Annotated in this window: 43 protein-coding genes (1 of these 43 running past the window's edge); 18 read left to right on the forward strand and 25 right to left on the reverse strand. The window is 53.8% G+C overall.

Annotated features, from left to right (window positions below; translation table 11 throughout):
• Window positions 1-94: 94 nt before the first annotated feature.
• The 5 genes from dnaA (at window position 95) to MT343_RS00025 (ending at window position 8755) form a co-directional block, all read left to right on the forward strand.
• A complete protein-coding gene (gene dnaA / locus MT343_RS00005) occupies window positions 95-1597 on the forward strand; it encodes a chromosomal replication initiator protein DnaA (RefSeq protein WP_243989440.1) in 1503 nt (500 codons plus the stop codon).
• 104 nt (window positions 1598-1701) lie between these two features.
• Window positions 1702-2802: a DNA polymerase III subunit beta gene (gene dnaN, locus MT343_RS00010; protein WP_145467331.1), complete on the forward strand. Its 1101-nt coding sequence runs from the start codon at window positions 1702-1704 to the stop codon at window positions 2800-2802.
• A 155-nt stretch (window positions 2803-2957) separates the two neighbouring features.
• Window positions 2958-4085, forward strand: a complete 1128-nt coding sequence (gene recF / locus MT343_RS00015) for a DNA replication/repair protein RecF (RefSeq protein ID WP_145467329.1) — start codon at window positions 2958-2960, stop codon at window positions 4083-4085.
• A gap of 78 nt (window positions 4086-4163) precedes the next feature.
• The gene (gyrB, locus tag MT343_RS00020) at window positions 4164-6581 is read left to right on the forward strand and encodes a DNA topoisomerase (ATP-hydrolyzing) subunit B (protein ID WP_145467327.1); all 2418 of its coding nucleotides are present in this window, start codon (window positions 4164-4166) and stop codon (window positions 6579-6581) included.
• A 320-nt stretch (window positions 6582-6901) separates the two neighbouring features.
• Window positions 6902-8755: an FG-GAP-like repeat-containing protein gene (locus MT343_RS00025; protein WP_145467325.1), complete on the forward strand. Its 1854-nt coding sequence runs from the start codon at window positions 6902-6904 to the stop codon at window positions 8753-8755.
• A gap of 224 nt (window positions 8756-8979) precedes the next feature.
• Here the strand turns inward: MT343_RS00025 and MT343_RS00030 are convergent, their stop codons facing one another.
• Window positions 8980-10152, reverse strand: a complete 1173-nt coding sequence (locus MT343_RS00030) for a Fic family protein (RefSeq protein ID WP_145467323.1) — start codon at window positions 10150-10152, stop codon at window positions 8980-8982.
• 288 nt (window positions 10153-10440) lie between these two features.
• Between MT343_RS00030 and MT343_RS00035 the strand changes: the two genes are divergently transcribed.
• Window positions 10441-11763, forward strand: a complete 1323-nt coding sequence (locus MT343_RS00035) for a Na+/H+ antiporter family protein (RefSeq protein WP_145467321.1) — start codon at window positions 10441-10443, stop codon at window positions 11761-11763.
• An 82-nt stretch (window positions 11764-11845) separates the two neighbouring features.
• Here MT343_RS00035 and MT343_RS00040 read toward each other — a convergent pair whose 3' ends face one another.
• Window positions 11846-12676: a lysophospholipid acyltransferase family protein gene (locus MT343_RS00040; protein WP_145467319.1), complete on the reverse strand. Its 831-nt coding sequence runs from the start codon at window positions 12674-12676 to the stop codon at window positions 11846-11848.
• A gap of 254 nt (window positions 12677-12930) precedes the next feature.
• Here MT343_RS00040 and MT343_RS00045 point away from each other — a divergent pair, with 254 nt between their 5' ends.
• Complete coding sequence (locus MT343_RS00045) at window positions 12931-13983, forward strand: hypothetical protein (protein WP_145467317.1); 1053 nt, start codon at window positions 12931-12933, stop codon at window positions 13981-13983.
• A 40-nt stretch (window positions 13984-14023) separates the two neighbouring features.
• Here the strand turns inward: MT343_RS00045 and gmhB are convergent, their stop codons facing one another.
• Window positions 14024-14569 carry a D-glycero-beta-D-manno-heptose 1,7-bisphosphate 7-phosphatase gene (gmhB, locus tag MT343_RS00050; protein WP_145467315.1) on the reverse strand — a complete coding sequence of 182 codons (546 nt, stop codon included), beginning with the start codon at window positions 14567-14569 and terminating at the stop codon, window positions 14024-14026.
• A 243-nt stretch (window positions 14570-14812) separates the two neighbouring features.
• On the opposite strand from gmhB, the gene MT343_RS00055 reads away from it, so the two are divergent.
• Window positions 14813-16501 carry a hypothetical protein gene (locus MT343_RS00055; protein WP_145467313.1) on the forward strand — a complete coding sequence of 563 codons (1689 nt, stop codon included), beginning with the start codon at window positions 14813-14815 and terminating at the stop codon, window positions 16499-16501.
• Between the two features lie 169 nt (window positions 16502-16670).
• On the opposite strand, the gene MT343_RS00060 is transcribed toward MT343_RS00055, so the two are convergent.
• From MT343_RS00060 to glyQ, 3 genes are all read right to left on the reverse strand, one after another.
• Complete coding sequence (locus MT343_RS00060) at window positions 16671-17852, reverse strand: hypothetical protein (protein WP_145467311.1); 1182 nt, start codon at window positions 17850-17852, stop codon at window positions 16671-16673.
• A 95-nt stretch (window positions 17853-17947) separates the two neighbouring features.
• Window positions 17948-20008 (reverse strand): glycine--tRNA ligase subunit beta, encoded by a 2061-nt coding sequence (glyS, locus tag MT343_RS00065; protein WP_145467309.1) that lies wholly within the window; start codon window positions 20006-20008, stop codon window positions 17948-17950.
• Complete coding sequence (glyQ, locus tag MT343_RS00070; RefSeq protein ID WP_145467307.1) at window positions 20008-20985, reverse strand: glycine--tRNA ligase subunit alpha; 978 nt, start codon at window positions 20983-20985, stop codon at window positions 20008-20010. The genes glyS and glyQ overlap by 1 nt, the downstream gene beginning before the upstream one ends.
• Window positions 20986-21273: 288 nt before the next feature.
• Here glyQ and MT343_RS00075 point away from each other — a divergent pair, with 288 nt between their 5' ends.
• Entirely contained in the window at window positions 21274-23343 is a 2070-nt protein-coding gene (locus tag MT343_RS00075; RefSeq protein WP_145467305.1) for a BCCT family transporter, read from the forward strand.
• Here the strand turns inward: MT343_RS00075 and MT343_RS00080 are convergent.
• Together MT343_RS00080 and MT343_RS00085 are read right to left on the reverse strand one after the other, a co-directional pair.
• On the reverse strand, window positions 23335-23967 hold the full coding sequence (locus MT343_RS00080) for a sensor histidine kinase (RefSeq protein ID WP_145467303.1): 633 nt from the start codon (window positions 23965-23967) through the stop codon (window positions 23335-23337). The two genes, MT343_RS00075 and MT343_RS00080, sit on opposite strands and share 9 nt — an antisense overlap.
• 16 nt (window positions 23968-23983) lie before the next feature.
• On the reverse strand, window positions 23984-25624 hold the full coding sequence (locus MT343_RS00085) for a tetratricopeptide repeat-containing response regulator (protein WP_243989441.1): 1641 nt from the start codon (window positions 25622-25624) through the stop codon (window positions 23984-23986).
• A 151-nt stretch (window positions 25625-25775) separates the two neighbouring features.
• Here MT343_RS00085 and MT343_RS00090 point away from each other — a divergent pair, with 151 nt between their 5' ends.
• Both MT343_RS00090 and MT343_RS00095 read left to right on the forward strand, forming a co-directional pair.
• Window positions 25776-26684 carry a lysophospholipid acyltransferase family protein gene (locus MT343_RS00090; protein WP_186435816.1) on the forward strand — a complete coding sequence of 303 codons (909 nt, stop codon included), beginning with the start codon at window positions 25776-25778 and terminating at the stop codon, window positions 26682-26684.
• A gap of 128 nt (window positions 26685-26812) precedes the next feature.
• Entirely contained in the window at window positions 26813-27718 is a 906-nt protein-coding gene (locus tag MT343_RS00095; protein WP_186435815.1) for a lysophospholipid acyltransferase family protein, read from the forward strand.
• A 45-nt stretch (window positions 27719-27763) separates the two neighbouring features.
• Here MT343_RS00095 and MT343_RS00100 read toward each other — a convergent pair whose 3' ends face one another.
• The 7 genes from MT343_RS00100 to def all read right to left on the reverse strand — a co-directional run bounded on the left by MT343_RS00100 (window position 27764) and on the right by def (window position 34250).
• Window positions 27764-27958 carry a zf-HC2 domain-containing protein gene (locus MT343_RS00100; protein ID WP_186435814.1) on the reverse strand — a complete coding sequence of 65 codons (195 nt, stop codon included), beginning with the start codon at window positions 27956-27958 and terminating at the stop codon, window positions 27764-27766.
• Window positions 27955-28545, reverse strand: a complete 591-nt coding sequence (locus tag MT343_RS00105; protein WP_145467295.1) for a sigma-70 family RNA polymerase sigma factor — start codon at window positions 28543-28545, stop codon at window positions 27955-27957. Before MT343_RS00105 ends, MT343_RS00100 begins: the two co-directional genes overlap by 4 nt.
• A gap of 2 nt (window positions 28546-28547) precedes the next feature.
• A complete protein-coding gene (locus MT343_RS00110) occupies window positions 28548-29996 on the reverse strand; it encodes a TrkH family potassium uptake protein (protein WP_145467293.1) in 1449 nt (482 codons plus the stop codon).
• 12 nt (window positions 29997-30008) lie between these two features.
• Window positions 30009-31382: a Trk system potassium transporter TrkA gene (gene trkA, locus MT343_RS00115; RefSeq protein WP_145467291.1), complete on the reverse strand. Its 1374-nt coding sequence runs from the start codon at window positions 31380-31382 to the stop codon at window positions 30009-30011.
• Window positions 31383-31444: 62 nt separating this feature from the next.
• Window positions 31445-32779 carry a 16S rRNA (cytosine(967)-C(5))-methyltransferase RsmB gene (gene rsmB, locus MT343_RS00120; RefSeq protein WP_255449005.1) on the reverse strand — a complete coding sequence of 445 codons (1335 nt, stop codon included), beginning with the start codon at window positions 32777-32779 and terminating at the stop codon, window positions 31445-31447.
• Window positions 32776-33726: a methionyl-tRNA formyltransferase gene (gene fmt, locus MT343_RS00125; RefSeq protein WP_145467289.1), complete on the reverse strand. Its 951-nt coding sequence runs from the start codon at window positions 33724-33726 to the stop codon at window positions 32776-32778. The genes rsmB and fmt overlap by 4 nt, the downstream gene beginning before the upstream one ends.
• A complete protein-coding gene (gene def / locus MT343_RS00130) occupies window positions 33726-34250 on the reverse strand; it encodes a peptide deformylase (protein WP_145467287.1) in 525 nt (174 codons plus the stop codon). The genes fmt and def overlap by 1 nt, the downstream gene beginning before the upstream one ends.
• A 111-nt stretch (window positions 34251-34361) precedes the next feature.
• On the opposite strand from def, the gene MT343_RS00135 reads away from it, so the two are divergent.
• Entirely contained in the window at window positions 34362-35420 is a 1059-nt protein-coding gene (locus MT343_RS00135; RefSeq protein ID WP_145467285.1) for a LysM peptidoglycan-binding domain-containing protein, read from the forward strand.
• Between the two features lie 12 nt (window positions 35421-35432).
• Window positions 35433-36521 carry a DNA-processing protein DprA gene (dprA, locus tag MT343_RS00140; RefSeq protein WP_145467283.1) on the forward strand — a complete coding sequence of 363 codons (1089 nt, stop codon included), beginning with the start codon at window positions 35433-35435 and terminating at the stop codon, window positions 36519-36521.
• 26 nt (window positions 36522-36547) lie between these two features.
• Here the strand turns inward: dprA and MT343_RS00145 are convergent, their stop codons facing one another.
• From MT343_RS00145 to MT343_RS00170, 6 genes are all read right to left on the reverse strand, one after another.
• Window positions 36548-36778: a hypothetical protein gene (locus MT343_RS00145; RefSeq protein ID WP_145467281.1), complete on the reverse strand. Its 231-nt coding sequence runs from the start codon at window positions 36776-36778 to the stop codon at window positions 36548-36550.
• A gap of 180 nt (window positions 36779-36958) precedes the next feature.
• Entirely contained in the window at window positions 36959-37447 is a 489-nt protein-coding gene (locus tag MT343_RS00150; protein WP_145467279.1) for a hypothetical protein, read from the reverse strand.
• Between the two features lie 707 nt (window positions 37448-38154).
• A complete protein-coding gene (locus tag MT343_RS00155) occupies window positions 38155-38421 on the reverse strand; it encodes a hypothetical protein (RefSeq protein WP_145467277.1) in 267 nt (88 codons plus the stop codon).
• Between the two features lie 1144 nt (window positions 38422-39565).
• Window positions 39566-42718, reverse strand: coding sequence for a transglutaminase-like domain-containing protein (locus tag MT343_RS00160; RefSeq protein WP_186435813.1), 3153 nt, complete (start codon window positions 42716-42718; stop codon window positions 39566-39568).
• A gap of 20 nt (window positions 42719-42738) precedes the next feature.
• Window positions 42739-46866, reverse strand: a complete 4128-nt coding sequence (locus MT343_RS00165) for a hypothetical protein (protein WP_145467271.1) — start codon at window positions 46864-46866, stop codon at window positions 42739-42741.
• Window positions 46863-49613 carry a carboxypeptidase regulatory-like domain-containing protein gene (locus MT343_RS00170; RefSeq protein WP_186435812.1) on the reverse strand — a complete coding sequence of 917 codons (2751 nt, stop codon included), beginning with the start codon at window positions 49611-49613 and terminating at the stop codon, window positions 46863-46865. The genes MT343_RS00165 and MT343_RS00170 overlap by 4 nt, the downstream gene beginning before the upstream one ends.
• Window positions 49614-49858: 245 nt before the next feature.
• Here MT343_RS00170 and MT343_RS00175 point away from each other — a divergent pair, with 245 nt between their 5' ends.
• The 4 genes from MT343_RS00175 to MT343_RS00190 are packed head-to-tail and all read left to right on the forward strand — an operon-like array spanning window position 49859 to window position 52979.
• Entirely contained in the window at window positions 49859-50404 is a 546-nt protein-coding gene (locus tag MT343_RS00175; protein ID WP_145467267.1) for an L-threonylcarbamoyladenylate synthase, read from the forward strand.
• A gap of 31 nt (window positions 50405-50435) precedes the next feature.
• Window positions 50436-51389, forward strand: a complete 954-nt coding sequence (gene hemF, locus MT343_RS00180; protein WP_145467265.1) for an oxygen-dependent coproporphyrinogen oxidase — start codon at window positions 50436-50438, stop codon at window positions 51387-51389.
• Window positions 51390-51399: 10 nt separating this feature from the next.
• Window positions 51400-52230, forward strand: a complete 831-nt coding sequence (aroE, locus tag MT343_RS00185; protein WP_145467263.1) for a shikimate dehydrogenase — start codon at window positions 51400-51402, stop codon at window positions 52228-52230.
• A gap of 50 nt (window positions 52231-52280) precedes the next feature.
• On the forward strand, window positions 52281-52979 hold the full coding sequence (locus MT343_RS00190; RefSeq protein WP_145467261.1) for a VC0807 family protein: 699 nt from the start codon (window positions 52281-52283) through the stop codon (window positions 52977-52979).
• 67 nt (window positions 52980-53046) lie between these two features.
• Here MT343_RS00190 and MT343_RS00195 read toward each other — a convergent pair whose 3' ends face one another.
• From MT343_RS00195 to MT343_RS00210, 4 genes are all read right to left on the reverse strand, one after another.
• A complete protein-coding gene (locus MT343_RS00195) occupies window positions 53047-54909 on the reverse strand; it encodes a choice-of-anchor I family protein (RefSeq protein ID WP_145467259.1) in 1863 nt (620 codons plus the stop codon).
• Between the two features lie 173 nt (window positions 54910-55082).
• On the reverse strand, window positions 55083-55805 hold the full coding sequence (locus MT343_RS00200) for a YebC/PmpR family DNA-binding transcriptional regulator (RefSeq protein WP_145467257.1): 723 nt from the start codon (window positions 55803-55805) through the stop codon (window positions 55083-55085).
• A 278-nt stretch (window positions 55806-56083) separates the two neighbouring features.
• On the reverse strand, window positions 56084-56653 hold the full coding sequence (locus MT343_RS00205; RefSeq protein WP_186435811.1) for a hypothetical protein: 570 nt from the start codon (window positions 56651-56653) through the stop codon (window positions 56084-56086).
• A 3-nt stretch (window positions 56654-56656) separates the two neighbouring features.
• Window positions 56657-57229, reverse strand: coding sequence for a gamma carbonic anhydrase family protein (locus MT343_RS00210; protein ID WP_145467253.1), 573 nt, complete (start codon window positions 57227-57229; stop codon window positions 56657-56659).
• Window positions 57230-57351: 122 nt separating this feature from the next.
• On the opposite strand from MT343_RS00210, the gene prlC reads away from it, so the two are divergent.
• Window positions 57352-57671: the 5' end (the start) of an oligopeptidase A gene (gene prlC / locus MT343_RS00215; RefSeq protein ID WP_145467251.1), read on the forward strand. The gene runs 1768 nt beyond the window's last position; 320 of the gene's 2088 nt are visible here — the first part of the coding sequence; it begins with the start codon at window positions 57352-57354; the stop codon falls past the right edge of the window.

Here is a 57671-nt window from a genome sequence, read left to right on the forward strand (position 1 = left end):
AAGCGTGGAAAATTATCATAACTTCTGTGGATAACCACCGCCCCCTCAGTTAGAATGTGCGGCTCGCTAGAATTCAGATAACGGATATAAAGAAGTGGCACTGACAGCTCTGTGGCAAGATTGCCTGGGACACTTGCAGCACGAACTCCCCGCGCAGCAATACAACACATGGATCCGGCCTTTGGTGGCAAACGCCGACAGTGGACAGCTGGTTCTGAGTGCGCCTAACCGTTTTGTAAAAGACTGGGTGAAGGATAAGTACCTGCAACGCATTCAGGAAATCCTCTCCGATCTGAATGGCGGTCTGATAACCCGCGTGGAACTGGCCGTGGGTGAAGCCCAGCCGATGTTCCGGCCGCTGGCTGTCAGTCGTCCTGAGCCTGCTCCGGCTCCTGCCCAGAATGAAAACTTTGGTTTTGCCGCCCCCCGGGCGCAGGCCGAGTTTGATTACGGCAACCAGCAGGAAGTCCCTTCTTTTAATAACACGCCGTCTTATGGCGAAGCTCCGGTTGCTGCACCGGCACCTGTTGTCAGCCGTCCTAAGCGTGAAGTTCAGGTTGAAGGGGGCATCCAGCACCAGAGTTTCCTTAACCCGACCTTTACCTTTAAAACCTTTGTTGAAGGTAAATCGAACCAGCTGGCCCATGCCGCAGCCCGCCAGGTTGCCGAAAATGCCGGCGGTTCCTACAACCCCCTCTTTATATATGGTGGCGTTGGTTTGGGTAAAACTCACCTGATGCATGCTGTGGGTAACTATCTGCAGAGCAAAAACCCGAATGCCAAAGTGTTGTATGTGCATTCTGAGCGTTTTGTGCAGGATATGGTGAAAGCCCTGCAGCTGAATGCCATTAACGAATTCAAGCGCTTTTACCGCGGCCTGGATGCGTTGCTGATTGACGATATTCAGTTCTTCGCCGGTAAAGAGCGCTCACAGGAAGAGTTCTTCCACACCTTTAACGCCCTGCTTGAGGGCGGCCAGCAGATGATTCTGACCTGTGACCGTTATCCGAAAGAGATCAATGGTCTGGAAGAGCGCCTGAAAAGCCGCTTTGGCTGGGGCTTAACCGTGGCGGTTGAGCCGCCGGAGCTTGAGACCCGTGTGGCTATCTTAATGAAGAAGGCCGAGCAGACCGGTGTACACCTGCCCGATGATGCCGCTTTCTTTATTGCCCAGAAGATCCGCTCCAACGTGCGCGAGCTTGAAGGTGCACTGAAGCGCGTGGTGGCCAACGCTCACTTTACCGGCAGTGAAATCACCCTGCCGTTTATCAAAGAATCCCTGAAAGACCTGCTTGCACTGCAGGATAAACAGGTCAGTGTCGATAATATTCAGCGAATCGTGTCTGAGTATTACAAAATCAAGATGTCTGATTTATTATCTAAGCGCCGCACCCGCTCCATCGCCCGCCCGCGCCAGGTGGCCATGGCGCTGAGCAAAGAACTGACCAACCACAGCCTGCCGGAAATCGGCGATGCCTTTGGTGGCCGTGATCACACAACAGTTCTGCATGCGTGCCGCAAAATTAAAGAATTACAGGAAACCAGCGCAGATATTCGCGAAGACTATAAGAATCTGCTGCGCTCGCTGACAACGTAAATCAGCCGTCATTATGTGCTGATTTACTGTAAGACAGACTGTTTTCAAGCAATCACAGGCGCTGTTCAATCCGATGAACATGCCCAGGACCTGAGTGGAGAACCATGAAATTCGTTATCTCTAGGGAAGCCTTGCTTCGTCCTCTGCAATTGGTGGCCGGCGTAGTAGAAAAACGCCAAACTCTACCAGTACTGTCAAACGTACTGCTGGAGGTTCAGGGTCAGCAGTTGTCACTGACAGGCACCGATCTGGAAGTCGAACTGGTTGGCCGCGTCACCCTTGATGAGGTTGGTCAGGAAGGTGAGATCACGGTTCCGGCTAAAAAGCTGATGGATATCTGCCGTTCGTTACCGGACGGTGCACAGATTGAAATCGAACAGGACGAGCAGCGCGTTAATGTCCGCTCCGGCCGTTCCCGCTTTACTCTGTCGACGCTGCCTGCCACCGAATTCCCCAATGTGGATAACATTGCCGGCGAAAAGACGTTCACCCTGGAGCAGGGCAGCCTGCGTCGTGTGATCGACCGTACCAGCTTCGCCATGGCCCAGCAGGACGTCCGCTACTACCTCAACGGTATGCTGTTTGAAGTGAGCGCCACCGGTCTGCGTACCGTTTCTACCGATGGTCACCGCCTGGCGACCTGCCATGTGGCGATGAACGGCCCGGATACTGCCCAGCAGATCATTCTGCCGCGCAAAGGTGTGCTGGAGATGGCCAAGCTGCTGACCGACCCTGAGTCATCCGTTACGCTGTCGCTGAGCACCAACCACCTGCGTGCGCGTACTGAAAACTTCACCTTCACCTCCAAACTGGTGGACGGTAAATTCCCGGATTACAGCCGTGTAATTCCGAAAAATGGCAGCAATGTAATGCTGGCCGACCGTACTGAACTGCGTCAGGTATTTAACCGTACCGCGATTCTGTCCAACGAGAAGTACCGTGGTGTACGTCTGGTGCTGGACACTGATCTGCTCAAAGTGTTTGCCAATAACCCTGAGCAGGAAGAAGCAGAAGAATCCGTGGCCGTGGAATACAAAGGTGATGCTCTGGAAATGGGCTTCAACGTTTCTTATCTGCAGGATGTTATGAGCGTGCTCGACACCCAGCAGGTAAAAATGACCTTGTCTGATGCCAACAGCAGTGCCTTGCTGGAAGAACCGGAAGGCGGCGACGCGATGTATGTTGTTATGCCGATGCGCCTCTAGAAAAGGGAAAGCTATCTGCGTTGCCATCACCGTGTTAAAAACAGGCTCAGAATGCTCATTTATGACTTATAAACTGCGCTTCTTCGCCTGTTTTTGCCTTGTGCTGGCTGCCTCGACAACGCTTCCCTGCAGCTATCTCTTAATGAGAAGTTCTTATGCCAATCCGGCAGCTTAAAATCAGCGGCGTGCGTAATCTGCAGCCGCTGGATCTTACACTCCAGTCCGGAGTGAATTTCATCTACGGCGATAACGGCTCGGGCAAAACGAGCATTCTCGAAGCCATCGTGCTGATGGCTGCGGGCAAGTCTTTCCGTACTTCACAGCTCAAACACGTACTGGCACACAATGCGGATCGTATTGAAATCCAGATGGATATCGACGACGAGAGTCTTGGCCAGTGTCAGCTCGACAGCCTGCGTCTGAAAGGCGGTGATCACCTGCTGAAACTGAATGGCTCGGTGTTGACGTCTCAGGCAGAAGCAGCCCATTGGCTGCCGGTTCAGGTGATTGATCCAACCACATTTAAACTGCTGTCCGGTTCGCCGGAAGAACGACGCCAGTTTATCGACTGGGGTGTGTTCCACGTGGAACACAGTTTTATGGAGCAGTGGAAAACCTTCCGCAAACAACTTAAGCAACGCAACTCGGTGCTTAAGCAAAAAGAAGCGGAATGGCTGCCGGTGTGGAATAAAGGCTTTGTCGAAAGTGCGCTGGTGATTGATCAGCACCGTCGCGCCTATCTGAAGCGCTTTAAACCCGAGTTTATGCGCATCCTCAAAGCGCTGGATGACAGCGTGGATGTCAGCCTGGCCTACTATCCGGGCTGGGATAAAGATTCCGAGCTGCAGGACGTGCTGGATAAGCAGCAGGAGCGTGATATGGTGCTGGGCTATACCCAGTCAGGCCCTCACCGTGCAGAGCTGCGTATAAAGGTCGACAAGCAGCCAGCCGCCGAAATATTAAGCCGTGGCCAGCAGAAAACCGTAGTCGCCGCACTGAAAATTGCCCAGGGCGCACTGTTCCAGCAAGAGAGTGGAAGACGCACCATTTATCTGGTCGATGATCTCGCATCAGAGCTGGATGAAAAGCACCGTTTCGCTTTATGTAAGCTGCTGGAAGACTTAAAATGTCAGGTCTTTATTACCAGTATCGATAAGGACAAGCTGACCGATATCTGGCAGCCCGTAGCCAGCAAGTTGTTCCACGTGGAACAGGGTGCTGTTCAGGATGTTGCAGCGGAAGTTGAAAGTGCAGCATCACAGCAAGACAGGCCTGCGGACTGATACAAAACAGCTTATTTCGCATTGCCCGACAACGCATAACAGCGGCAGTGCACCGAATTCATCAAGAGGAACCACCGAATGAGTGAGCAGACTTACGACTCGTCGAGTATTAAAGTCCTAAAAGGGCTGGATGCCGTGCGCAAACGGCCGGGCATGTACATTGGCGATACCGATGATGGTACCGGTTTGCATCACATGGTATTCGAGGTGGTGGATAACTCCATTGACGAAGCCCTGGCTGGCCATTGCGACCAGGTCGATGTGATTATCCATACCGATAACTCCGTATCCGTATCGGATAACGGCCGTGGTATTCCAACCGAACTGCACCCGGAAGAAGGCGTATCAGCGGCGGAGGTTATCCTCACCGTACTGCACGCTGGCGGTAAGTTCGATGACAACTCCTATAAGGTTTCCGGTGGTCTGCACGGCGTGGGTGTTTCTGTTGTAAACGCGCTGTCAGAAAAACTGAAGCTGATCATCCGTCGTGGCGGCAAAGTCTACGAACAGGAATACAGCCACGGTGTACCGGACTACCCGCTGAAAGAAGTCGGCACCACCGAAGGCAAGGGCACCACGGTGCGCTTCCTGCCATCGCTGAAGACCTTTACCAACAAGACTGAATTCAGCTACGACTATCTGGCCAAGCGTCTGCGTGAGCTGTCGTTCCTGAACTCCGGTGTGCGTATTCATCTGAAAGACGAGCGCAGCGACCGTGAAGATACCTTCGCTTTTGAAGGCGGTCTGGGCTCATTCGTAACCTTCCTGAATGAAGGCAAAACCGCACTGAATGACGTTTTCCACTTCAATATCCAGCGCGATGACGGCATTGCCGTTGAAGTGGCGATGCAGTGGAACGACAGCTTCCAGGAAAACATCTACTGCTACACCAACAATATTCCACAGCGCGATGGTGGTACTCACTTGGCCGGTTTCCGTGCTGCGCTGACCCGTACCCTGAATAACTACATCGAAAAAGAAGGCCTGGCGAAAAAAGCCAAGGTTTCCACCACCGGTGATGACGCCCGTGAAGGCTTAACCGCCATTATTTCGGTTAAAGTGCCGGACCCTAAATTCAGCTCCCAGACCAAAGACAAGCTGGTATCGAGTGAAGTGAAGCCTGCGGTAGAACAAGAAATGGGCCGTCTGTTTGCCGATTACCTGCTTGAATACCCGCAGCAGGCCAAAGATCTGGTTGGCAAGATGATCGACGCAGCCCGTGCCCGTGAAGCGGCGCGTAAAGCGCGTGAAATGACCCGTCGCAAAGGCGCTCTGGATATCGCCGGTTTGCCTGGCAAACTGGCTGACTGTCAGGAAAAAGACCCGGCACTGTCCGAAGTGTATCTGGTGGAAGGGGACTCGGCGGGTGGTTCTGCGAAGCAGGGCCGCGACCGCCGCACCCAGGCTATTCTGCCGCTGAAAGGTAAGATTCTGAACGTCGAGAAAGCCCGCTTTGACAAGATGCTGTCGTCCGCCGAAGTCGGCACCCTGATCACCGCACTGGGCTGTGGTATTGGCCGCGAAGAGTTCAACCCGGACAAGCTGCGTTACCACAGCATCATCATCATGACCGATGCCGACGTCGACGGTGCGCACATCCGTACGCTGCTGTTGACCTTCTTCTTCCGTCAGATGCCGGAAATCATCGAGCGCGGCCACGTCTTTATTGCCCAGCCACCACTGTACAAAATCAAGCGTGGTAAGCAGGAGCAGTACATCAAAGACGAAGAAGCGATGGAAAGCTACCTGACCCATATCGCGCTGGAAAAAGCCGCTCTGCACCCGTCTGCTGAGGCTCCGGCCATCTCCGATGAAGCCTTTGCCCAGTTGGTTGCCGACTACCGTGCGGCGCAGGAAACTATCACCCGTATGTCCAACCTGGTACCGCACGAAGTGCTGCACCAGATGGTAACCCTGCCGCGTATGAACAGCGCCGATCTGGCCGATAAAGCCAGCGCCGAAGCCTGGGCTCAGCAGCTCAGCGACCGTCTGCCGGACGCCGGCCGTAGTGGCAGCCACTTTATTGTTGAAGTGGCCGCCGACAGCGAGCGCAACAGCCATAAGATCGTGATCAAAGTAATCACCCACGGTATTCCGAAAGAATTCCGTCTCGACCACGACTTCTTCGCCGGTTCCGGTTACAACAAACTGGCCACTATGAGCCAGAAGCTGAGCGACACCCTGGAAGAAGGCGCTTACATCCAGCGTGGCGAGCGCGTGCACCTGATCGAAGACTTCTGGGATTCTGTGCAATGGCTGCTGGCTGAAGCGAAAAAAGGCTTCAATATCCAGCGCTATAAAGGTCTGGGCGAGATGAACCCGGAACAGCTGTGGGAAACCACCATGGACCCGAATACCCGCCGCATGCTGCGTGTGACCATCGAAGACGCCATCGGCGCCGACAAGATGTTCACCACCCTGATGGGCGACGACGTAGAACCGCGCCGCGCCTTTATCGAAGCCAACGCGCTGAACGTAGCGAACCTGGATTTCTGATCCTGGTTGCCATAAAGCGCGTTAGCATCAGCGTTAAATAAAAAGCCCCGGCTGTGCAGACAGCCGGGGCTTTTTCATTCTGGCGTTAGTGGTATCTTCATCAGTAATTATATGAAAAGGAATTGAGCATGGTGGTGGAGTTAGATTTTGATTGGATAACGTCAGATAAGGACGATCAGGTTGATCGCCCAGGTACGTAAAGTTTCTGATCGATTTACCGAGAAATAAGAACACACTACATGTTTGTTAGTAAGTTGTTCGTATTGAAGAGCCTCTATGACTTGTTAGTATATTCCTTTTAATTATTAAGGATCGATTTGATGAGAATACTTTTTATAAAGTTGGTAATGCCTGTAATTTTTGTGTATGCATTTCACGCACATGCGGTAGATATACAAGGAAATGTATTGCGGAACGCTGTTTGGAGTACGCTGAACATTAACGTGTGCTGGGAAAATCTTGAGCAGTCTACGCCCCTCCAGCGAATGTGGGTAGAAAATGCTGTTCGCCGCACGTGGGAAAATGCCTCCGATGTGATTTTTTCTGGCTGGGGGCAGTGTAAAAGTGGCGAAATGGGGGTTCGTATTCAAATCGCTGATGTGGGGCCACATGTTAAGCGGCTGGGGCGTTTTCTGGATGGAATGATGAATGGAATGGTGCTGAATTTTACATATGCAAATTGGAGTGCTGCATATTGTCAGTCACGAGTTCAATATTGCACGGAAGTTATTGCAATACATGAGTTTGGTCATGCACTTGGTTTTGCACATGAGCAGAACCGGACAGATACACCGGATACTTGTATGGAAGACCCTCAAGGTACAGATGGTGACGTTTTCGTAGGTGCCTGGGATCTTAATTCCGTTATGAATTATTGTAATCCTCAATGGAATGGAGGAGGCGTTCTTAGTGCGACAGATATTCAGACTGTTCAGCAATTTTACGGTGGGGGCATATTTGAATTAAATTTTGTAAATACATCATCTCAAGGATTTTTTATTACGAGTGATAAAACATTACTTGATAGCGCTTCGCCAGCTGATGTGAACGGCGATGGCAGAACAGATTATGTTGTTATCTGGAGCTCCGCAGGAAGGCGTCAACTTGCGACTTATTTAGCAAACTCTGATGGCTCGTTTTCTGAGTATATTAACACCTCAAGTATCGGTTATTTCATACCAGACTCGCAGGGAAGAGACAAAGGTAGCTTTGCTGATGTAAACGGAGATGGCATGATGGATTATGTCGTTGTTTGGCAAAGTGGTGGTAATCGTCAGTTAGCAACCTATATTGCCAAGGCTAACGGCACATTTAGTGAGTACATAAGTACCGCTAGTACAGGGCATTTCATTGCTGACAAAGTGGGGCGGGATATTGGACAGTTTGCGGATGTAAACGGAGACGGGCAAACGGATTATGTCGTTGTTTGGCAGTCAGGAAGCAAGCGTCAGCTGGCTGTTTATTTGGCAAATATTGATGGCACATTTAATGAGTACGTAAACACAGCCAGTAAAGGATATTTTATAGCTGACGCGATAGGAAGAGATACTGGTTATTTCGCTGATGTTAATGGCGATGGCTTGGATGATTATGTTGTTATATGGAAATCGGGTGGCAAGCGCCAATTGGCGACATATGTTGCGAATATGGATGGCACTTTTAATGAGTATGTAAACACAGCCAGTATCGGATACTATATTACGGATACGTTAAATCGCGATACAGGCAATTTTGCTGATGTAAATGGTGATGGTCGAATGGATTATGTTGTAGCTTGGAGTTCTGGTGGAAATCTCCAACTAGCAACTTACAGGGGGAATGATGATGGCTTATTCTCTGAATATGTAAATACTGCTAGCTTAGTTCCGTTTAGTAAAGACAAGCGGAATAATAGTACCGGCTTATTTGGTGACGTGAATGGAGATGGTCGAGATGACTATGTTCTCATCACTCGAGAAAATAATGGTTCTCGCCGCATCACTACATTTCTATCTGGACAAAATGCTACTTTTCTTAGTCCCACGTCACAAATCGTTAATGGGTATTATATCAGCGATTATATTGCCCGTGATACGGGGTATCTTGTGGATGTGACAGGGGATGGACGTAGAGATTATATGGTGCCTTGGAACAATGCTGGGAAAAGGCAATTGTCAGTTTATTTATCCCGCTGACCAACCAATTTCGTAAAATGATCAACCACTTTGACTAGTATAGTTTATAGTTGTTCAGCGCGTTTTTCGTTGTAAGTCAAGTTAGTGCTCCAGTGTAAATAATGAAGTAAAAGTGTACTATGTCTTCATTGAAGACAGTTAACGGAATTAGAATCCTGAACACTACGAAGGAAAAAGCCCCGGCCGTGTATATGACCGGGGTTTTCGTATACACGGTATCGCATTTATTCTTTTTTGGTCATTACCCTATACCTCGTACTCCGCCCTCCACCCGGCAGCTTTTCAAGACAACCCTTCGCCAGTAAATCCGCCAGATGGCGGGTAGCGGTGGCCTTACTTACTTTGGCTACCTTCTGATACTGGCTTGCGCTGATGCCGTCTTCAAAGCCCTTCTCTCCGCCATCGAGCAGACGGTTCAGTACCCTGATTTGTTCTTTGCTCAGCGGGGTATCGCGGTGCTGCTGCCAGAAGCGGGTTTTCTCTATGGTGCGGTCGATCGTCCGGATGGCGCTGTCGATGGCGGCTTCGAGTGTTTGCAGGAACCAGCGCAGCCAGGGGGTGATATCCAGCGTCTGTACCGTGTCGTTTTCCTTTTCTCCGTTATCTGCTGCGCTTTCTGAAGAAGCAAGCTGCTGCGTTTGGTTAAGTGCGGCGTAGTAGCCTTTGCGGTCGGCCAGAATGGCAACCGACATGGCATACAGGCGCACACTCTGGCTGTCAGCCTGAGCCAGTGCCATATCGGTGAGGGCGCGGGTCAGACGGCCGTTGCCATCATCAAAGGGATGCAGAGTCACAAACCACAGATGGGTAACCGCTGCACGCAGCAGCGGGTCGCTGGCCGGGTTGGCTGCGGTGAGGTTAAACCAGTCGATAAACTGCTGTACAGCCTGTTCCAGTCCGGCTCTTGGCGGTGCTTCGTAATGCACGGTCGGGCGGTCCAGGCGGCCGGATACCACCTGCATAGGCTCTGGCCCTCGCAGCTGGCCAACCCGGATTTTATTCAGAAAGCCCGTCTCACTTTGTGGAAACAACCAGCGATGCCATTGATACAAACGCTCCAGCGTCAGCACTTGCTGATGGTTTTGCAGGGCATCCATCATCATCTCGGCCAGTCCTTCCGACCGTTCAGAGACCGGGTAGGGTTGTTCTTCGCTGATGCCCAGATGGCGGGCGAGGGAGGATCGGACTGACTGGGCGTTCAGCTTCTCGTCTTCAATTGCGGAGGAGGCAACGATATTGGCGAGCAAAGCCTGCAGGGATTGCTCGGCCGGTGAGCTCAGACTGGCCTTGCCCTGCAGTACGCCGCTTTTCTGTTGTACGGCCCGCAGCAGAGGTTGCAGCGGTTCATGTTGCCAGTTGAATTCTGGCCAGGCAGAGGATTGCCAGATCCATTGCATGCTTGTCTCCGGGAGGAAGCTGGTTGATGGCAGGAACTCAGTTACAGCATCTGAGCCGATTAATAATCATATTCGGCTCATAATAGTCAGAAATATGAGCCGAATACCAGGCCTTATTCGGCTCACTTCAGATTCCACTGTTGAAAGAAACCTGAAAAAGACGCAGCGCCAGCCTGCCATTCCTGCGCTCGGTCATCCTCAACCGGCCACTTTGTGGTACTTTGCGCGGCTTCTTTGTGTATCTGACTGCCCGGTCAGTTTTATACCGGGCCTGAATGAGGAAAAACCATGAATGCGGTGGTGATTGCGGTGGTACTAATGCTGGTGCTCAGTCTGGCGCGTATGCACGTAATGCTGGCGATGATTGTTGCGGCCTTTGTTGGCGGCTGGGTTGGCGGCCTGGATCTGAAGACCACGCTGGACGCCTTTAATGCCGGTATCGGCGGTGGCGCGGGTATTGCGCTCAGCTACGCCTTGCTGGGTGGTTTTGCGGTGGCGATTTCGCTGTCGGGTCTGCCGCATTTACTGGCCGATGCCATTCTGCGTAAGCTGGGTGCCGAAACCGGTGGCCGCGAGTCGCGCTGGCTGAAGAATGGCCTGCTCGGTCTGCTGCTGCTGGTCGCGGTGTCGTCGCAGAACCTGATTCCGATCCATATCGCCTTTATCCCGATTCTGATCCCGCCGCTGCTGTTAGTGATTGCCCGCTTACGTCTCGACCGCCGTCTGGTAGCCTGTGTGCTGACCTTTGGTTTGGTAACGCCTTATATGTTCCTGCCGGTGGGCTTCGGCAATATCTATCTGAATGAGATTCTGCTCGGACGTGTGGCTGAGGCCGGCCTGAATGTGGAAGGGGTGTCGGTGGTACAGGCGATGGTGATTCCGGCGCTGGGCATGCTGACCGGCCTGATCATTGCGGCGCTGTTTACCTACCGCAAGCCGCGTGAATATAACCTCACCCGCATTGCGATTGCCGAGCATACCGAACGCCGTTATGAGCCGAAGGCGCTGATGGTGGCGGCGGTGGCCATTGTGCTGGCCTTTGTGGTGCAGCTGTATACCGATTCGATGGTACTGGGGGCGATGGCGGGCTTTATGCTGTTTTCCGTTACCGGGGTGGTTCGCTGGAATGAGTCCGAAGGCGTGCTGGTCGACGGCATCAAGATGATGGCCTCTATCGGCTTTATTATGATCGCCGCTTCGGGCTTCTCGGAGGTACTGGAGCGTACCGGCCATATTGCTGAGTTGGTGAATGGTTCGGCAGCCTGGCTGGATCATAACAAGGCGCTGGCAGCATTGTTGCTGCTGGTTGTCGGCCTGTTGCTGACGATGGGTATCGGCTCGTCGTTCTCGACCATTCCGATCATCGCCGCGATTTATGTTCCGCTGTGTCTGCAGATGGGCTTCAGCCCGCTGGCGATTGTGGCGCTGGTCGGTACCGCCGGGGCGCTGGGGGATGCGGGTTCACCGGCGTCGGATTCTACTTTAGGGCCGACCGCGGGTCTGAATGCCGATGGTCAGCACCATCATATGCGCGACACCGTGGTGCCTACCTTTCTGCATTTCAACCTGCCGCTGTTAGTGGCTGGCTGGGTTGCAGCGATGGTGCTGTAAGCTGCTGATGAGAAGGTAAATGGCAGGCTGATTGTGAGTGTTTACTACGGCGGGTACTTACAGTCAGTCTGCCTTTTATTGCTCAGAAACGTTTGCCGCTGCTGTCGGCATCGACCATTTCACCGTCAAACGGCCGGGCTGAAATTTCATCCACCCGGTTGTTAATCCAGCTTTCACTCAGTTCGCTCAGTTGCGCAGTGCTGAGATCGGTCGTTTCCATCACCGGGCTGATCACTACGTTAATGGTGCCCGGGCGTTTTACCCAGTTGTCATTTGGCCAGTGTTCGCCGGAGTTGTGGGCAATGGCAATAACGGGTGCCTGGCTCTTGGTGGCGAGCATGGCACCGCCTTTGGAAAAGGCTTTGCGCTTACCCGGCGACACCCTTGTGCCTTCGGGGAAAACCAATACATGAATGCCGCTGTTCAGACGGTCGGCCCCCTGGTTCAGTACCTGCTTCAGCGCATTGGTTTTATGAGTGCGGTCGATAAATATCGGATGAATCATCTTCAGCGCCCAGCCAAAAAACGGCAGATAGAGCAGCTCTCGTTTGACCACCTGTACATGAGGAGCGATCAGGGTTGGGATAAAAAACGTTTCCCAGGTGCTTTGGTGTTTACTCAGCAGCACATAGCCGCGACCATCGGTGGGAATATTTTCCCGTCCTTCCACCTGCCATTTAACCCCGCAGATCAGCCGTGCCGACCAGACCACAATGTGGCAGTAAAACACCATGATGAAATAGTTACGCGCCTTCAGCGGCAGGAAGATGCCAATGACAAAACTGGGAATAAACCAGGCCAGGGTCAGCAGTGCCAGCCAGCCGTAAAAAATGATGCTGCGCAGCTGTGCCAACCACAGGCGATAGGGCGTTACGCTGGCATCCGTGCCAGTTACGTCGGGATGTGCTGCCATAGAGATACCGTGCTCTGCGCTTATTATAGTGGGCGTTATTTATACCACTTTAGCCGGAGTTCTCTTGTTACCTGAATTCCTCGGACTTTTTCCCGGCTGTAATTTAGCTCAGCTCTGTTGCGCGGACTCAGACTTTCTCATTAACGGGGTCAGATTACTGTTTGGTACGACCGTGTTGTATTGTTAACCTGCCGGAACCTGTTTACTAACAGTGCTCGTAATAACAATAAAAACACGGCAACAAAGGACGTCGTATGCATTCTTCCCCGTTTAAGTCTCTGGTGCTTGCCTGCGCCATTGCTACTCTGACCGCCTGTGGTGGTGCAGAAAATACTTCTCAGCAAACCTCTGACTCCACCAACCCCGCACCGGAAAATCCGCAGCTGGCCACGAAAGATGTGTCTTTCCGTCTGGATGTGAGTAAAGCCCTGAATGCCGGGGTCAGTGCTACCCGTGCAGAGGTGCGGGTGTTTAATGATTTACTGGAGCGCTCATCATCGGCGGATATCGCAGATCAGGCAGCGAGTATCAGTTTTACGGCTTTGCCATTGGGCAGCTACAGCATTGAGGTTAAGGTTTTTGATGGTACGACCCTGATAGCCACTGGCACAGGCTCAGCTCAGGTGAACGCCAATGACACCACAGCCGTTAACCTGCTCGTAAATCCGGTAACGGGTAATCTGGATGTTGCCATCTGCATGCCCGATATTGCCACGCAGTATTTTACCGGTGCCGGTGATACTGCGATAACAGAGCTGAGCAGCGCAAACCGGCATGATACAGAACAGCCTGCATATTTGGCCTACCAGGCCGCGATGGCAGGGGTTACAGATTTCAGTTTTGAGTATCGTGTAGGGGATACGAATCTGGTTATTCCTGAGGAAGGCAGTCTGAGTCCGGTATTTGTAACGGATCATGGCGCTTCTCTGACAATCAATGTTGATGGCCAGCAACGTCTGAATATTTCTGGCTGTAATACTCAAATTGCTGCTTATCGTTCAGGTAATACGCTTGCTCTTTGGTACAGCATGGCAGAGGCCTATAGCGGAATTCATGAAATCGCCACTGGTGCTGTGGCTCTGGGCACTGTTGAATCACAGGCTTTAGCTCTGGTTATGGTCTTTTCGGATAGTGACGGTGATGCATTCCCTGTTGGCACTACGTCTTTATCTGATATCAATTTCGGTAATTTTGAGCAGAGGACATTTATATTGGGTGTACCCGTGGTCACCAATGTAACAGGACTTGTTGAGTTACTGCTCTCCGACCCGGACAGTGTACTGGCGAATTATTGGCTGGCACGTTGAGACAGGTGTAAGTAAAAAGCCGGCATTTGCCGGCTTTTTATTACGGGTTTGCCAATACAAAATCGGCAAAAGCGGCGAGGTTATCAAACACCTGCGCCTGGCTTAACCCGGCGTCGGCGAGTTTGGCGATGCTTTTCTCACCTTTACCGGTACGCACCAGTGCCGGACGGCAGCCGGCAGCAACACCGGCTTCTAAATCACGGACAGAATCGCCGACCATCCAGCAACCTTCGGCCGATGTGCCTAACGCTTTTTCAATCTGATGAATCAGGCCGGGCAAGGGTTTGCGGCAGTCACAATGGTCATCCGGACCATGCGGACAGAAGGCGATATGGGCAAAGCGACCATTATGCTCTGCGGCCAGCGCGTTCATTTTGGCGTGCATCGCTTCCAGGTCGGCAAGGCTGAAATGCCCCCGTGCCAGGCCACTTTGATTGGTCGCAACGGCGATGGTGTAACCGGCGTTGCACAAACGGCCAACCGCTTCAGCACTGCCAGTAATTGGTAGCCATTCGTCGACGGACTTTACAAAGTCGTCGGAGTCTTCGTTCAGTACGCCGTCGCGATCAAGAATGATGAGTTTCATTGGGCAGTCTCTTCTGTAAAGCCGGTTTGTGCCGGAGGGGTGTGGGCGGGATAACCGTCCACGGGCTTAACCAGGTGCAGCGATGAATTAAAAAATATGTCAGTCAGTGCCAAGTCATGCATCTGGGCTGATACCTCTGCCTGAGTCTGGCGGGCAATGATGCCTGCCGTTAATCGCAAATGATACGCTCGGTTGGCCTGATCCCTCAGCAAAAACTGACTTCTCAGCAAAAGGAATATCACTATGGAAAGTTCTCTTTGCCGGCGCATCGCCGGAACCTCACTGCTTAGTTTCGGATTGTTGCTCAGCGCCTGCGGTGAAAAAGCACAAAATGATATGGTTGCGGCACAAGCTCCTGAGACCACATCCAGCAGCGTCACCAGCGGCACCTGCAGCGGCACTTATCCCAGCTACTGGCAGGACCCGGCAGCTAAATTCAGCAATATGTGGAAAGGTCAGGAAATCAGCAACGTGCCGCCTGCTGACTGGCAGAGCCCGGTGTTCCGCATATCCGACAAGTATCCGCGTCAGCCGGTGGATGACCGTGCGGCACAGCCATGGCGCGATGCACGTTTTGATGCCCTGTTCAGAACAGACACTCCGGCAGCGCAGAAAAAACAGCTGGCATATGACTACAGCTGGCTGGTGATGAAGTACATTCAGGACGGCAACGTTAACCGTCCCGGAGTCGAAGACTGGGATGTGTGTAACAACAACGTGCGTCCGTGGTACAGCATTCCTTTCCAGACTTACGATGCCATGAGCGGGCGTGAGTTTACCCACGGTCTGACCCGCGAAGCACCGGTCACATTCTCTACACCTCAGGGTGCGATCAACACTACTATGTGGGCGGTAGGCTTCTTTAATGCAACGGCCGCTTACACTCTGGGAACGGTTTGGCAGGCAGACGGCACGGCGAAAATTCCGGCTAAAGATGTGAGCTTTGATGAGGGCGCCGTTGTTGGTAAGCCGCTGTTTAATACCTCCACTCCGGAACAGCTGCCGGTGCTGGCGAATCAGCCCGCCTGGAATGCCAATATCTCCGATCCGTCATTCTGTAAATGCACACCTGCGAAGGGCAATGAGTGCACGCTGATTGAAGAAAGCCAGCAGTGTCCGCGCAGCACGACAGAGTGGAACGACGTGCGCCTGCTGCAGTTTGATTTTGCGGTAAAAGACAGCCGTGCGCCGGGTACGCAGTGGGTATTCGGTACCTTTGTTGCCGATGGTCAGCGCAAAGCTAAAGAAGCCGATCCGTGGCTGCGTATCAGTCTGCTGGGTGTGATGTGGGGCAACGACACACCACCGGATGGCAAGCTTGCGCACAACTATCCGCTGGATGTGAAAAAGAACGGTTTTATGGAAGAAGTTATTTTCTGGGATACCGTGAACGAACTTAATAAATACGGCGGCGCCAACCCGATGCAGCATATGGGACATTTAGGCTGTAATTATCGCCTGAACGGCCCGGCCGATAATGCCAACAGCTCGTGCATGTCCTGCCATGGCACGGCTTCGGTACCGGACAGCAATTTTGATACGCCGCCGCTGCTGTCACAGTTTTCAGGTATCACCAAAGAATGCGTAACCCCTGACCCTGAAAATCCGTTAGTCGGTGTCGATCGCAGTGGCAGCAAAGCAACGGTGAATAATGGTGTCAGCTTTGCCAATATCGACAGTATTTATTTTGCCAATGTCCCGGCCGCGGCACCCTTTAATATGACCGTTGAAACCGATAACGGGCCAGTTAACGTGATGGGCAATGGTGTACCGGATTATGCCAGCGGCCGTAAGAGCTGGATTTCTCTCGATTATTCTTTGCAGTTGTCTATTTCATTAACCCAATGGATGCAGTGGCAGGAAAACAGTGATGATCCGGCGCTGGAACGTATTAACTTTAAAGAACTGCGCCGTGGGGTGAAGGAAAATTAAGCTGAATTAATTTCAGTGAATGACAATAAAAAGCCCGGCTGGTAAGCCGGGCTTTTTTTGATAAAAAATCTATCGTTAAGTCTTCTTTTATGGCATGAGGAAATTAAGCATAAAAATATAAGCGATTTCACTCGAACCCGTTATCAGACCTTATCTGAAGTGTTTTTTATCAGTTACGCTCACGGGAAAACAGTATGACGGATTGATAACCACGTTGGTTATAAGCTTTATCATTAGACACATCCAGATCAAAACCATCTGCAAATTCTGCCGCTGGTATATTCGCAAAAGTGAAAGGAAAATCTGGCAAGGCGTTAAAATCAACCAGCTCTAGTGAATAGGTGTTGTTAACCATCAATGATGCATCAACGGTATAGGCAATATACTGTTCTTCTGTACCAGCTGCCGTTATTAAATAGGCATCTGAATATCCCTCCGGAATGGCATCGGCCAGCTGGGGGATTTGCCAGGTCAGTGTATTTCCATTGATGGTAAGTTGGTCTGAATATACCGCATAGGCGCTGAAATCAGGAATGGTAATGTTGTCGATATCTTCAACATTGGCCTGATAGTAACCAATACCCTCAGTTTCTTTATCAATCCGGTAAAAATCACCAGCGATACGGTTAGTAACCGGAATTTTATACGTCAGATTATTGGACCAAGCTGACGTATCTATCCCTGAACCACTACCTGGAAGCCTGTAATCAGCGCGAACGCCTGCAGGAAGAGACACGCTATCGGTCAGTGGCGTCTTGATGTCTACTTCCAGCGTTTGCCCCGACGTTAAGTTCACATTCTGAGCGGTGTAGATATACTCTGTACCGCCTGAATAACCGTGGATAATCAGATCGCTGGTTACCGATTCGCCAGATAGATATGCTGCATCGTTGTCACTTTCGTCTATGAAGGTGTCGGTAGTGTTAGTTATCGACATATCATAGACAGGGACTCCGCCATCAACGGATTTTACAATGATATGAGGGGCTGTTCCGGTTGCGTTGCATTCCTCAAAGCCATTGATGGCAATATTATGAGACAAGTTTAATACTCTCACTTTTGGTGAGTATGACGTTAAGGAGTCTTCAGTACTTTCACAAGTTGTCAGTACAGCGACTTCCATTTTTCCATCTGGATTGGTAGAGGTGAAACGGTAGATTTGCGAGGAAACATTTTGCCACTCACCATCTCCGATTTTAATGGCAGCATAGTCCAGATAACGGGTATCGAATGTAAGTACGGCGGCGGACTTATTATCAGGATCTGAGTTGTTATTATCAGATCCACTCGATCCGCCACCACAGGCAGCCAGCAGAGCAATTGCAGAAAAAAGTGCGGTTTGTTTTAACATATTTCATCCTTTGAAATAGAAGGGTAGTAAATAAGGAAAGGCAGCCTAACTCAGGCTGCCTTTTTATACGCTTACGCAGGTCAATTAATAATTAATTATCCCTGCAGCAATGAAATATCTGCGATACCGATAAACAATCCCTGCAGTTGCTTGAGCAGTGCGAGGCGGTTGTTTTTCACAGCTTCGTCGTCGGCCATTACCATCACGTTGTCGAAGAAGGCATCAACCGCTACGCGCAGACCGGCAAGTTCGGTCAGTGCGGCGCTGTAATCGCCCTGTGCCATTAATGGTTCAACGGCCTGCTGTTTGGCGGCAACCTGTTCGGCCAGTGTTTTTTCTTCGGCCTGAGCGAGCAGGGATGAATCCACTTTGGCTTCGACTTTGTCGCCACCGTTTTTCGCCAGAATATTCGACACACGCTTGTTGGCAGCAGCCAGTGCTTCGGCGGCGTCCAGTTTATTGAACGCGTGAACGGCCTGTACGCGGCGGTTAATATCCAGCGCGTTGGTGATACCCAGTGCACGGACTGACTGGAATACGCCGGCCGGAATGCCTTCGTCGGCGTACCAGGCGCTGAAGCGATCAAGCAGGTATTCGGTCAGAGTGGCTTTGGTTTCGGCTTTAGGTGCGGTTGCCCAATCCGAGCCAATGGCCCAGTCGATCAGGTCGCTCAGATCGATATTGATTTCTTTTTCAACCAGCAGACGCAACACACCCAGCGAGGCACGACGCAGGGCGAACGGATCTTTGGAACCGGTCGGAATCTGGCCGATACCAAACAGACCCACCAGGCTGTCGAGACGATCAGCCAGCGCAATCAGCGTACCGGTTTGGCTGGCCGGCAGCGCGTCACCGGCGAAGGCCGGCATATATTGCTCAACCATGGCGGCGGCAACATCGGCGTGTTCGCCATCGTGCTCGGCGTAGTATTTACCGGCCAGACCCTGCAGGTCGGTGAATTCGTACACCATGCTGGAAACCAGATCGTTTTTGCACAGCTGCGCGGCACGCTCCACCAGAGCACTGTCGGCACCGGTTACTGCGGCGATACGGCTGGCCAGTTTACCGATACGGCGGGCTTTATCGGCGATGGAACCCAGGCCATTCACCCACACCACGTTTTCCAGTTTGGCGAAACGGCTTTCCAGTTTCTGTTTACGGTCGGTGTCCCAGAAGAAGGCCGCATCCGACAGACGCGGACGGATCACTTTCTCGTTACCGGAAATGACCTGCGCCGGATCTTTCGATTCGATGTTGGCGATGGTGATGAAGTTGGGCATCAGCTTGCCGTCTTTCATCACGTGGAAGTATTTCTGGTGTTCTTTCATCGAGGACACCAGCGCTTCCGGCGGTACGCGCAGGAAGTCTTCGTCAAACGAACCGGCCAGTGCCACCGGCCATTCGTTCAGCGCGGTCACTTCGTCGAGCAGGTCGGCGTCGATAACTGCTTCGCCACCCAGCTCTTTGCCTTTGGCGGCAACCTGTTCGTTGATCAGCGCCGCGCGCTCAGCAAAGTCGGCCATCACATAAGCGGCACGCAGTTTGTCCTGATATTCCGCCGGATTAGCGATGGTGATTTCACCCGGCGCGTGGAAGCGGTGACCACGGGAAGTGTTGCCAGCCTTCAGACCCAGCACTTCGCCGTTAACTACTTCAGAGCCAAACAGCATCACCAGCCACTGCACCGGACGTACGAATTCAACGCGCGAAGCGCCCCAGCGCATACGCTTGGGAATCGGCAGCTTGTCGAGGCTGTTCTGCACGATGGCCGGCAGCAGCTCAACGGTGTTTTTGCCCTTTATCGTGCGCTGAATCATCAGCTTGCCATTCTCACCGGTCTGCAGATCGGCTGCGGTTGCACCGGCACGGGCAGCAAAGCCTTCGGCGGCTTTGGTTGGCTTACCATCGGCGTCAAAGGCGATATTGGCTGGCGGGCCGTAGAGGATTTCTTCCTGGTCTGCCTGCTGGGCTTCGAGTGCTTCGATGCGCACCGCCAGACGGCGTGGTGCGGCGAAAGAGACAACGGCACCAAAATTCAGACCGGCGTCTTTCAGGCCTTGTTCGATGCCGGAGGTGAATGCGGCAGACAGGTTTTTCAGCGCCTTTGGTGGCAGCTCTTCGGTACCCAGTTCAACCAGAAAATCTTGTGCACTCATTATTTGTTCTCCTGGGCAGCGGCTTTTTCTTTATCGGCCAGATAGCGTGCGAGCACGTCGGCGCGGTTGGCTTCGTCCGCCAGCGGGAAGCCTTTTTCGGCGCGGCTGTTGAAGTACGCCTGAGCCACGGAACGGGCCAGGGTACGTACGCGCAGGATGTAACCCTGACGCTCGGTGACCGAGATAGCGCCACGGGCATCCAGCAGGTTAAAGGTGTGGGAGGCTTTCAGTACCTGCTCGTAGGCGGGCAGTGGCAGACCGGCTTCGATCAGGCGCGCACAGGTTTTTTCGTACTGGTCAAAGGCGATGAACAGGAAATCGACATCGGCGTGTTCAAAGTTATAGGCCGACTGTTCCACTTCGTTCTGGTGGAACACGTCGCCATAGGTTACGGCTTTGCCGTCCGGGCCGTAAGTCCACACCAGGTCGTAAACGGAGTCTACTTCCTGCAGGTACATGGCAATACGCTCCAGACCGTAGGTGATTTCACCGGTCACCGGGAAACACTCAAGGCCGCCGACCTGCTGGAAGTAGGTGAACTGAGTCACTTCCATACCGTTCAGCCACACTTCCCAGCCCAGACCCCAGGCGCCCAGGGTTGGCGATTCCCAGTTGTCTTCGACGAAGCGGATATCATGCACCAGGGTGTCGATGCCCATGGCTTTCAGGGATTCGAGGTATTTTTCCTGAATATCCACCGGGTTTGGCTTCATCACTACCTGAAACTGGTAGTAGTGCTGCAGGCGGTTAGGGTTTTCGCCGTAACGGCCGTCGGTCGGACGGCGGCTTGGCTGCACGTAAGCAGAGCTCCAGTTCTCCGGGCCGATGGCGCGCAGGAAGGTCGCGGTGTGAAAGGTACCGGCGCCCACTTCCATATCCAGAGGTTGGTTAATCACACAGCCCTGTTCGGACCAGTATTCCTGCAGGGCGGCAATCAGGCCCTGGAAGGTTTTGACGTTGTGGCGACTCTGACTCACGGTGGAATTCCTGTGTTGGCAAGGCCAGAGCTTGTTCAGACTAAGTGAATCAGGCCCTGAATGCTGTTCGCAAAATAAAAAGACGCCGGATTATAGCAGCGATGCGCCCTGAGAACAGGGGCTGCGTGCCGGCCGAATCCTGCAGGGGTTGTAATCGCCGGAGGGGTTTGTCAGGGTTAAAAAGCATTGTCCTGCCACAGGCAGGGTGGATTTCCGGAGTTGCCCGGCGCGAATTACGTGCGCTGGCGGGCAAAGAGCCTGAGCGCTCTGGCATAACACGGAGGCTTTATGACCACTTCAACGGACTCTGTCCGCAAGCAATCAACATCCCCGCTGGCCGAACATAAGGCCGTTCAGTCGACCGTGCTGCTGCCGGTATTTATTCCTACGGTACTTATCGCGGCGCTGCTGATCATTGGGACTATCGCCAATCCGGCGCTTGCCGGTGAGGTATTCAGCAGTGCACTGAGCTGGATCACCAGCACCTTTGGCTGGTTTTATATGCTGGCGGTGGCCATTTTTCTGCTGTTTATCGTCGGGGTGGCGATGTCGGGCTGGGGCAATATCCGCCTCGGGCCTGACCATGCCGAACCCGAATACAGTTTTCCGGCCTGGTTTGCGATGCTGTTTTCGGCGGGCTACGGCATTGCCCTGTTGTTTTTCGGTGTGGCTGAACCTGTGCTGCATTATTCACAACCGCCGGCGGGCGCAGCCGAAACCATTCCGGCGGCGCGCCAGGCGATGCAGATTGCGTATTTCCACTGGGGCGTTCATATCTGGGGGATCTACGGTCTGGTCGGGCTGGTGCTGGCCTATTTTGCTTACCGTCATGGGCTGCCGTTGTCGATCCGCTCGGCGCTGTATCCGTTAATTGGCGAGCGCATTTACGGGCCGCTGGGGCATGCGGTGGATGTGTTTGCCATTCTCGGTACTTTGTTTGGTCTGGCGACCACGCTTGGCTTGTCGGTGGCGCAGATTAATGCCGGTATACATTACCTCTGGCCGGCGATACCGGTCAGTACCACGGTGCAGGTGATTGCGATCTTCACGATCACGCTGGCGGCGACGGCCTCGGTGGTGGCGGGGATGGATAAGGGCATTAAAAACCTGTCGATGCTGAATATGGCGCTGGCCATCTTCCTGCTGGTGGTAGTGTTTTTTATTGGTCCGAGTATCCACATTCTGGAAACCTTCCTGCAGAACACCGGCGATTATCTCAGCGGTCTGGTGGCGCGTACCTTTAATCTGCAGGCTTATTCGCGCAGTGACTGGATCGGTAACTGGACGCTGTTTATTTTCGGCTGGACCATCGCCTGGGCGCCGTTCGTTGGTTTGTTTATTGCCAAAATCAGCCGTGGCCGCACCATCCGTCAGTTTGTTTTTGGCGTACTGGCGGTGCCTACCCTGTTTACCTTCCTGTGGTTTTCGGTGTTCGGCGATACCGCGCTCTATCTGATTATGAATGAAGGCCTCAATACCCTGATTGCCGATGTGCAGGCCGATCATGCCGTGGCGCTGTTTCAGCTCTACGATCAGCTGCCCTGGTCGTCGTTTTTATCGCTGCTTACGGTGTGTCTGATCATTACCTTCTTTGTTACTTCATCGGATTCCGGCTCATTGGTAGTCGATTCTCTCGCCTCCGGCGGGGCGCTGGAAACTCCTCTGTGGCAGCGCATCTTCTGGGCTTTTCTGGAAGGCACCATCGCGGCTGTTCTGTTGCTGGCCGGTGGCCTGAGTGCGTTGCAAACCATGACCATCGCCAGTGCTCTGCCGTTTGCGGCCATCATGTTGGTGGCGGTTGCCGGGTTGTGGCGGGCGCTGGTGATTGAAGGGCACCGGGCTTCGAGTCTGAACTCAGCCGCGTCGACCCGCCCGCATCAGCAGCAGGGACAGTGGCGCCGGCGTCTGGCAGGGCTGGTGGATTTTCCGGATGCCGCACGCGTTGATGGTTTTATTGCCACCACCGCAGTACCTGCGCTGGAGCAGGTTTGCAAAGAGCTGGTACAGCACGGCTGGCAGGCGCAGGTTGGGCACGATGCCGCGCAGGCCAGAGCCTGGTTGCAGGTGCAGGGTGGTGACGAAGTGGACTTTATTTACGATATCCGCCGCACATTACAGCCTTTACCGGCGTACAAAGCGCCGGCAGATGGTGAGCAGTTTGCCCGTGCTGAGGTGTATCTGCGCCGCGGCAGTCAGGGCTATGACCTGTATGGCTGTGATCAGCAGGAGGTTATCCGTGATCTGCTTGATCAGTTTGAGAATTATCTCAATTTCCTGCACATCACCCCTGGCCATCTGCCCTGGGAAACCGCCGGTTACGATGAACTCAGTACCCCGGCAGAAGGCCGCTCAGGGTAAGTGAACGCTGACTGATGCACCGCCTTCCTTACGGTTGGCGATGTGCACACTGCCGCGCTCTTCGCCCTGTTTATGGTGGCCGGCAATCAGCTCAACAAAGAACAGGCCCAGACCAGAACCTTCGTTTTTGGTGGTGTCTTTTTCACCGGCGAGCACGGCTTCGTCGAAGCCGTGGCCGTTATCTTCAACGCAGACAGAGAGGCCATTACTGTCATCGGCGGTCAGGCGGATTTGCGTAGCACCGGCCTGAGCGCTGTTGGTGATTAAGGTGATAAGCGCCAGATGAATCAGGGTTTCGTTGTAGAAGCCCTGGCAGTCTTCACTGATGTCGTTGGAGAAACGGATACCCGGATATTGCAGGCTGGTGGCTTCAATCGCATCGGCGGCGGTGTCGCGTGGCCAGGCATCGTCCATCGGAAAGTGTGATTTCTGTTCGAGACGGAACAGAGTCACCATTTGCATGGTGTCGTTTTTCAGCCGGTTGGTGCGCTGCAAAATGGGTTCAAGGTGTGTGTGATAACGTTTGGGAATGCGTGCCAGTGCTTCCTGTTCGTAGTCGAGCAGTGCCTGCAGCTGATTTTTCAGGTCGTGCACTACGGCGCCGACCAGATGTTCAAATTTCATGGAAACTTCCCGTGTCCTAAAGACCTGCAGCCCGCTTCAGGCGCATAAATGTGCCCTTCAGACGCTCGTATCGTTCATAACGTTCATCGTTATTGCCAATTTTGCCAATACGTTGAAAGTAGCGGTAGCAATCTTTTAACTGGCTGATGTCGATCTGGGTATTTTCGATCAGGCTGATTTTCGCCTGAATAGCATTCAGCAGTACGCTAACACCGGCCTCATCATAAGAGGCGGCCTCGTCAAAGGCGGTGATGGCGTCGGCAAATTCACCTTTTTCGTAGTGGCCCACACCACGGGCATTCAGGGCGGCGGTATGGTCACGGATGACCATCTGATTCAGGTTTTCTTCCAGCGATTGCAGCTGGGCCAGTTCGGCGGCGGCCAGTCCCTGTTTTTCCAGTGTGCGCATTAATTTTTTGGCTTTTACGTGTTGTCCCGTGTCGATATAGGCTTCCGTCATCTGCAGCTGCTGCTCGTGGCTGGGGTCTTTCATGCGCTGCAGAATTTCTTCAGCGCGCTGGGCCGATGCACGGGCTTTATCTTCATCATTAAGGGACGTATGAGTCCTGCCTTCAACGATGCTGGTTTCAAACATTATGCTGTCCTGACCGGCGTAGTCCTGACGCAGCTCATCAATGGCTTTAAAAGCTTTTTCGACGCGGGTGCGTTGCTCGCGGCTCTGCTCGCCGGCTTTTAATTCGTGGTGCACGGTGCGGGCAAATTTCAGATAGTTGCCGGAATTTTTGTAGCAGGAATGGCGGCCAAGTTTGATGGCCTGTTCGAAGGCGGCTTCGGCGACCGGGAAATCGCCATTATTGTATGCCAGTTGTCCCAGCTCCATCTGCCGCAGTACGGCTTTGGGGGATATTTCCACCGCTTTTTCCAGCTGCTTCTGCGCGCCTTTGGCATCGCCCAGACTGCGCAGAATGGTGGCAGTCCAGTCGTAACACTGCACATACATCGGATGAACAATTAATGTCTGCTTGAGCAGGGCCAGTGCACTGCGTGAGTCGCCGAGAAAGTGCATACAGATAGCCTGACCAAGACGGGCCCAGGATACCGAGCGCTTGTTCAGCAGTTCTGAATAAATTTTGATGGCGTCGTTGTAACGCTTCTGGCGGATATAAAGTTTGCCGAGGATACGGGTCACCGGAATCATCAGTTTCGGATTGTTTTCCAGTACGGCTGCCGCCAGTTCTATAGCGCGGTCGGTATCGCCCTGATCAATGGCGCTATCAACTTCCGCTAATTCCAGTTTGGTGGTCAGGATGCGGGTCAGGCGTTCACGCAGCATGTTCAGGGTAAAGGGCTTGGTGATGTAGTTATCGGGTTCGTATTCGAGTGCCCCCATCACCATTTCGACGGCGTTCTCCCCGGTAACCAGAATAAACAGGGCGGTGGCGCGCAGGCGGTTGCAGTAACGCGCCTCTTCCAGAATCTGCTGACCGTCTTTGCCTTTGCCGAGGTTGTAATCGGACAGCACGATGTCGTATTCACGCTCCATGATAAAGTCCATGGCTTCGCGGCCATCGGTAGCCGTATCTATCTGCGTGGCACCAAGGATGGTGATCATCTTTTTCAGTGCGCTGCGGGCTTCTACCAGATCATCAACGACAAGGATGCGTTTTTCTTTGAGGGCGAGTTCAAGATTAATCATATTCGCGGTCATCTACGTGGTGTTCTGAGTCTAGCAGAGCAACAGATGGATGCTGTTGCCGGGCTTATGTTTGTTGTCTCTGCGTCGTCTCAGTTGTGCCTGTTGCATAAGACAGGCTGCAGGTACACTTCAGGCTCTGCAGAGGAGTTGCATGTTGAAATCTCTTTTAGGCTACATACTGATCGGACTGATTAAGTTAGTAGGACTGACACCGTTAAAGACGGCGCAAAAACTGGGGCGGGGCATAGGCTGGCTTCTCTGGTCTTTCCGCAGTCGTGCCAGAGAGGTGGCGCGGGTAAACCTCGGACTTTGTTATCCGGATATGGCACCTGAGCAGTGTGATCGGCTGTTGCGTGACGCTTTGCTGCACAGCGGTATGACAGCGGCAGAGATGGGGCCTTTCTGGGGTTACAGTCAGCAGGAGGGCCTGAAACTGCTGAACAAGGTTCACGGTGGTGAGCTGCTGGACAGGGCGCTTGCGGATGAACGGGGTGTGTTGCTGCTGATTCCGCACCAGGGAAATTGGGAGCTGACGAACAACTTCATCTCGGGCCAGAGCCCGGTAACCTTTATGTACCGGCCGCTGAAGAATCAGGTATTTAATGACTGGATGGTGAAGCGGCGGGAGATGCTGGGCTGCAATCTGGTTCCGACTACCGGTGCCGGAGTTAAAAGACTTTTTGAGGTATTGCAGTCTGGTGGGGTCGTGGGCTTTTTACCCGATCAGGAACCCAAACGCCGCAGCGGCGTGTTTGTGCCTTTTATGTCAGTGCCAGCACTGACGCCCAAATTACCCGGGGAGCTACTGAGAAAAACCGGCGCGATTGCCCTGATGGTATGCGTCGTCCGTCTGCCCGATGCGCAAGGCTTTGATATCCATATTTCTGAGCCCCCTTCAGATATTTACGCGGATGATCCCGAAGTCTCGGCAGCGGCCATGAACCTTGCAATTGAGCGCTGTATTGCGCTGTGCCCTGAGCAGTATCAGTGGGAATACAAGCGCTTTAAACATCGGCCCGAACATGCGCTGAGCCCTTACGCCAAAGCCGGTGTGCCCTGATTCCGCGGTGGCGGCCGGGCCTCAGCAAGCCATATTATTAATCTTTAAGAACAGTTCTGATCCTGTGCCGGTCTGTTGCATGATATGTGGTAACCGGTACACTGCGACTCCCGCACAGGAGTCGTATTGTGAAATCGATCATTGGTTATCTGGCGATAGGGCTGATTAAGCTGCTGTCCCTTACTTCTCTCTCTCTGGCACAAAAAGTTGGTCGTGGTCTGGGCTGGCTGTTATTGCAACGCCGCACCCGCGCCCGTGAAGTGGCCCGTCTCAATCTGTCCCTCTGTTATCCACACCTGAGCGAAGCAGAGCGCGAAGATCTGCTGGCTGAAACGCTGGCAGAAAACGGCATGATTCTCGCTGAAATGGGGCCGATGTGGGGCTACGCTCCCGAGCGGGCGGCGGGTCTGATCCGCAATGTTATCGGCGAAGATGTGCTTGATGAAGCGATCGCTGATCCCCGAGGCCTGATTCTGCTGGCGCCGCATCTGGGCAACTGGGAAATCATCAACAACTACATCTCCACTAAATGCCCGATCACCATCATGTATCGTCCGGCCAAAATACCGGTATTCAATAACTGGATGGTTGCCCGCCGTGAAGCGGTGGGTTGTAAGCTGGTGCCGACCACCCGGGCCGGTGTAAAAGGGTTATTTGATGTGCTCAATGACGGTGGAATGATCGGCTTTCTGCCGGATCAGGAGCCGCAAAAGAAAAGCGGCGTGTTCGCGCCTTTTATGGGCATAGAAACCCTGACGCCGAAATTACCGCATGACATGCTGAAAAAAACCGGTGCCATAGCCATTTACGGTTTTGCCAAGCGCCTGCCCAATGCTGAAGGTTTTGATATTTATTTCATCCGTGCCGATGACGATCTGTACGCTGACGATGTGCGTGTGTCGGCTACGTCAATGAACCGCAGCATTGAAGAGTGTGTTTCGCACTGTCCGGCGCAGTACCAGTGGACCTATAAACGTTTTAACCGCTTCCCTGAAGGCGGGCCGACGCGCTACCGGATTGCGAATATCCCATAAGGTGTCTGAATTATGTGGCGGGCTCTGGTCTGAAGCGTACAGGCGCTATTGATTGCTGTCGTCTTTATCCTGTGGACGGGATGCTTTGGTGAATCGTCGCAGCAGATGCATCTGTTCACCAAAACGGCGGCAGCCAGAGCAGATAAGGGTGTGAACTTTCAGTTCGGCCTGCTCTTTAAGACTGAGCGGGCGCTCCTGAGCTTCAGACATCAGGCGTGTGGCCTGCTGGCAATTCATCATGTGGCTTCTCCCGCCCCGAACCAGTGATCTTCCAGACATTCGCGCAGCCGCAGCCGCGCGCGGTACAGCAGGACATGCAGGTTACTGGTTGTCAGTTCCAGAGCCGCACAGATTTCCTGGCTGTCCAGTTCGATAAATTCCCGCATCATAAATACCCGTGCCTGTTCTGCCGGTAAGGCATCCAGGCAACGGTCAAACACGCGCCAGAAATGTTCGTCGTGTACCAGTTGCTCCGGGGCGTCCCAGCGTTGCGGGCGATCGTCTTTGTGCCAGTGACCACGCTCATTAAACAATTGGTCGTCGGCCAGACTGCAATCCTTACAGTCATCGATATCTGTCATCTGCGGTTGGCGGTAACGGCCGCGCAGGGCGTCTGCAATTTTGTTCTTCAGAATGGCAAACATCCAGGTCTTAAGGCTGGCAGCGCGGTTAAAGGCCGCGGCATTTTTCAGTGCTCCGGCCAGTGCTTCCTGCACCACATCTTCGGCTTGTTGTTCGTCACTGAGTTGCAGCCGGGCGAAGCTGAGCATCTGCTGACGCAGTTCGTTCAGTTGTCCGTTATCAGCAAAAGGCCGGGAATCATTCATGTTCAGCTGCGCCAGAAGTTAGGGCTTAACAGCACCAGCAGAGTGAAAATTTCCAGACGGCCAAGCAGCATGGTCAGTGCCAGCAGCCATTTGGCGGTGTCGGAAATATTACCGTAATGGGCGGCAACATCACCCAGACCCGGACCGAGGTTATTGAGGCAGGAACCAACAGCAGAAAAGGCCGTAACCTGATCCAGCCCGGTGGCCATCAGCGCCAGCATCATCACCATAAAGGTAACGATGTAGACGGCGAAAAATCCCCATACGGCATCCAGAATGCGATCAGGTACGGCGCGGCGGCCGAGCTTAACCGGCATGACGGCATTGGGATGAATCAGGCGACGGATCTCACGCACACCCTGTTTGTAGATCAGCAACACACGGATAACCTTCATACCACCACCGGTCGAACCGGTACAGCCACCGATAAAGGCCATCATAAACAGCAGCACCGGCAGGAAGACTGGCCAGCCGGCAAAGTCGGCGGTGCCGAAGCCTGCGGTGGTGGCGATGGACACCAGTTCAAAGACACCGAAACGGATGGCTTCCGGCAGAGGATAAGTATCGGTCAGCCAGAGTGCGGAAATGGTCAGCAGAATACCGCCGGCCATGACCAGCAGAAAGAAGCGTATTTCTGAATCCTGCAGATAGTGGCTCAGTGTACGGTTACGCCAGGCGAAGAAATGCAGCGAATAATTCATCGCCGCAATCAGCATAAAAAAGACGCAGATGCCTTCGATCAGAGCGCTGTTAAAGTGGCCGATGGAGGCATCATAAGTTGAGAAACCACCAATACCCACGGTCGCGAAGCTGTGGGTGACCGCATCAAAGCCGCTCATGCCGGCAAACCAGTAAGCCAGGGCGCAGCTGATGGTTAAGAAGGCGTACACATACCACAGGGCTTTGGCGGTTTCCGCGATGCGTGGCGTGAGTTTGGAGTCTTTCAGCGGGCCCGGCATTTCCGCGCGGTAAAGCTGCATACCACCAATCCCCAGCATCGGCAGAATGGCGACTGCCAGAACGATAATCCCCATGCCGCCCAGCCATTGCAGCTGCTGGCGATACCAGAGGATTGATTTCGGCAGGTACTCAAGGCCGGTCATTACCGTCGCGCCGGTGGTGGTCCAGCCGGACAACGATTCAAAGAAAGCATCGGCAAAACTCAGGCCGGGATGCTCGGCAATCATAAAGGGCAGTGTGCCGGCGAGACCGAGGGTCAGCCAGAACAGTGCGGCAATCAGGAAGCCGTCGCGGGTACGCAGCTCGTTATGGGCATTTTTTACCGGTAACCAGGACACAAAACCCAGGCCAAAGGTCAGTACCAGAGCAATAACAAAGGCTTCGGTGGCGCCATCGTTAAACCACATCGACACCAGAATCGGTGGCAGCATGGTCATGCTGAACAGCATGAGAAAGATACCAAGAATGCGCGCAATAACCGCAAAGTGCATGGACAGCTCCGATCAGAAGAAACCGAGACCGACCTGGAACAGGCGCTCGACGTCCGGAATATGGCGTTTTTTCATCACGAACAGAATGACGTGATCGTTGGATTCCACCACCACATCAGAACTGGCCATAATCACATCTTCACCACGCACAATGGCACCGATGGTGGTACCTGGTGGCAGTTTGATTTCGCGGATTTTGCGCCCCACCACTTTTGATGAGTTGCTGTCGCCATGGGCAATGGCTTCGATGGCCTCTGCTGCGCCACGGCGCAGAGAGTGAACATTCACTACGTCGCCACGACGCACGTGGGTCAGCAGGCTGCCGATGGTGGCCTGTTGCGGAGATAGCGCCACGTCGATCATACCGCCCTGCACCAGATCGACATACGCCGCTTTGTTAATCAGCGTCATCACCTTACGTGCGCCAAGACGCTTGGCCAGCAGCGACGACATGATGTTCACCTCGTCATCGTTGGTCAGGGCACAGAATACATCGGTGTTTTCGATGTTTTCTTCTTCCAGCAGTGCTTTGTCGGTGGCACTGCCCAGCAGCACCACGGTTTTGCTCAGATTTTCACTGAGGAACTGAGCGCGTTGTTCGCCGTGTTCAATCAGTTTTATGCGGTAATCACGCTCCAGCGCTTTCGCCAGACGGTAACCGATGTTACCGCCGCCGACGATCATCACCCGCTTGTAAGAATCTTCTTCGCGGCGCAGTTCGCTCATTACCTTGCGGATATGCTCTTTGGCAGCAACGAAGAAGACTTCGTCGTCGGCCTCAATAATGGTATCACCGGTGGGTTCGATGGCTTTGTTGCGGCGGAATACCGCTGCCACGCGGGCATCAATATTGGGCAGGTGATCTTTCAGATGGTGAATCGCCTGACCGACCAGAGGGCCACCGTAATAGGCGCGTACCGCAACCAGCTGTACGCGCTGATCGGCAAAATCCAGCACCTGTAACGCGCCGGGATACTGCAGCAGGCGGCTGATGTAGTTGGTCACCACCTGCTCAGGGGAAATCAGAACGTCGATCGGGAAAGCATCGTTGCGGAACAGTTCAGCCTGCTTCAGATACTGGCCGGAGCGGATACGGCTGATCTTGGTTGGCGTACGGAACAGGGTGTAAGCCACCTGACAGGCCACCATATTGGTTTCGTCAGAGTTGGTTACCGCAACCAGCATATCGGCATCATCGGCCCCGGCATCACGCAGGATGCTGGGGTATGAACCGCGGCCAAGAACCGTTTTGATATCGATACGGTCCTGCAGCTCGCGCAGGCGGTCGGCATCGGTGTCGACCACGGTAATGTCATTCTGCTCATTGGCCAGGTTTTCAGCCAGTGTGCCGCCGACCTGACCGGCGCCCAGGATAATAATCTTCATAGGCTCTCAATATTGGTTCTCAGTAGCCTGCGGACACACGGTTGGCGTGTCCCCCGTCGCGCTTACTGCGTTTTGTGCAGCAGGGCGTAGTAAAAACCGTCGTGGCCGTCGCGTTGTGGCAGCAGCTGACGCCCGGCATTACAGGCGCTTCCCCAGCAAAAGTCCAGTGTCTGCAGCTGTGCATCACTGTTGGCATCAACAAAGCGGCGGATTTGTTCGCTGTTTTCCTGCGGTAAGACCGAACAGGTGGCGTACAGCAAACGGCCGCCCGGCTTCAGCAGAGACCAGGCGGTATCCAGCAATTGCGCCTGAACCTGTGCCAGCTGCCCGATATCTTCGCGGCGGCGCAGCAGCTTGATATCCGGATGGCGACGAATCACACCGGTGGCCGAGCAGGGCGCGTCGAGCAGAATGGCATCAAATAATTCACCATCCCACCAGGCGTCCGGGGTGGCCATATCGGCACACACAACCTCGGCGCTGAGCTGCAGCCGGGCGAGGTTTTCATGCACCCGTGGCAGGCGGTTTTCTTCAATATCCAGCGCTACGACACGGGCGTCTGCGCTTTCCAGCAGATGGCAGGTTTTACCACCGGGAGCAGCACAGGCATCGAGAATGCGTTCGCCGTCCTGCGGCGCCAGCAGCATGGCCGCGAGTTGCGCGGCTTCGTCCTGCACGCTGAAATCACCATCGGCAAAACCGGGCAGTGCGGTGATATCGCAGGATTCGGCCAGATAAATACCCACGGCGCTGTGTTCGGCAGGGCGGGCTTCGATACCGGCCTGTTGCAGGCGTTCGAGGTATTGCTCGCGGCTGCCATGGCGCTGGTTTACGCGCAGGCACAGCGGTGGGCGCTGGTTATTCTGTTCGAGAATGTCCTGAAACTGTTCCGGCCAGGCTTTGCTCAGCATTTTGACCAGCCATTTCGGGTGGCTGCTGGCGGTTACCGGGTTTTCGTCCAGTGGTGGCGTAAGGCTTTCGTATTCGCGCGCGTAACGGCGCAGGCAGGCATTAATAACGGATTTGGCGTAACCCTTGCCCAGCTCTTCGCAGACTTCCACGGTGGCGTGCACGGCGGCATGCGGCGCTTTCTTCTGAATCTCCAGCTGGTACAGACCGATGATCAGCAGGGCAAATAAGTCCTGATCTTCTTCACCAAAAGGACGGCTGAGCAGCATTTTGGCCAGTGCGTTCAGACGCTGAAAATGACGGCAGCTGCCCAGTGCCAGATCGCGCAAAAAGCCGCGGTCAGCCAGATCGACGCGCAGTTCCAGCGGTGGCAGGCATTGGTTAAGGGATTGTCCGGCGAGGACGGCACTGAGTGCCATGGCCGCCGCACGGCGGGCACTCAGGGTGGTGTCTTTGGCTTTACCCCAGGGCGAGGTCGCGGCGCTCAAGGTTGCGACGCCAGCATGTGGTGCGACTGAAATAACTGTGGCTGACCATTAATCACATCGGCCACGTTCATGGCTTTTTTGCCGGCTAACTGTACCTGAGTGATACGTAATACTCCTTCGCCACAGGCGATTTCCAGACCGTCGGCGCTGACTTTGGCGATAGTGCCCGGCAGCAGCTGGCTCGGTTGTTCAAGGGCTTCGGCCATAAGTACGCGGATGCGCTCATCGCCAAGCAGGGTGTAAGCCATCGGGAACGGGTTAAAGGCGCGCACGCGCAGCGCAATCTCTTCAGCCGGTTGTTGCCAGTTGATGAGGGCTTCTTCTTTCAGCAGCTTATGGGCGTAGTTGGCCTGTGCATCGTTTTGCTTTTCCGGATTCAGGGTTCCGGCTTCAAGCTGTGCCAGGGTATTCAGCAGCGCCGCTGGGCCCATCTCTGCCAGACGGTCATGCAGGGTGCCGCCGGTATCGTCAGCCAGAATACCGGTGGTGACTTTGCTCAGCATGTCGCCGGTATCCAGACCCTTATCCATCTGCATGATGGTGATGCCGGTCATTTTGTCACCGGCTTCAATGCAGCGCTGAATCGGCGCCGCGCCACGCCAGCGTGGCAGCAGCGAGGCATGTACGTTCAGACAGCCGTGTTTTGGCGCGTCGAGTACGCTTTGCGGCAGAATCAGGCCATAGGCGACCACGATCATGACGTCGGCATTCAGGCTTTTCAGCTGTTCAACATCGGCCGGATCTTTGAAATTCAGTGGCTGAAAAACCGCCAGATTATGTTCGAGTGCAACCTGCTTTACCGGGCTTGGCTGCAGCTTCTTACCGCGTCCGGCGGGACGGTCGGGTTGGGTATAAACACCGATCACCTCATGCCCGCTGTTGATCAGCGCCTGCAGATGAATGGCAGCAAACTCCGGCGTACCGGCAAAAACGACGCGTAAGGCCATTACTTCTTACCCTGATTGCGGGCTTCGAGTTTGTGCTTCTTCTCGAGTTTGTCTTTGATGCGGTTACGCTTCAGTGGCGAGATATAGTCGACCATCAGTTTGCCTTCGAGGTGGTCAGCTTCGTGCTGAATACAGACCGCCAGCAGGCCGCGGCATTCCATTTCAAAGGGTTTGCCATCGCGGTCGAGGGCTTTGACCAGACAGTGCTCAATGCGGGTAACGTCTTCGTAGAAGCCGGGAACCGACAAGCAACCTTCCTGCATGGTTTCCATTTCGCCGTCGAGTACGGTGATTTCCGGATTGATAAATACCAGTGGCTCGTTTTTATCTTCCGACACGTCGATGGTCACGATGCGCTCGTGTACATTGACCTGAGTGGCCGCCAGACCAATGCCCGGTGCCTGATACATGGTTTCGAACATGTCATCGACGATGGCACGCACCCGGTCGTCCACCTCAGCCACAGGGGTGGCTTTGGTGCGTAAACGGGGATCCGGGTATTCTAAAATTTCGAGTATGGACATAGAGTTGCTGTGCTTTTATAGAACTAAGTGGTCGTGACTTGCTAAGATGGCTGCCGAACAGTGATTTTCAATGCGCGATCGCAGATCCGCTAATAATAAAGGGAATACAGGATGAGCAAAACCATCAAGCGCATTCTCGTTGCTGGTTTGATGTGTCTTTCAACCGGTGCCATGGCGCTGGATCTGAAATCCGATGCGCCACAACGCTATGTGGTTAAAAAGGGCGATACCCTCTGGGATATCTCCGAACGCTTTACCAATGACCCCTGGCAGTGGCCGGAAATCTGGTATCAGAACGGTCAGATTAAAGATCCTCACCTGATTTTTCCGGGTGACGAGATCGGCCTGATCAGCATTGATGGTGAAACCCGCGTGACTGTCACCAAGCGTGGCGAAGGCAGCCGTACCGTGAAGTTATCTCCGGGTACGGTAAAAATGCAGCCAACCGCCCGTGTTGAACCGATTGAGTCTGCAATTCCTGCGATTCCACAGGATGCCATTCGTGGTTTCCTGCGTGAACACCGTGTAGTGGCTCCGGAAGTGCTGGAAAAAGCACCACGTGTTTTGTCGGGCGCCGATGCCCGCATTTTGATGGGCGCTGGCGGTAAAGTGTATGCCCGTGGTGATTTTGGACCGCAGGTTTCCAGTGCCTACGGCGTGTTCCGCAAAGGTCAGGTTTACCGTGATCCGGAAAGCGGCGAAGTGCTGGGACTGGAAGCGCTGGATATCGGTATGGGCCGTGTACTGGCACATGATGATGATATTGTGACGCTGGAACTGGAGCGTACCAATCAGCAGGTATCCGTTGGTGACATGCTGCTGCCGACCGAAGACCGCGATCTTATTGCCAACTTCTACCCGAAATCTCCGGAGCGTGCGGTGCTTGGCCAGATTCTGGCGGTATCCGGCGGCGTGACTCAGGTGGGTCAGTATGACGTGGTGGTACTTAACCGTGGCGAGCGCGATGGTCTGGTGCCCGGCTCTGTACTGCTGATCAAAAAAGCCGGTGCTGTGGTGTATGACCGCGTTGCCGCTGAACGGGTACGCTTACCGGAAGAACGTGCCGGCAGCCTGATGGTGTTCCGTACGTTCGAAAAACTGTCCTATGCACTGATTATGCGGGCGACCAAGCCGCTGCGTGTCGGCGACAAGGTGGAATCCCCGAACTAATAAGGACTGTTTATGCTCAGGGACGAGCTGTTACTCGCCTGGTGGCGTCTGGCAAAACTGCCGGGCGTCGGCAGTGTTACTCTTGGTGATATCCGCCAGAACCTTTCCCGTCCGCACGACCTCTTATCCTGTACCGTCGCGCAGCTGGAATCTTTTGGCCTGAAGGCCGATGCCGCTGCGCGCTGGCTGGATGATCCTTCCCTGAGTGATGGTTTTGATGTGTTGCAACGCTGGCGCAATCAAAGCCGTTGCGGTGTGTTGCTGGCGGGTGTGGCTCCGTATCCTGAAACGCTTGCCAGCCTGCGCGATGCCCCCACTTTTCTTTATTACCATGGTGATCTGGCCTGTTTCAGTCAGCCAATGATCGCCATGGTCGGCAGTCGTAACCCAACCCCTTATGGCGCGGAATGGGCGCAGCAAACCGCCAGTCAGCTGGCGGCGGCCGGTCTGACGGTCGTCAGTGGCATGGCGATTGGCATTGATGGCGCCGTGCATCAGGGAGCGCTTAGTTGTGGACGCACCATTGCGGTACTCGGCAGCGGCCCGGATGTGATTTATCCGCAGCGCCATCTGGGACTGGCGCAGATGGTGATGCAAAAAGGGCTGTTGTTGTCGGAATTTGCCCCGGGAACAGAGCCCCAGGCCAAACACTTTCCTTCCCGTAACCGCATTATCAGCGGCCTGAGTCTTGGTACTGTGGTGGTGGAAGCAGCGATTAAAAGTGGCTCGCTGATTACCGCGCGGCAGGCAGCAGAACAGGGCCGCGAAGTATTTGCTTTACCCGGTGCGGTGACCAACCCGCTCAGCCATGGTTGCCATCAGCTGATCCGCGAAGGTGCCTGTCTGGTACAGAATGCGCAGGATATTCTGCAGGAACTGAACCTGTTGCCGGAACAGGCTCAGACTCAACTGGAATTAACCGAACCGGTATCTGCCGCGGTGCCGGTATTGGTTACTCAGGTGGATTATAGTGCTACCAGCACCGATGTGATTGCCCTGCGCAGCGCCTTACCCATCTCGCAATTATTACCGCAACTCCTCGACCTTGAATTGCAGGGCTGGCTGGCACAGGTGCCAGGCGGTTATATGCGGCTGAAGTAACAGCCGCAATAAAGCTACTAACTCTGTTACAACAGCCGCAACAAAAGCTGTAACAACAGAAAAAGAAACAGCGCGATCAGCAGCAGATAGCCGATTACGACCTGTACATACTGCGACTTGTTTTCCCCGGCTTTATACCAACGGCCAAAAGCAAAAATACGCTTATTCTTCAGACCGCTGATCAGCATACCAATCGCAGCAACTAAAGCGATGCCGATGAAATAAGGCAGCCATGCAGTATCGGCAGATGTTGGCATTGGTGTCTCCGTTTATAAAAGATAAAGCTGTAGGTTATTGGCCTCTGTTCAATGGTCAGGAATTTTGACTGGCAATAACAATCAACAGACCAATAAACAGCCAGAGCAGAATTTCCAATACCAGAATGTTCTTTTTGCGCATAAAACCCTGGGGTCTGAATTTCGCTTATGGCGTGATGATCAGCGCTGCCACAGCAACGAAGCAACAAAATACAAAGGTAACGGCATAAATATCCAGCCCAGTGCCAGATTGCGGATCCGGCTGAGCTGACTCCGGCTTACCTGGCCCGAATCCGGAAAGCTTTTCAGATCGCCGAAGCGCTGCTGCCAGAACCAGCGCAGCTGGCCGGATGGCAGAAAAACAGCACCGGTTGCCAATGACAGCAGCACAATCTCTGCACAGATATATTCAGCGCCACCGATAAAAATCAGCGGCGTGATAATGGCAATAACAGGTGCCAGCAGATGATTAATCAATGGCCACCTGCGGCCATTGGTTTGCTCTTCCAGATAGCACCACCACTTGATCGACATCAGCGGCAGAATGGCAAGCAGAGTACTGCCTGCCACCATTCCTGTTTTCTGAATGACCGAGTTACTGGTGATGCTGCTGATATTCAGCCAGTAAATCAGAGTGGTCAGTATAAGCCAGAGGAGAAATCTGATCAAAACGACGTTTCTTTTTTATAGAGACTAACAAATAAGTGAATAAAACCATACTGATCACTGAAAGTGAAATGCTACAAACGATGTTATCAAAAATGATCGGTAGGCAAATACCAAGAAAGATCCAGAGGAAAAAATAACCTCCAAATTTATCGTTATCTGCCATGTCTGAACCGCACTGTTTATATGGAAGCCCATTCTGCGAATCAAGGTCCATAGAAAATCTGAATCTGTAAAAAATTCCATGATGACAACCACAATTAAAGAAGATTATTCAGGTGCTTTTAACATTATCTACTGGCCAAGGACGTCTGCTACACAACTCCATCAGTGTGAAAAGCACGAAGGACTGAACAGCCAGCCAAGCACTAATATCAGGGCAAACACCATACTTCCCTGGATTAGATTGTATATAGCGCCCCCCTCATCACCTTTCGAAGGCTTAAATGAAAGGAACGCTATGTATATAAACCCGGGGACAATGGCCATTAAAATAACCTCTTCCGAGGTTAACGTTGGCCAATACTGGGTTTTATATGGAAATACGAATAATTGGTAAAAAAAGCTTAAAACTACCCCATACCCATAAAACCATAACAAGTGGTGATTCTTATTTCGTTGAATGAACCACCAATATATAAGAATAAACAGCACACCCAGGGCCGCCAAAGACCATGTATTTTCGAATGAAAGACTCTGACACAATGAACTTAGCCACATATCCAATGATCCTGTTCTGACTGTGTCAGGTTACTTAATAAAAAATACAGGTTGGCCTGTGTAATAGTCCAGGTTTTCTGACCTTCTGCAATTGAAAGCAATAAATCTTTAACCATATTGATGCCGTTCGATAGACTGCCTTTGGCGCTTAACATTTCATTCGATATATCCATATATATCACCCTTCGGGCGGCATTACTGTGCAAAGCTGCTCCTGCTGTTTTGTGTTCAGGAACAAGATGCTCCATCGTACTCATGCCTGTACCAGAAGTACAGTTGTAAGCCATTGCTGGGTATTTTCTAAATTTTCAGGGCTCGCGCCAGCAGGTTAAGCACTCATGCTATTCGCCGTTAATCGATTTATTCTGCAACCTTATAGTCGATGGTGAACTGGGGATTCAGTTTACTATAAAAAGGGTTAATCCAATTTGTTTATCGTGGATAATTCGGTAATTTTTCAGGATTTTATAAAGTCTGGGTTAAAGTGATGAAAATCAGATGTGCTTTAAATTTTCTTTTTAATGAAAATATAAATCAAAATGCTGAGTAGTATTACGAGTATGCTGGCAGAAACCCAAAAGAACGTGTCATTCTCTGGTGTAATTACATATCCTGAAACTGAATGTGTGTAAATCTTACCTTCGCACAGTTGGTAAACAAAATAACCAAGCAGTACGATGGCAGCAAGAGAAATGCCAAAGCTATCATTAAGATCTTCAGGTTTTTTAGTCACAGTTTTATCGAGACTCTCTAAATTGTGGAAGTGCAAAAACCAATAAAGATCAGAAAGAAAAAAATCGTTCCATGTCTGAGCTGCATTGTTTACATAGAAGTCTGTTATTCGAATCAAGGTCTATAGAAAGTCCGACTCTGTAAAGAGTGCGATGATGACAATTATAATTGAAGCTGAGCACTTAGAGTTCATTTTACGCTGTACATTAACCAAACCAGTTTTCTACGCGAATGTCTTCGCGTAGATGTCCTATTTGACCGTTCACAGATTAGCCATGACTACGATAATAGCTGAAGATATCACCAAACTGATGATCAGGCTCGGGAGTAGTCGTTTTTCACTATAGACGAAAGAAATTGATGGGGCTGACGGACACACCCAGGCATGGAGTGGATTAAGAGCTTTTTCCGCGGTATTTAGATCACTGAACAGACGGCTACCGAGTAAGCTCCAACGAACAGATTCGTATTGCTTTCCATCGAGCAGATACGTGTAGCGGATACTTGGCTTGTATCGTTTTCTGTTCTGAATCTGTACCTCATGAACCTCTGCCTGGATAATTTCAATAGGGACCATTTTCCAGAAAATGGTCCATATTTGTATCACGATTAAACATAGCGATATTAAGCTAACAGCAATCAGAATGCAGAATAGAAGTGTGTAAATCATTATGCAATTAATCTTGTATAAGAGTGAAACCTGCTAGTGTTCTGACTCAGATATCGGGAATAAAAGGCAGATAGCAGTACCGACATAAAGATAGCAAAGACAACACCTATAATTGCGGCAAAGACCGGACCGGCAAAGGCGAATGCCGCACCAATCACTAATGTTGTTGATGCGAAAGCAAACATTGCTCCAGATAGTCGGCCTAACTTATTACTCCATGACAGGGATGAATCCGTCAGCGTCAGAAATGCTTCTGCCAGTAAGGCGGCAATCCCTAAGAATTTTGCTGCTTGAGCAGCTTTGTACAGACTTTTATATCCGCCGTCGAATATAGGTTTACCGTTGTCTCCTGCGGACGTTATACCTGAAAGCCAGCCTAATATTCCGGAAACAGCAGTGAGAATATCCCCACCATTCTCCCCACCGCCAATCAGATAAGCACCGGCTCCGGTTTCCGGATCTATTACAGTATAACCAACAGACGATTTACCAAAAAAGCTGACCGGCTTTTCATGGGCTGTCACTTCTTTACCGGCGTATACCGAATTGCGGATATCCGTTTCAACAGATGCCGGCAACTGCAGGCCATTTAATGCGATGTCGAGGTTAGTTCGTGTGATGGTCCAGATTTTCTGGCCTTCGGCCGCTGCCAGCTGTAAGGCTTTGACTGCACTGATACCGTTTGCCGGACTGTCTTCAGTGCTGAACATCTGCTCGGGAACGAGATGCTCCATCGCACTCAGACGTGCACCGGAAGCGCGGTTGTAATTAATCCATTGCTGGGTGTCGTTATTTTTATGCGCCAGCAGATGCGTGATGTGATCAACGTCCATTACCAGACCGTCCATCTTCACGTTACGCGGAATACCAAACCAGTACAGCGGCGTCACATTGGTTTTGAATAAACCGTAGCTGGGTGCCTTATAGCTCACCATATTGGCCTGACGGGCAGAGATATCATCCTGCACATTATTCAGGGCAAAGTAGCTGAGGATGGTGGCGTAGAGTAAATCACCAACCAGCTGTTGTTTGCCAAGGTCGGTGTAATCTTCGGCAGTGATTTTCTGTTGGGTGTTTTCCAGATCATTTTTCAGTGCATCGGCCTGTGCCGGGCTGACGCCATGCAGGTCGAGCGCCAGTGCCCGGTATTCGCCGGCAATGGGTTTGTTCTGCGATGTACGCCAGCCACGGCCGGGCTGCCAGTAACCCATTTCTGATAACAGCTCAGTACCCATGGTCACGCTGCTGCTTGTCGCCGCTGCAATCTCACTGCCAATGGTAAATTCGCCGTTCAGATGAATCAGGTAACCGGGCAGGGTGTCGGGCACAGCCGCCGGGTCGATGTCGCCATTGGCATCCGGCTCCGGCAAATAGCTGGTGAGGGTTTGCTCATCGGCTTCTGAAGCCGGGGCAAATGACAGCGCCAGTTTTTTACCGGCTAACAAGGCGGTTGGCTGATTAATGCTGAGCAGAATATTGCCCATCTGCCCGTACTGACTGCTGCCCAGTGTGTATTTGAATTTCCAGCGCTGGTTGTCGGTCAGGGCCGAAGCCACCAGTTTGCGGGTACGCAGTTCGTACGGCAGTGAAGCCGCCAGTGATTCACGCACAACGGTCTTGATGGCAGCCGTACCCAGTACATCGCCGACGGTGGCGTCCGGAGCCTGGCTGTTGATGTAGTCTTCCAGCTGAGCCTGATAGTTGGTCAGTGCCTGCTCGACATCCTGCTGTGGAATACCCTGTACCCAGCCTTCGTCTTCATTAACAGTGCTGTTTTGTTCAAGGCTGTCGGCCAGCGCCTGGGCATCAAAAGGTACGGCCTGATCAAGGCCCATACCGTCCTGATATTCATATTGCTTGTAGCTGGCATCCATTGGAATCCAGCTGTCACCGACGCTGTGCTTTGCCCCGCGGCTGGGTAAATAATCGATCCAGGCTTCAACCCAGACATGCTCCAGTTCGAAGTGCGTCACCTGACCACCGCTGACCAGCATCTTGCTGGGCACGCCGCCCTGACCGAGCAGATTGCCGGCGGCTTCCGGTACCTGCACATTACCAACCCAGTTCATCACACTGGCGGCGGGCATGCGCACGGTACCAAAGGCGTAACGGGCCGGAACATTGGCGGCACGCAGCAGAGCAACCAGCAGGCTGGCGGTATCGAAGGCGTTACCTTTCTGATAAGTCAGGGTGTATTCAGCGCCCTGCACCGAACCGTAGCTGGGAATATATTCAACGTTATTACGAACCCACTGATAGATAGCGACCGGATCGTTATTCAGCTCACTGGCTTTGGCAATAATGGTCGGACTGAGCGGTGCGTCGAGGGTGGCATCCAGATCGGCCTGAACCGGGCCGCCGGGATTGCCCAGCATGTCCGGGGTAATGACGTTACTGGCCAGTTGTACGCCCTGCTCAAATAACGGCAGGTCGTAACGCTGACTCAGCAGTTTGGCATCCTGTGCCGGTTCCGGGGTCAGTTTCGGATCTGGTGTGCCCCACGGCAGTTGTTCCGGATCGAACGGATCACGCGGGTTACCGATACTGAAACTGTTCAGCAGGTTGTTCAGGGCGTTGAGCTGTTGCTCCTGATCATCCAGCGATTGCTCTTGTGTGGCTGCCGTCAGTTGTTCCTGCAGTTGTTGGTAGCGGGCCAGAATCTGCGTCTGCAGTTGCTGCTGTCGCTCCAGCACAACGGCCGGCAGGCGATGCTCCTGCAGACGGGCGGCTTCCTGTGCGAGGGAATTTTCGGTGTCCTGGCGCAGCTCATTCAGACGCTGCTGAAACCGCTGGCTGGGATTATCCGGCAAGGCATCCTCGCCAAAGCCAACAAAGCTCAGCGCACGGCTGACAAAGCCCTGCTCAGCATTCTGTTTGTTCAGCACCTGTTGCCGCTGCTGGCTGATATGGTCGCGCAGATTGGCCAGCACCTGATCAAGCTGCTGATTGTCCTGCAGCCAGCGTTGCTGTTCTTCCAGCTGCTGTTGCTGGTCAATTTCCACTGCAACCGCCCAGGACGGCCAGATCACCGCATTCAGAAAAACAACCAGCACCGTGCGCGCGATCAGGCGCAGCGGGCGGGATGAGCGTGGAGCGCTGTCCAGCAGCAGCTCCTGTTGCAGCAAAGGCATAGAAGGGGTTCCTGAAGTCATAACTGAATTCCGTTTCATGATCATTGCGCCAGCTTCTCGCCGACAAACTGAATATGACGCTGTACCTGCTGACGGGCGCTGGCGACATCGTCTTCATGGCCAACCAGCAACAGGTCGGCGGCCAGCAGCAACAGCGTCTGCGCCTGATACCAGTGCTCTTTATTGATGGCTTCGCGGGCCAGCTTGAACTTCAGCCAGGCATGGCGGTAGTTCAGGCGATACCAGTAGTCCCAGGCCAGGCTGTCGAGCAGTGCCTGGGTTGCCGCGAGTTCCGGGGTGGCGCTGGCGCTGAACGCAAAGCTGGCCTGCGTTTGTTGCAGTTGCTGATTGCCGTCAACGGTGGTGGTCAGCAGGCCGATGCTCTGCTCACCGTCGCGGTCGGCCAGTTTGATGTACAGACGTGATGCCAGAGTCTGCTGCTCTGCCAGCGTCAGAGTTGCCAGCCAGTGTTCATCCTGCTGAGCAAAGATGCTGGGAACCAGCAGCTCAGCACCTTCCGGCAGCAGCAGTTCGCTGACTAAGCTGACGGCACCGCGGTTGTTCTGCCACTGTACGTTCAGCGGCAGTACGGCAGAGCCCAGGGCCGGCAGTTCATCCGGCTGGATCTGTTGCAGTGCCTGCAGAATCAGTTCGGCATAGCTGCTGTCAGCCCCGGCCTGAGTGGCCTGCAGCAACAGGTCGAAACCAAAGAACAGGCTGCGTCCTTTGCCATAGTCGTAGCCGGTGATGGCGCGGCGCTTAACATCGAAAATGTCGTGCGCTTTATGCTCGCCTTTATCCAGCCAGCGCCAGTTATGCTGCTGGTCGTCTCCGGCCAGCGCGTATTCGGCAAGGGTTTCGGCGCCGGTCAGCCAGATACCCTGAACCTTATCGGCCAGCGGCAGCTGGGCATTCCAGGCGCTGCTCAGGTCAGAGTTGTGTACCTGTAATTCCCGCGCCCATGGATGACGGCCAATCACCGCCACACCCAGTGCCGATTCCAGCCACAGGTTACGTTTATCGAAACCACCGGCGACTATCAGGCCTTTACCGGCGAAGACCGCTTCGCGCAACTCTTTCTGTACCTGCCAGTGCAGTTGCGGGCGCTCGGCCAGCAACAGGTAGCTGCTGTAACCACCGAGACGGTGCTCGCGGGCAAAGTCATCGGCGCTGTGTACCAGCGTGTATTCCCAGCCAGCGTCCTGCAGCAGTTGTTCGATAAAGTCGTTCTGCTCATTCACATCCGGGCCGTTGAGCGGGCCGAACGGATCGGCATTACGCAGATCGTCATCGCTGTGCCACGGATGCCAGGCCAGCAGGCTGACGTCTTCGTACAGCTCATTAAGCGTTAATGGGCGGTCGCAGCTGCAGTCGAAAGTCCAGGACTTCTCAACCTTACTCAGCCAGTTACGTTTAACCGATACTTCAACCCGGTACTCTTTGCCCAGTCCGGATGATGACTGCACCAGCACCTCGAACTGGCCATTGGCCTGAGCTTTCACACTGAGATCGGTGTTGGCCTTGCCGTGGCGATGGTTGATTTCGGTATCCAGCGCACTGACGATCTCGGTATCCAACAGCTTGCCATCCGGGCCGTAGAGGCGGATTTCAATCTGCTGAGAGGTGCTCAGTTCGGCGCCGAAGTCGAAGCCAACGCGGATGTCCTCAAGAGCAGAACACTGACGCGGAGCATCGGTCAGCACCAGCACGCGGCCAGGGCCTTCACTGCTGAGGGCCGTGGATACTTCAGGCGCCAGCACTTCAAAGCTGTCACTGGCCAGAACCTGCCAGGTGCCGTTGATGTTGGCTTCCAGCACACAGGCATAACCACCGTAAGCCTGTCCTGCGGCGCTGAAGTCGGTGTGCCAGGTAAATTCATCATTGCGGCCGATATCGGCGCTGATTTCGGTGCGCTGCAGCAGGGTTTCGCTGTCCGCCTGAATCAGGCTGTAAGCCAGCTGAGTCCCCAAAGCCGCTTCCGGCGCCCGGTTGCGTACCGTGAAATCACAGCGGGTGCTGCCGGTATGATAGATACGGCTGTCTGCGGCCTGAACACTGCCCAGCAGTTCCTGCAGTGCCAGAGACTGCACGCGGAATCCGGCCTGCGAACGGCTGAGCTCCTGACCGCTGGCAGCATCCAGTGTTTTCCACACAGCCTGATACTGTCCCTGACTGGCGTCGTTCAGGGACAGCAGGAAGCTGAAGTCTTCCATTGACGACGGTGCGAGGCTGCCCAGATCACGGCTCTGGCGGAAAACTTCTGTGCCATCCGGCGCATACACCAGCAGTTCGTTGCGGGTGGTCGTCAGCGGCGCATTGCTGGAAGTATTCTGCAGACGGGCGCTGAGGTTAACGCTGTCCCAGCGGCCGTAAACCGGTTTGTCGGTATACAGACTGGTGGCCAGACTCAGCGCGCCGCCACTGTTAGTCACAACGCTGAAGGGGGCTTCGGCCACTGCGGTTACGCGGCCATCGGCGCGCAGCAGTTCGGCCCGCACGCGGTAGTTACCGGCAATCAGATTGCCGATGCTGAAGTCATAACCATTGATGGTTTTATCTTCCAGACTGGTGAAACTCAGGGTCTGTTCGTTCAGCTGGCTGACCAGTACGCCCTGTTCATCGACGATCTGCAGGCGGAAGCCGCTGCTGGTATCGCCTTCGTCCTGATTGCGGACCTGACTGCTGATAATGACCTGTTCCTGCGGCCGGTACTGAATGCGGTCGGTATTGGTCGACAGCGCCAGAACGGTTTCAGAAACCTGCACCGCGCGTGAGCCAAGGCCATCACGGATCAGATTGCCGTTCACATCGCGGTAGGTCATTTCCAGTTCATGGATAACCAGACGTGTTTCGCCGGGTTGCAGGTTGTGCAGCTTCAGGTCGAAACGGATATCGGCAATCTGGCCGACATCAAAGGTCGGGTAGTGCCACTCCACTTCCGACACCGGAGTACCGAGGCGAACGTCGGCCGGGGTTTCACTGAAGGTGCTCTGTTCGATATCAATATCGGTGGCGGCAATGCGGTCGATAACCCGCACATCACTGATCATTGGCTGAATAACCCGGATCACCAGCGACAGCGGCAGCGCACTGGCAGCCTTCTGGTCGGTGGCGGTAAAGGTCAGCAGTTTGTCACCGAGGTCGGCCATGGACGGAGTCCAGCTGAAACGCACCGCGCTCGGGTTGCCCTGAGTCAGGCTGCTGACGCTGGCACCGGCAGGCAGGCCGAGGTTGTTGACGAACACTTCGTCGTTGAGGTCGCTGTCGCTCGCCTGAATATCCAGGGTCAGCGTCTGGCCAACAATGGCATTGATAATATCGCCGGTTGCCGGTGATGGTGGCTGATCAAATACCGGTGGCTGGTTATCGACGAAGTCGCGCAGGTTGATAATAAAATCGACCACCACGGCGCTGCGCGGCTGATCAAACTCATCCAGATCTTCGATGGTGACCGACAGGGCATAGAGTCCGAGAGGTTCGTTCTGGCTGCCGGCACTCCAGTCGACATAACCGGTGCTGGTATCCAGCGTTAAACCGGTGGGATTGCGTGAGATACCTGACTGGCCAAGTGGCGTCAGGCTCCAGCGCAGATGGTCATTGTCTTTATCAACGGCAGGGACAGAGAAACTGCAGTCACCACGGGCGCAGCTGACAATCGGTGGCAGGCTGCTGACCGGAGAGCGGTTGCCGCTGCTCAGATCAACATTGGTATGCACCCGGTAATTACTGTTGGCAGAGTTACGCAGCGAGCCGATGCGGCAACAGACCGATAACGATGCCACCCAGGGCTCGCCATTGCTGCGCACCTGTGACGGATATTCGTGGCGCACGGTACCGGACTCCAGTCCGGCCTGACGGGCCTGACCGATAACCCAGTCTTCCTGAGTGTTAAGGGCGATGACCTCAAACTCATAGTTAGCGGATTTACCATCGCCGAAGCTGATACCTGCCGGACGGAAGACACTGCCCAGCTGCAGGTTGCCGAAATAGCTGCGGCGGAAGGCCACCACAATGCGGAAATCCACAGTTGTTTCACTGATCTCGGGACGAGGCTCCCAGCTGATATGACCATAGCGGGCATGGGAGGCCTGACTGGCAGGACTCAGCAGCACGGCGCACAGGCTCAGCAGAGCCAGGCACCAGATTTTAAAATGGGCCGGAAAAATCATTCGCCATCAACTCCTTTGATCAGAATGCGTACCTGTGAGCGGCGCTCGGCGCCCGGAATCAGTTGTTGCGGGGTGAGGTCCTGCTCCACCTGCAGGCGTACCGTTGGCGGCACGAACAGCTGTGCGGCCTCAGGGGTTCCCTGAGTGGCAGCCGTGTCGAGAGTCAGGGTCAGCGGGTAATTACCACTGCGGCTGATCTGTTGCTGCAGGTTTTCCAGCGTCAGCTGCAGATTGGTCTGCTCCGGCGTGATTTGCAGATCCTGACGACCACTGCTCAGGATCTGCTTGTCCGGGTCGGCCAGGGTCCAGCTGAGGCTGGCGTCGACCGGCACGTTGGAAGCATTACGCAGTAATGCCCCCAGCGTCAGATCGGCGTTGCTGTCGAGCAGGGCAAAGGCCGGAGTAATTTCTGCTGTCAGAGATGGCAGCGCCTGTGTCGGCTCGATCAGCAGAGGCGCTGCCGCTTCAGCCAGCACCTGGCTGGTGCCGGCGTCCAGAGCCTGAATGGTCACCCGGTATTGCCCGGGAGCCTGACGGCCGCTGTTCCAGCCCATGGCCAGTTCAACATGGCGGCTTTCATTCGGTGCCAGCACCTCAGTAGCGTCACTCAGATGCTGTTTGTAGTGTTCCCAGGCTTCGGCGTTATCGGTATCCGGTAACGCCGGCAGATCGGCCCCCGGGAAACGGTCAAGAATCTGGTTGTTGTTGTCGGTGATCAGCACATACAGCAGCAGGCGGCGCTCACGTACCGTGAGGTTGGTCAGTGTGGTGCTCAGTGCAACCCGCTGATAGGCGCCATAGGCTGGCTGGCCGGTGGTGACCTGGCTGACCTGAATGCCACCGGCGTTGGCTGGCATCAGGGCAATATCCATGGTCAGGGCACGCGGCTGGCTGAGGCTGACCGGCGCAGAACCAAAGACGTAACCGGTGGCGTTGGCTCCGATCACAAACTCCAGACTGGTAATGCCGTCGAGCTGATAGAAGCCGTTACTGTCGGAGGTCGTGCTGCTGCCAAATACGCTGACCTGAGCACCTTCAATTGCGGCCCCGCTGTCGGCATCGGTAATGCGGCCGGTAATACGGGTTGTGCTCACCGGCTCGCTGGCGGTCAGCAGAATATCTCCCAGTGCGGCGCGGCCGGTGGCCGGTACGACGACACTGAGCAGCACGCTGTCATAACCCGGGCGCGACAGCATAATCTGCTGCTCACCTGCCAGCGGTGACGGGATGGTAAAGCGGCCATCGCTGCCGGACAGCACCGCCGAGGCATTACTCAGCTGCTCGGCCTGTACATCGGCCAGCGGTTGTCCGGTCGTGGCATCCAGCACCCGGCCAGACAGTTGCAGCGGCACGGTGGGTTCTGAATCCGGCTGCAGCTGCACAGAAAACTCTGCTGCGCTGCCGGCCACCAGATTGGCACTGGCGCTGACGCCATGGTAACCGCTGGCGCTGATCATCAGGCTGGCACTGCCTGCACCTGAGCTGAGCTGATAGGAACCATCGACCGCGGTCAGGGTATCGGTTGTGGTGCCAGCCAGAGTGACCTGCACCAGAGCCTGAGCGACCGGCAGACCGGTATTGGCATCGCTGACCACACCACGCACCAGACTGGTGGTCGGCGCCAGATTCAGGCGGATATCGCCCAGATCAATCAGCTGCCCGGCTTTAACGTTCAGCGTCTGCGAGGCAGTCAGATAACCATCGGCTTCGTAGGTCAGGCGGTAGCTGCCTTCTTCCAGACCGTTAAGTACAAAGCTGCCTTGCGCATCGGATAACAGATCGGTAGCACTGAGCGGCGAGGTGGTAATACGTACATTAGCCAGCGGCTGTGCGCTGCCGGCATCGACCGTACGACCGCGAACCGTGGCCTTATCCGGTGCGGTTGGCAGGCTGATATTGGCACTCAGATACAGCGCCTGTACGGCCAGCGCGGTGGTAAAGGCATCATCCTGCCAGGAGCCATTGCCCTGCTGCTGCAGTTTCAGCCAGCTAAGGGTGTTGGCGTAGCGGGTAACATCGGTGGTCAGAGGGACAACCGCGAGCAGGAACAGCGCCGCTTGCCAGTCACTCTGCCAGCTGCCGTTGGCGGCGCTCAGGCTGTACAGGTATTCCTGACCTTTATTCAGAGATTCACCGACGTTGTACACATAGAGATAAGGGGTAACAGCGCGCAGAGTCAGGGCGGTGATATAAGCGGAGGAGGCGGTGTCGCTATCGAGGGCAAAGCTGCCGTCACTGCGCTGCTGGGAGAGCAGGAAACCGATAGCTGCCGAGGTTGCCGGTGAGGCCCGGTTACCGGCATTGGCCAGTACCTGCAGAGCAAACAAGGTGTCGTAGACTGAGCTGTCGAAGCCGTTTTCGTCACCAAAGCCGCCATCACTGTTCTGCCGCAGCGCCAGTGTGGCCAGGTCGTCGGCGAATGGCTGGCCGAGGCGCAGGTTGGCGCTGATGCGCCGGCTCAGCAATTCGGTCTCATGTGCATTGAGACCAGCCAGATAGGTTGCGAGCGTCTGGGTATTGAGATGATCCAGCTGCCCGGCACTGGCAAATGCCTGCAGAGCCTCGGTACTGGCCTGCCAGTCGGTGGCTGCCATGGTATTGCTGCGGAAGGATCCGTCCGCCTGCTGCTGGCTGCTGAGCCAGGCCAGTCCGCGGGTTATATCGTCAGACGTTGCGGAAGTGTGTGCGTGAAGCATGGCTGGCAGCAGTGCCAGCACAATATAGAAAACTCTGAACCAGACGTTCATCGGTTGCCCCTGAGTTGTTGAAGCAGGCCTGAAAACAGGCATGCATCGTCCCTGAAAAGTCGGCGAGGCTACTGACCTGAAATTACAGGTTCAATCTTGTCTTACGATAATCATTCTTAAGTCTTAGGCCTGAATTGTCCTAATACAGCAATGATGACGAAACAGCGTCAGCCGGGCCTCTACTTGCCGCTCCCGGCACCTTGTTGTAGGGTGCCGCCTTTCCCTTCATCTGCGGGTTTTCGTCCGTGAATAAATGGCATCTTGAACTGGCTGCTCACAGCATCCGCTCCGGCGGTGTGCTGGCCTATCCGACCGAGGCGGTTTGGGGCCTGGGTTGCGATCCGCGCAACGAGGCGGCCATCAGCCGTATTCTTGAACTTAAGAGTCGTCCGGCGCACAAAGGATTAGTGCTGGTGGCATCCTCATTGCAACAGCTGGATGAGTTGTTGTTGCCGCTGAGTGACAGCGATCTGGCAACCGTTAATGCCACCTGGCCGGGCCCGGTAACCTGGGTGTTACCCTGCCGCCGAGAGGTATCACCATTATTACGTGGTCGCCATGAATCGCTGGCGGTACGTGTTACCGATCATCCGCTGGTGCGTGCACTCTGTGATGAAGTTGGCCCGCTGGTCTCGACCTCGGCCAATCCGGCGGGGCGCGAACCGGCACGTTCAGCATTGCGGGTGCGGCAATATTTTACCGACCGTTTGGATTATGTTTTGCCGGGAGCACTGGGTGGCCGTGCTCAGCCGTCGGAAATCCGCACGCTGACAGGTCAGCGTTTGCGTTAACAGGCCCTGAAGGCCTCAGAGGAGAATATTTATGAGCCAGGCTCATTCGGGCTGCGATGTGGCAGCGGTTAAAGCGTTTCTGCTGGATCTGCAGGACCGTATTTGCAGTGCACTGGAAGCACAGGACGGTAAGGCGCAATTTCAGGAAGACTCTTGGGAGCGCCCGGCGGCTGAAGGTGATCTGGCATTAACCGGTGGTGGCCGTACCCGCGTGATCGCCGATGGTGCTGTGATTGAAAAGGGCGGCGTAAATTTTTCCCATGTGCGTGGCGCTCGCTTACCGGCGTCGGCAACGGCTAATCGTCCGGAACTGGCCGGACGCAGCTTTCAGGCGCTGGGTGTGTCGCTGGTGATTCATCCGCACAATCCTTATGTGCCGACTTCCCATGCCAACGTACGTTTATTTGTCGCCGAAAAAGAAGGCGAAGAGCCGGTTTGGTGGTTTGGTGGTGGCTTCGACCTGACGCCGTTTTACCCCTACGAAGAAGACGTGGTGCACTGGCATCAGACCGGTAAAGATCTGTGTGCACCTTTTGGTGAGGAAGTATTCGCCAAATACAAAAAATGGTGCGACGACTATTTCTACCTTAAACACCGTGACGAAAGCCGTGGTGTCGGCGGCCTGTTTTTCGACGACCTGAATGAGTGGGACGGCGAACTGAATTTTGAAAAATCCTTCGCTTTTATGCAGGCGGTGGGTAACGGCTATATCGATGCTTATGTACCCATTGTAGCGAAGCGCAAAGACACGCCTTATGGCGAGCGCGAGCGTAAATTCCAGTGTTACCGCCGTGGCCGCTATGTGGAATTTAATCTGGTGTTTGACCGCGGCACGATCTTTGGTCTGCAGACCGGTGGCCGTACCGAGTCGATTCTGATGTCACTGCCGCCGGTGGTGCACTGGGACTACGACTGGCAGCCGGAACCGGGCTCTGCCGAAGCGAAACTTTATACTGATTTCCTGCCCCATAAAGAATGGGTGTGAGGCTGTAGTTATGACTGATCTTTATGCCGTTGTGGGCAATCCCATTGGCCACAGTAAGTCGCCGCAGATTCATTCTGCATTTGCCGCGCAGACCCGTCAGGATCTGCTGTATACCGCGCAACTGGTACCGCTCGACAGCTTCGAGCTGGCACTGGATAAATTCTTTAAACACGGGGGCTGTGGTGTCAACGTGACCGTGCCGTTTAAAGAAAACGCCTGGCGTTACGCCGATGAATTTACCCCGCGGGCACAGCGCGCGCAGGCGGTGAATACCCTGAAAAAAATGTCCGATGGCAGCATTCTGGCCGATAACACCGATGGTGTGGGTCTGGTGCGCGATCTGACGGTGAATCATGGTGTGACATTAACCGGCAAACGTATTTTGTTGCTGGGTGCCGGTGGTGCGGTGCGTGGTGTGCTGCAGCCCATTCTGGAACAGCAGCCGGCGGAGCTGATTATTGCCAACCGCACCCTGAGTAAAGCGCAAACGCTGGCTGCGGACTTTGCTGATTTAGGCAATATTAAAGCGGCAGCATTTGATGCACTGAATGGCAGCTTCGATGTCATCATTAACGGTACATCGGCCAGTCTGAGCGGCGATTTACCACCATTGTCTCCGGCGGTATTAACGGCAGAAACCGTTTGCTACGACATGATGTACAGCACGCAAACCACGGTGTTTAACCAGTGGGCGCTGGATAATGGCGTGGGCAAAGTGATTGATGGTTTAGGCATGCTGGTAGAACAGGCGGCCGAAGCTTTTGCTCTGTGGCGTGATGTTCGTCCGGAAACCGCAACGGTGATTACAGTACTGCGTGGTGAGCGCCGTCAGCGCCGTTAATGCGCGCTGACGGCATTTCTGATCCGCCTGATTTTTTATGGAAACCTTTAATGACCACCACCTCAAGCAGCAAGAAGAATCATAATTTTTTCAGTAATCTGCTGTTCAATATCGTTATCCCAACACTGATTCTCACCAAAGCCAGTGGTGACGATATGCTTGGCCCGACACTGGGAGTTATCGTGGCGCTGGCATTCCCGCTGGCTTTTGGTCTGTGGGATCTGAAAACCGCCGGTAAAGTGAACGCCTTTTCGATACTGGGTATCGTCAGTGTATTACTGACCGGTGGTATCAGTTTGCTGCAGTTGCCGCCGGAATACCTTGCGGTAAAAGAAGCATTAATTCCGGGTCTGATTGGCATTGCGGTATTGCTGACCCTGAATACCCGTTACTCGTTATTGCGCATGATTATTCTGAATGACGAAGTCATCGATACAGAAAAACTGCAACAGGCAATTGCCGAACACGGTGAGGAAGAGAATTTTCAGCGTCACCTGACGATGGCTAATAAAATTATCGCCGCCTCATTTTTTCTGTCATCAGCGCTTAACTATGGCCTGGCGCGCTATATGGTAACCGCCATGCCAGGCACCGAAGAATATAACGAACAGCTGGGTGCAATGACGGCGATGAGCTATCCGGTGATTGTGGTGCCGAGTATGATTATTCTGGCCCTGGCTATCTGGTATCTGTTCCGCAATATTCACAAAGCAACCGGTCGCGGGCTGGAAGATTTTATGCGGCAGTAAGCTTGGCGCAGAGACATAAGAGATATAAAAAACCGCGCCGGAGCGCGGTTTTTTATCAATGCAGCCGTTACAGTGCAGCGCTGCTGAAATTCAGCTGATACACACTGGTTGTTCCACTCACTTCATTACCCACGGCAATAAAATGCTTACCGGCACGGCTGAAGTAGTCGATAGACTCAGGGCCTAAATCGCCGGCCGCGCTGTTGTAGGTATCGTTATCGCATTCACCATCGCCATTAACTTCGGTACAGACCGGTGCAGTAAAATCACGGTTATTCAGATAGCTCTGGAATACCGGTGCCTGCGGGTTGCTGATGTCGTACACCATGATGCCGCCCTGACGCTCGAGGCCAACGAACGCAAAAATACGGCCGTTAATGCTGGCCACTTCGATGGCTTCCGGCTCGGTGCCTTTGTCATCGCTGCGGTTGTCGGCGGTTTCTGCGGTTAAATTCACTTCGTTGTCGGCATTAAAATTATCCGGCTCAACGGCAAACACATGCTTGGCAATATCGTCGCCACTGTCGAATACCAGTTCCGCATTGCTGTTCCAGATGGAAAACGAACGCGCGCCGTAAGCGTACAGAGTGTCACCTGCGCCGATACTCTCACGGTCGTTAATCAATTTAAGACGCTTCAGCTGGTCGTTATCATCAAGCGCAGCTTTTAACGGATGGGCGTCAGCGACGATATCAAACAGGTCGCCGCCACGGGTTTCGTCGATATGAGAAATACAGTCGTCGCTTTCGTTGGCGTATTTCTGCGCGTCTTCGTCTTTGCCATCAACGGAATAATCTTTGCCATCCCAGCTGTGATTGGCCGCATCACAAGCCTGCTGTGTGGTTTCGTAAATATACTCGCGTCCGTCGCCTTCGTTGGCAGAAACAATATAGGTTTCGTTATTCAGTTCAAAGCTGGCAATGGTGTCCGGCATATACAGACCAGCCAGTTGCTCGTAGCTGGCAAACTGACCTGCCATACCGTCTTTATTGGAAGGGTCCAGTTGATTTCTGGATTCTGTATTCCACGACTTTTCTCCCAGCGCTTTAATGCTGTCTACGCGGGCGTTGGCCACATCGATAATGGCCATGGCGTTATTTTCCTGCAGCGCAACCCAGGCTTTGCTGCCGTCGCTGTTCAGGGTCAGATATTCCGGTTCCAGATCCTGTGCCACGCTGGTACCGGCCGGGCCGGAAATACGCACGCCGGCGGGTAATTCAGCCGCCCGGCTGCCACCGTTATTAAAATCGGCAAACAGCACTTGCTGTACCACGGCTTTATCGGCGCTGAAGCCTTTATTTAAATCGACAATGGTGACCGACCCTTGCGGATCATTTTTATAATCACCGCTTGGTTCGCCTTCGTTGGCGCTCAGAATATAACGGCCATCGGCTGACAGGGTGACCATATCCGGCAGGCTGCCGGCAGGGTAAGTTGCCAGCAGGCTCAGATCGTCAGAGCGGTACAGCGCAATCAGACCGGCATCCTGTTTTACTTTGGCTTCAATGGCGACGGCAACTAAACCATTTTTGGCTGAGACGCTGTTGGCTGCACCAATTTCAATACCGGCGGCAGTGGCTGCAGAGGCCAGATTGATACTGCCTTTTTTCGTCGGTGCGCTGTTGGTTTGCGCCAGTGATAAAACATCGATGGTGGCGTCTTTGGCGTTCACCACATAAAGCTGATCAGAACAGCTGTCATAGCTGACAATTTCTGCCGAGCTGGTGGCAAAGTCATTACCAGATTCATAGCTGTCGATCAGCGTCAGTTGCAGAGTCCCGGTTGCGCTGGACGCAGCGGCTTTTTCTACGCTGGTGCACTGAATACCCAGCTCAGCCAGTGGGCTTTTATTACTGTTTTTATTGTCATCGCCACCACAGGCGGCCAGCAGAGCCGTGCTTACCGCAACAGCCAGAAACTTCGGGTTCATAGTATCTCCGCTTAAAGTTAATTCATTTTATTGGCGCAGAGGATGGTGGGCGGATGTTACAGCTGCGTGAAATTGAGCCGTGAGGTGAACATGGCAGATTAAGTCTCAGTCATAAAAAACGCCGCTGTGGTTTCCCGCAGCGGCGTTTTTTTCAGTGTTGTTAAAAGCCAGAATCAGCCTTCAAACACACCGTTATGGTAGATGTGCGCAACATCTTCCAGATCGTTCAGCAGACCAGCGAAACGCTCGAACTGAGCGATGTCATCGCCGGATACCGGATGCTCGGTCTGTGGCAGATAAGTAATCTCCTCCACTTCGAAATCGATTTCCGGGTTCATCTCGGTCAGCGCGGTTTTCGCTTTGAAGTAATCGGTTGGCGGTACCAGCACGGTGATCATGCCGTCTTCGCAGTCGATATCGGAGACATCCACATCGGCCATCATCAGGGCTTCCAGTGCGGCTTCTTCGTCGTCACCGGCAAACACAAACATCGCGCGGTGATCGAACATATGCGACACCGAACCCTGGCTGCCCAGCTTGGCTTTGCACTTGGAGAAGATGCCACGGATATCACCGAAGGTACGGTTGCCGTTATCGGTCAGGGCGCTGATCAGCACCATGCAGCCGCCGGGGCCGATGCCTTCGTACAATGCAGGCTGGAAGTCTTCACCGGCGCCGCCTTTGGCTTTGTCGATGGCCTTCTCGATCACGTGGCTTGGCACCTGATCTTTCTTGGCTTTATCAATCAGTCCGCGCAACGACAGGTTGGCAGACGGGTCAACACCACCGTTTTTGGCGCACATATAAATCTCGCGGCCATAACGGGAATACACTTTGGTTTTTGCTGCGGCCGTTTTGGCCATCGATTCTTTACGGTTCTGGTACGCGCGGCCCATAGGAATTGCTTCTTGTGGCTAATGAAAAAACGCACCGATTGTAACCTCTGGGCGCGATGCTGTCTTCTGTGGGGTGAGGGGTGTTAATAAGTGGCAGGTATGAGTCCTGAGACAGGAGCCATCAGACAGGTTCGTGGTCTGGCCGCGCAAGGGTTGTTTTGCCGCTCGACAGAATGTTCAGAAGATGGCTATAACCAGCTGGTGGATAAATAGGGTGTTCAGAAGAGGCTTGAATATCTTCTGGCTTAAATGCCAAGCCTTACAGAAGGAAACACATTTTAATTCTGATAAGACAAGCCTGAGCTACAGTTTTCTGCCTTATCTTCCCACTGCTTTGTTAGCACAAAACCATCATTCGTATAGGTATATTTTTCGTGCACAAGTATCTGGCAGCTATCCAGTAAAGTTGTGCTTTTGGCTTCTGTGATCAGGCTTCCCTGATCATCCCGGCTTGTCCAGATAATGCCTTTGCTGACGCTGATAACACCACCTGCAGCCGGAGTTAAAGATTTATCTGAAATTTCAAAAAAATGTGCGGTGGTTGTATTTGCGCCGGTCACTAAGGTGATTTGTAGCAGCTGTTTGTCTGCAAGATAAAATTCCTGAATAGCCGTAACGGTATGGCCTTGCATTGGCAAGCGCAGAGACGGATTGCCGGAGTGAATCAGGTACATCTGTTCTCCCGGATAACAGAAGCCATCCTGATCTGCCTGTTCGGTGCGGTAAATTTCATAGTTCTGCAGTTGAGCCGTCAGATGTGATTGCCAGCAGAGTACTTTCGCTTCGGTCGAACAGGATGCGGCAAGCAGCATTAATCCGGCAGTATTCATCCATGAATTTCTTTTCATTCGCTATTTTTCCTGAGTAGTGCTGTTAATCGGAAGATCATACCCCTCCGCCAGATGCTTATCCTTCAGCCGCACATAATTCCCCGCACCATAGGTAAAAAAGCTGCGTTCTTTTTCGGTAATCGGCCGTGCCTGTTTGGCCGGGTTGCCAACGTATAAATAACCGCTTTCCAGACGTTTGCCCGGTGTCACTACGGCGCCGGCGGCGACGATCACTTCGTCTTCGACGATGGCGCCGTCCATGATCATGGATTTCATGCCGATTAATACGCGGTTGCCGATGGTGCAGCCGTGCAGCATGGCCTGATGGCCGATGGTAACGTCGTCGCCGATAATCAGCGGGTAGCCGCCGGGGTTGTAGTCGGAGGCGTGGGTAATATGCAGTACGCTGCCATCCTGTACGCTGGTGCGCGCGCCGATACGGATATGGTGCATATCGCCGCGGATAACCGCTAACGGCCAGACCGAGCAGTCGTCGCCCATTTCCACATCGCCGATAATTACCGCACTGCGGTCTACGAATACGCGTTCGCCCAGTTTCGGGCTATGGCCCTGATAGCTTCTTACGTCTGACATTGTGTTCTGTTCCCGCGCTATGATCTTGAATTAAGGCCATTTGACCCAATTTATAAGGCATTGAGCAAGGGTTGCCCGTCAGGCACCTTCACCTACGCCCCTTTTCCGGAAGCGAAGCATCTATGACCACTTCTTCATCTACCAGCGCAACGGCTGCGGCAGCGGCGACAAATCCGCTGTCAGTAAACCATCGCCTGCCGCCGTTTTCGGCTATTAAACCAGAACATATCAAACCTGCTATCGAACAAAGGTTGAACCAGAACCGCGAGCGTATCCGCGAGTTGCTGGCCACGGTCAGCGAGCCGACCTGGGAAAACTTTATTGCGCCGATGGAAGCCTGGGACGATGAACTGAGCCAGGCCTGGTCGCCGGTCGGTCATTTAAACGGTGTGCTTAACAGCGATGAACTGCGCGATGCCTATAACGCCTGCCTGCCGCTGCT

Origin of the sequence: Venatorbacter sp. C2-1 (assembly GCF_022832715.1) — a bacterium.
In the GTDB taxonomy this organism is placed as follows: Bacteria; Pseudomonadota; Gammaproteobacteria; order Pseudomonadales; family Oceanobacteraceae; genus Venatoribacter; species Venatoribacter alkanivorans.

Coding starts and splice junctions, on each gene's coding strand:
- dnaN (WP_145467331.1), top strand. CDS start 1,702: ATGAAATTCGTTATCTCTAGGGAAGCCTTGCTTCGTCCTCTGCAATTG.
- recF (WP_145467329.1), top strand. CDS start 2,958: ATGCCAATCCGGCAGCTTAAAATCAGCGGCGTGCGTAATCTGCAGCCG.
- gyrB (WP_145467327.1), top strand. CDS start 4,164: ATGAGTGAGCAGACTTACGACTCGTCGAGTATTAAAGTCCTAAAAGGG.
- MT343_RS00025 (WP_145467325.1), top strand. CDS start 6,902: ATGAGAATACTTTTTATAAAGTTGGTAATGCCTGTAATTTTTGTGTAT.
- MT343_RS00030 (WP_145467323.1), bottom strand. CDS start 10,152: ATGCAATGGATCTGGCAATCCTCTGCCTGGCCAGAATTCAACTGGCAA.
- MT343_RS00035 (WP_145467321.1), top strand. CDS start 10,441: ATGAATGCGGTGGTGATTGCGGTGGTACTAATGCTGGTGCTCAGTCTG.
- MT343_RS00040 (WP_145467319.1), bottom strand. CDS start 12,676: ATGGCAGCACATCCCGACGTAACTGGCACGGATGCCAGCGTAACGCCC.
- MT343_RS00045 (WP_145467317.1), top strand. CDS start 12,931: ATGCATTCTTCCCCGTTTAAGTCTCTGGTGCTTGCCTGCGCCATTGCT.
- gmhB (WP_145467315.1), bottom strand. CDS start 14,569: ATGAAACTCATCATTCTTGATCGCGACGGCGTACTGAACGAAGACTCC.
- MT343_RS00055 (WP_145467313.1), top strand. CDS start 14,813: ATGGAAAGTTCTCTTTGCCGGCGCATCGCCGGAACCTCACTGCTTAGT.
- MT343_RS00060 (WP_145467311.1), bottom strand. CDS start 17,852: ATGTTAAAACAAACCGCACTTTTTTCTGCAATTGCTCTGCTGGCTGCC.
- glyS (WP_145467309.1), bottom strand. CDS start 20,008: ATGAGTGCACAAGATTTTCTGGTTGAACTGGGTACCGAAGAGCTGCCA.
- MT343_RS00075 (WP_145467305.1), top strand. CDS start 21,274: ATGACCACTTCAACGGACTCTGTCCGCAAGCAATCAACATCCCCGCTG.
- MT343_RS00080 (WP_145467303.1), bottom strand. CDS start 23,967: ATGAAATTTGAACATCTGGTCGGCGCCGTAGTGCACGACCTGAAAAAT.
- MT343_RS00085 (WP_243989441.1), bottom strand. CDS start 25,624: ATGATTAATCTTGAACTCGCCCTCAAAGAAAAACGCATCCTTGTCGTT.
- MT343_RS00090 (WP_186435816.1), top strand. CDS start 25,776: ATGTTGAAATCTCTTTTAGGCTACATACTGATCGGACTGATTAAGTTA.
- MT343_RS00100 (WP_186435814.1), bottom strand. CDS start 27,958: ATGATGAATTGCCAGCAGGCCACACGCCTGATGTCTGAAGCTCAGGAG.
- MT343_RS00105 (WP_145467295.1), bottom strand. CDS start 28,545: ATGAATGATTCCCGGCCTTTTGCTGATAACGGACAACTGAACGAACTG.
- MT343_RS00110 (WP_145467293.1), bottom strand. CDS start 29,996: ATGCACTTTGCGGTTATTGCGCGCATTCTTGGTATCTTTCTCATGCTG.
- trkA (WP_145467291.1), bottom strand. CDS start 31,382: ATGAAGATTATTATCCTGGGCGCCGGTCAGGTCGGCGGCACACTGGCT.
- fmt (WP_145467289.1), bottom strand. CDS start 33,726: ATGGCCTTACGCGTCGTTTTTGCCGGTACGCCGGAGTTTGCTGCCATT.
- def (WP_145467287.1), bottom strand. CDS start 34,250: ATGTCCATACTCGAAATTTTAGAATACCCGGATCCCCGTTTACGCACC.
- MT343_RS00135 (WP_145467285.1), top strand. CDS start 34,362: ATGAGCAAAACCATCAAGCGCATTCTCGTTGCTGGTTTGATGTGTCTT.
- dprA (WP_145467283.1), top strand. CDS start 35,433: ATGCTCAGGGACGAGCTGTTACTCGCCTGGTGGCGTCTGGCAAAACTG.
- MT343_RS00145 (WP_145467281.1), bottom strand. CDS start 36,778: ATGCCAACATCTGCCGATACTGCATGGCTGCCTTATTTCATCGGCATC.
- MT343_RS00155 (WP_145467277.1), bottom strand. CDS start 38,421: ATGAGTACGATGGAGCATCTTGTTCCTGAACACAAAACAGCAGGAGCA.
- MT343_RS00160 (WP_186435813.1), bottom strand. CDS start 42,718: ATGACTTCAGGAACCCCTTCTATGCCTTTGCTGCAACAGGAGCTGCTG.
- MT343_RS00165 (WP_145467271.1), bottom strand. CDS start 46,866: ATGATTTTTCCGGCCCATTTTAAAATCTGGTGCCTGGCTCTGCTGAGC.
- MT343_RS00170 (WP_186435812.1), bottom strand. CDS start 49,613: ATGAACGTCTGGTTCAGAGTTTTCTATATTGTGCTGGCACTGCTGCCA.
- hemF (WP_145467265.1), top strand. CDS start 50,436: ATGAGCCAGGCTCATTCGGGCTGCGATGTGGCAGCGGTTAAAGCGTTT.
- aroE (WP_145467263.1), top strand. CDS start 51,400: ATGACTGATCTTTATGCCGTTGTGGGCAATCCCATTGGCCACAGTAAG.
- MT343_RS00190 (WP_145467261.1), top strand. CDS start 52,281: ATGACCACCACCTCAAGCAGCAAGAAGAATCATAATTTTTTCAGTAAT.
- MT343_RS00195 (WP_145467259.1), bottom strand. CDS start 54,909: ATGAACCCGAAGTTTCTGGCTGTTGCGGTAAGCACGGCTCTGCTGGCC.
- MT343_RS00200 (WP_145467257.1), bottom strand. CDS start 55,805: ATGGGCCGCGCGTACCAGAACCGTAAAGAATCGATGGCCAAAACGGCC.
- MT343_RS00205 (WP_186435811.1), bottom strand. CDS start 56,653: ATGAAAAGAAATTCATGGATGAATACTGCCGGATTAATGCTGCTTGCC.
- MT343_RS00210 (WP_145467253.1), bottom strand. CDS start 57,229: ATGTCAGACGTAAGAAGCTATCAGGGCCATAGCCCGAAACTGGGCGAA.